Origin of the sequence: Chryseobacterium sp. 'Rf worker isolate 10' (assembly GCF_050753305.1) — a bacterium.
Classification (GTDB): domain Bacteria; phylum Bacteroidota; class Bacteroidia; order Flavobacteriales; family Weeksellaceae; genus Chryseobacterium.
Window position 1 is genome coordinate 865,072 of sequence record NZ_JBOZOF010000002.1, and the last position, 57,671, is coordinate 922,742.

The 57,671-nt window shown below is 35.9% G+C and carries 36 protein-coding genes (1 of these 36 running past the window's edge); 27 read left to right on the forward strand and 9 right to left on the reverse strand.

What is annotated here, in order from left to right; all coding sequences use genetic code 11:
* Positions 1–35: 35 nt before the first annotated feature.
* The 9 genes from LKL37_RS13930 to LKL37_RS13970 all read left to right on the forward strand — a co-directional run bounded on the left by LKL37_RS13930 (position 36) and on the right by LKL37_RS13970 (position 13,991).
* Positions 36–1,385 (forward strand): alpha-amylase family glycosyl hydrolase, encoded by a 1,350-nt coding sequence (locus tag LKL37_RS13930; RefSeq protein WP_431611139.1) that lies wholly within the window; start codon positions 36–38, stop codon positions 1,383–1,385.
* 151 nt (positions 1,386–1,536) lie between these two features.
* Positions 1,537–1,977: a hypothetical protein gene (locus tag LKL37_RS13935; RefSeq protein WP_431611140.1), complete on the forward strand. Its 441-nt coding sequence runs from the start codon at positions 1,537–1,539 to the stop codon at positions 1,975–1,977.
* A 134-nt stretch (positions 1,978–2,111) separates the two neighbouring features.
* Entirely contained in the window at positions 2,112–2,906 is a 795-nt protein-coding gene (locus LKL37_RS13940; protein ID WP_431611141.1) for a thymidylate synthase, read from the forward strand.
* An 80-nt stretch (positions 2,907–2,986) separates the two neighbouring features.
* A complete protein-coding gene (locus LKL37_RS13945) occupies positions 2,987–4,423 on the forward strand; it encodes a hypothetical protein (RefSeq protein WP_431611142.1) in 1,437 nt (478 codons plus the stop codon).
* A gap of 148 nt (positions 4,424–4,571) precedes the next feature.
* Complete coding sequence (locus LKL37_RS13950; protein ID WP_431611143.1) at positions 4,572–4,790, forward strand: hypothetical protein; 219 nt, start codon at positions 4,572–4,574, stop codon at positions 4,788–4,790.
* Between the two features lie 25 nt (positions 4,791–4,815).
* Entirely contained in the window at positions 4,816–7,326 is a 2,511-nt protein-coding gene (locus LKL37_RS13955; RefSeq protein WP_431611144.1) for a M1 family metallopeptidase, read from the forward strand.
* A 170-nt stretch (positions 7,327–7,496) separates the two neighbouring features.
* Positions 7,497–8,822 (forward strand): hydroxymethylglutaryl-CoA synthase family protein, encoded by a 1,326-nt coding sequence (locus tag LKL37_RS13960; RefSeq protein WP_431611145.1) that lies wholly within the window; start codon positions 7,497–7,499, stop codon positions 8,820–8,822.
* Positions 8,823–9,446: 624 nt separating this feature from the next.
* Positions 9,447–12,299: a SusC/RagA family TonB-linked outer membrane protein gene (locus LKL37_RS13965; RefSeq protein ID WP_431611146.1), complete on the forward strand. Its 2,853-nt coding sequence runs from the start codon at positions 9,447–9,449 to the stop codon at positions 12,297–12,299.
* Positions 12,300–12,311: 12 nt separating this feature from the next.
* Complete coding sequence (locus LKL37_RS13970; RefSeq protein WP_431611147.1) at positions 12,312–13,991, forward strand: RagB/SusD family nutrient uptake outer membrane protein; 1,680 nt, start codon at positions 12,312–12,314, stop codon at positions 13,989–13,991.
* Between the two features lie 61 nt (positions 13,992–14,052).
* Here LKL37_RS13970 and LKL37_RS13975 read toward each other — a convergent pair whose 3' ends face one another.
* Positions 14,053–14,976: an AraC family transcriptional regulator gene (locus LKL37_RS13975; protein WP_431611148.1), complete on the reverse strand. Its 924-nt coding sequence runs from the start codon at positions 14,974–14,976 to the stop codon at positions 14,053–14,055.
* A 182-nt stretch (positions 14,977–15,158) separates the two neighbouring features.
* Between LKL37_RS13975 and LKL37_RS13980 the strand changes: the two genes are divergently transcribed.
* The 3 genes from LKL37_RS13980 (at position 15,159) to LKL37_RS13990 (ending at position 18,403) form a co-directional block, all read left to right on the forward strand.
* Positions 15,159–16,688 (forward strand): aldehyde dehydrogenase family protein, encoded by a 1,530-nt coding sequence (locus LKL37_RS13980; protein WP_431611149.1) that lies wholly within the window; start codon positions 15,159–15,161, stop codon positions 16,686–16,688.
* Positions 16,689–16,896: 208 nt separating this feature from the next.
* Positions 16,897–17,931: an alcohol dehydrogenase AdhP gene (gene adhP / locus LKL37_RS13985; RefSeq protein WP_047434164.1), complete on the forward strand. Its 1,035-nt coding sequence runs from the start codon at positions 16,897–16,899 to the stop codon at positions 17,929–17,931.
* Positions 17,932–18,019: 88 nt separating this feature from the next.
* Positions 18,020–18,403 (forward strand): DUF779 domain-containing protein, encoded by a 384-nt coding sequence (locus tag LKL37_RS13990; protein WP_431611150.1) that lies wholly within the window; start codon positions 18,020–18,022, stop codon positions 18,401–18,403.
* Positions 18,404–18,411: 8 nt separating this feature from the next.
* Here the strand turns inward: LKL37_RS13990 and LKL37_RS13995 are convergent, their stop codons facing one another.
* Both LKL37_RS13995 and LKL37_RS14000 read right to left on the reverse strand, forming a co-directional pair.
* A complete protein-coding gene (locus LKL37_RS13995; RefSeq protein WP_431611151.1) occupies positions 18,412–18,924 on the reverse strand; it encodes a hypothetical protein in 513 nt (170 codons plus the stop codon).
* A 29-nt stretch (positions 18,925–18,953) separates the two neighbouring features.
* Positions 18,954–20,153, reverse strand: coding sequence for a dicarboxylate/amino acid:cation symporter (locus LKL37_RS14000; RefSeq protein ID WP_431611152.1), 1,200 nt, complete (start codon positions 20,151–20,153; stop codon positions 18,954–18,956).
* A gap of 93 nt (positions 20,154–20,246) precedes the next feature.
* Between LKL37_RS14000 and LKL37_RS14005 the strand changes: the two genes are divergently transcribed.
* From LKL37_RS14005 to LKL37_RS14015, 3 genes are read left to right on the forward strand one after another with little or no spacing between them, the layout of a single operon-like run.
* Positions 20,247–21,158: a DnaJ C-terminal domain-containing protein gene (locus LKL37_RS14005; RefSeq protein WP_431611153.1), complete on the forward strand. Its 912-nt coding sequence runs from the start codon at positions 20,247–20,249 to the stop codon at positions 21,156–21,158.
* A 3-nt stretch (positions 21,159–21,161) separates the two neighbouring features.
* The gene (locus tag LKL37_RS14010; protein ID WP_431611154.1) at positions 21,162–21,464 is read left to right on the forward strand and encodes a chaperone modulator CbpM; all 303 of its coding nucleotides are present in this window, start codon (positions 21,162–21,164) and stop codon (positions 21,462–21,464) included.
* A gap of 37 nt (positions 21,465–21,501) precedes the next feature.
* Complete coding sequence (locus LKL37_RS14015; protein WP_431611155.1) at positions 21,502–22,035, forward strand: hypothetical protein; 534 nt, start codon at positions 21,502–21,504, stop codon at positions 22,033–22,035.
* A 54-nt stretch (positions 22,036–22,089) separates the two neighbouring features.
* Here LKL37_RS14015 and LKL37_RS14020 read toward each other — a convergent pair whose 3' ends face one another.
* Positions 22,090–23,082 (reverse strand): PLP-dependent cysteine synthase family protein, encoded by a 993-nt coding sequence (locus tag LKL37_RS14020; protein ID WP_105701725.1) that lies wholly within the window; start codon positions 23,080–23,082, stop codon positions 22,090–22,092.
* Between the two features lie 132 nt (positions 23,083–23,214).
* Entirely contained in the window at positions 23,215–24,444 is a 1,230-nt protein-coding gene (locus tag LKL37_RS14025) for an ABC transporter permease (RefSeq protein ID WP_431611156.1), read from the reverse strand.
* A 4-nt stretch (positions 24,445–24,448) separates the two neighbouring features.
* Between LKL37_RS14025 and LKL37_RS14030 the strand changes: the two genes are divergently transcribed.
* Positions 24,449–25,645 (forward strand): exo-beta-N-acetylmuramidase NamZ family protein, encoded by a 1,197-nt coding sequence (locus LKL37_RS14030; RefSeq protein ID WP_431611157.1) that lies wholly within the window; start codon positions 24,449–24,451, stop codon positions 25,643–25,645.
* Here the strand turns inward: LKL37_RS14030 and LKL37_RS14035 are convergent, their stop codons facing one another.
* From LKL37_RS14035 to LKL37_RS14045, 3 genes are read right to left on the reverse strand one after another with little or no spacing between them, the layout of a single operon-like run.
* A complete protein-coding gene (locus LKL37_RS14035) occupies positions 25,646–25,852 on the reverse strand; it encodes a hypothetical protein (protein WP_062674325.1) in 207 nt (68 codons plus the stop codon).
* A gap of 4 nt (positions 25,853–25,856) precedes the next feature.
* Positions 25,857–26,489 carry a DUF3575 domain-containing protein gene (locus LKL37_RS14040; RefSeq protein ID WP_431611158.1) on the reverse strand — a complete coding sequence of 211 codons (633 nt, stop codon included), beginning with the start codon at positions 26,487–26,489 and terminating at the stop codon, positions 25,857–25,859.
* A 13-nt stretch (positions 26,490–26,502) separates the two neighbouring features.
* Positions 26,503–27,678, reverse strand: a complete 1,176-nt coding sequence (locus LKL37_RS14045) for a thioredoxin family protein (protein WP_431611159.1) — start codon at positions 27,676–27,678, stop codon at positions 26,503–26,505.
* Between the two features lie 303 nt (positions 27,679–27,981).
* On the opposite strand from LKL37_RS14045, the gene LKL37_RS14050 reads away from it, so the two are divergent.
* The 5 genes from LKL37_RS14050 (at position 27,982) to LKL37_RS14070 (ending at position 37,781) form a co-directional block, all read left to right on the forward strand.
* Complete coding sequence (locus LKL37_RS14050; RefSeq protein WP_431611160.1) at positions 27,982–29,565, forward strand: histidine kinase; 1,584 nt, start codon at positions 27,982–27,984, stop codon at positions 29,563–29,565.
* A 129-nt stretch (positions 29,566–29,694) separates the two neighbouring features.
* Positions 29,695–32,268 carry a zinc-dependent metalloprotease gene (locus tag LKL37_RS14055; RefSeq protein ID WP_431611161.1) on the forward strand — a complete coding sequence of 858 codons (2,574 nt, stop codon included), beginning with the start codon at positions 29,695–29,697 and terminating at the stop codon, positions 32,266–32,268.
* A 6-nt stretch (positions 32,269–32,274) separates the two neighbouring features.
* Positions 32,275–35,607 (forward strand): SusC/RagA family TonB-linked outer membrane protein, encoded by a 3,333-nt coding sequence (locus LKL37_RS14060; RefSeq protein WP_431611162.1) that lies wholly within the window; start codon positions 32,275–32,277, stop codon positions 35,605–35,607.
* Positions 35,608–35,620: 13 nt separating this feature from the next.
* Positions 35,621–36,940, forward strand: a complete 1,320-nt coding sequence (locus tag LKL37_RS14065; RefSeq protein WP_431611163.1) for a RagB/SusD family nutrient uptake outer membrane protein — start codon at positions 35,621–35,623, stop codon at positions 36,938–36,940.
* 79 nt (positions 36,941–37,019) lie between these two features.
* Positions 37,020–37,781 (forward strand): LytR/AlgR family response regulator transcription factor, encoded by a 762-nt coding sequence (locus LKL37_RS14070; protein WP_431611164.1) that lies wholly within the window; start codon positions 37,020–37,022, stop codon positions 37,779–37,781.
* Positions 37,782–37,979: 198 nt separating this feature from the next.
* On the opposite strand, the gene LKL37_RS14075 is transcribed toward LKL37_RS14070, so the two are convergent.
* Entirely contained in the window at positions 37,980–41,099 is a 3,120-nt protein-coding gene (locus tag LKL37_RS14075; RefSeq protein ID WP_431611165.1) for a M60 family metallopeptidase, read from the reverse strand.
* An 851-nt stretch (positions 41,100–41,950) separates the two neighbouring features.
* On the opposite strand from LKL37_RS14075, the gene LKL37_RS14080 reads away from it, so the two are divergent.
* The 6 genes from LKL37_RS14080 to LKL37_RS14105 all read left to right on the forward strand — a co-directional run.
* The gene (locus tag LKL37_RS14080; RefSeq protein WP_431611166.1) at positions 41,951–42,865 is read left to right on the forward strand and encodes a nucleotidyltransferase family protein; all 915 of its coding nucleotides are present in this window, start codon (positions 41,951–41,953) and stop codon (positions 42,863–42,865) included.
* Between the two features lie 127 nt (positions 42,866–42,992).
* Positions 42,993–44,927, forward strand: coding sequence for a glucosamine-6-phosphate deaminase (nagB, locus tag LKL37_RS14085; protein ID WP_431611215.1), 1,935 nt, complete (start codon positions 42,993–42,995; stop codon positions 44,925–44,927).
* A 1,219-nt stretch (positions 44,928–46,146) separates the two neighbouring features.
* Positions 46,147–49,044, forward strand: coding sequence for a SusC/RagA family TonB-linked outer membrane protein (locus LKL37_RS14090; RefSeq protein WP_431611167.1), 2,898 nt, complete (start codon positions 46,147–46,149; stop codon positions 49,042–49,044).
* A gap of 18 nt (positions 49,045–49,062) precedes the next feature.
* A complete protein-coding gene (locus LKL37_RS14095; protein ID WP_431611168.1) occupies positions 49,063–50,715 on the forward strand; it encodes a RagB/SusD family nutrient uptake outer membrane protein in 1,653 nt (550 codons plus the stop codon).
* Between the two features lie 177 nt (positions 50,716–50,892).
* Entirely contained in the window at positions 50,893–54,732 is a 3,840-nt protein-coding gene (locus tag LKL37_RS14100; RefSeq protein ID WP_431611169.1) for an RICIN domain-containing protein, read from the forward strand.
* A 385-nt stretch (positions 54,733–55,117) separates the two neighbouring features.
* A protein-coding gene (locus LKL37_RS14105) for a TIM-barrel domain-containing protein (protein ID WP_431611170.1) crosses the window boundary here: on the forward strand, positions 55,118–57,671 show its 5' portion. Its footprint extends 1,259 nt past the window's final position; only the first 2,554 of its 3,813 coding nucleotides appear in the window; the start codon lies at positions 55,118–55,120; its stop codon lies beyond the right edge, outside the window.

The following is a 57,671-nucleotide window of genomic DNA, read 5'->3' on the forward strand; positions in this document are numbered from 1 at the left end:
AAAAAACAATTCTTACTTTTGCTAAAAATAGATTGATGAAAAAATTAATTTTATTAGCTGTAATTGGTCTGGGAATTGTTTCCTGTACCACTCAAAAAAATACAAGGAAGATGACAGAACTGCCAAAAGATTGGAAACATAACACAAATATCTACGAAGTAAACATAAGACAATATACTCAGGAAGGAACTTTCAAAGCATTTGCAAAAGAAATGCCCCGCCTGAAATCTATGGGAGTAAAAACACTCTGGTTTATGCCTATTACCCCAATTGCACAGCAGAATAAAAAAGGAAGTATGGGCAGCCCTTATGCAGCTGCAGATTATACTTCCATTAACCCCGAATTCGGCACCCTGCAGGATTTTAAAGATATGGTGAATGAAGCCCACAGATTAGGATTTAAAGTAATCATAGACTGGGTGGCCAATCACACAGGCTGGGATCATGTGTGGACAAAAACACATCCCGAATTTTATCTGAAAGATCCGGATGGTAAATTTCATATTGCTTCCGGAATGGATGATATTATAGAATTGGATTATAAAAATCCGGAAATGCGTCTGGCCATGATAGATGCCATGAAATACTGGGTACAGGAAACCAATATTGATGGTTTCCGATGTGATCTTGCTTCATGGGTAGAAGTAGATTTCTGGCAGCAGGCACGTCCTGAAGTAGAAAAAGTGAAACCTCTTTTCTGGCTGGGAGAATTCGATGAATTGGAAAGTCCGGAGTATGGAAAAGTTTTCGATGCCAGCTATTCATGGAAATGGATGCACAAGTCTGCAGATTATTACAAAAAAAATGAACCTCTTCAGGAATTGAAGGATCTTCTGAGACAATATTCCAATATCGGAGATGCTTCAATGAGAGCATGGTTTACAGCAAACCATGATGAAAACTCATGGAACGGAACTGAATATGAAAAATATGGAGTCATTACAAAACCTATGGCAGTATTCTCCGCAACATGGAACGGTGTACCGTTATTATATTCAGGTCAGGAGCTCCCAAATATGAAAAGACTGGAGTTTTTCGAGAAAGACGTTATCAAATGGACGAATACTTATCAGACAGCCGGTTTCTATAAAACATTATTGGATTTAAAAGCTTCCAACCCGGTTTTAAGAGGCGGTGATCCTAATGTGACTACATATCTTCTCAATACCACAGCCAATGATAAGATTCTGGCCTTTGTAAGAAAAAACGGAAAAGATGAAGTATTGGTTGTTTTAAATATGTCAAAAGAACCTGTCAATTTTTCAATTGAAGACGAACATGTATCAGGAACATTCAGAAATGTTTTTGATAAAACCAAAAGAGATTTCAGCAATGGAAAAGACTTCAGTTTCAAGGTTTCTGATTATGCCGTATTTGAAAAATAAACAATATAGCCTCTGAATTACTGGCTTAAACTGTAAAATCTTAATGAAAAGTCTTTAAAGGTACTCAATTCCCCTCCTCCGGAGGGGTGTCAAAATCATAGATTTTGACGGGGTGGTTTTTACCATTCATCATAAAACAACGACCATTGCAATGAACAAACAGGAAATAATCAATATTATTAAAGCAAAAGCTGCCGACAAAATCCAGTATTTTGAAATCCTTATCGCAGAAACACGAGCTTCCAACAACGATACGAAAAGCTCAATGGGTGACAAATATGAAACGGGCAGAGAAATGCTTCAGCAGGAAATTAATAATCTTCAAAGGCAGCTTAATGAAGTATTGAATCAGCAGGCAGTTTTGCAGAAAATAACATCTGATCCTTCAGAAAAAGTTCAGAATGGCGCATTGGTAAAAACTGATAGAGGATTGTTTTATATCGCTGTCTCCATGGGAGAAATTGTTTTTGAGAAACAGAAAATCATGACGGTTTCGGCAGAGTCACCTTTGGTAAAAGTGATGTATGGCAAAAAAGCAGGAGAAACATTTACGGTGAATACCATTCATCAGACCATTGAAAATATATGGTAAAATTAATTCTGTTAGATTACAGATATACAGTTGTTTAATAGAAAATAGACATAACCCCTATAAAAAGCATTCATAAAAGTGAGTGCTTTTTTTGTTGGTTTTTACTAAATTTGGAACTTAAAATCTCATTCAAAATGCAAAACTACCTGGACCTTTTACAGCATATTTTAGACAACGGAACTGATAAAACCGACAGAACAGGCACTGGAACAAGAAGTGTATTCGGATATCAGCTGAGATATGATCTGTCTAAAGGATTTCCTTTGGTAACCACAAAAAAAGTGCATTTAAAATCCATTATTTATGAGTTGCTTTGGTTCCTGAAAGGAGAAACCAATATCAAATATCTTAAAGATAACGGAGTAAGCATCTGGGATGAATGGGCAGATGAAAATGGAGATCTGGGACCGGTATATGGAGCACAGTGGAGAAGCTGGAGTGGAGCAGACGGAAAAGTGGTTGATCAGATCACAGAAGTAATTGACCAGATTAAAAAGAACCCTGATTCCAGAAGACTGATTGTATCAGCATGGAATGTTGCAGAAATTCCGAACATGGCTTTGGCGCCTTGCCACGCTTTGTTTCAGTTTTATGTAGCAGATGGTAAACTTTCTTTGCAGCTGTATCAGAGAAGTGCAGACGTATTCCTTGGAGTACCGTTTAATATTGCAAGCTATGCTTTGCTGTTGATGATGGTAGCACAGGTTTGTGATCTGGAAGTAGGGGATTATGTTCACAGTTTTGGTGATGTTCATATTTACAATAATCACTTTGAGCAGGTGAACAGACAGCTTGGAAGAGAACCTAAGTCACTTCCTGCTATGAAGCTGAATCCAGACGTTAAAAACATCTTTGATTTTGATTTTGAAGACTTCACATTAGAAAACTATGATCCACATCCAGGGATTAAAGCTCCTGTAGCAATCTAGTATTTTTTCTAATATTTTTTTTATTCTGATATTTCTATTACTTTTGGAATTGTTAAAAAACCAATGTAATTGGAACACTTATGAAAGAAAAAAGAAATAATTATCAGATATTATTGAATATCTTGATTATTGTTCACAGCCTTTATATCTGCCTGTCTGTTTTTAAAGAAAAAGTACTACTCACAGATGATCTGGCAAGGGTATATGAATTAAAAACTGTTTCAGGGTCCTATTTCAGTTATATTTATTCCTTTCTGGATTCTGTAACCATGGCAGCAAGACCTGTCTCGGGACTGGTGACGGGAACTCTGTTCTATCTGGTAAAAAATAATGAATCTTTATATTTTTTAGGACTTCTCTTTTTTCCACTTTCATTAGCAGTGCTGTATTGGGTCGCTAAAAATATATTCTCCAAAGAACTGGCCAGCCTGATTATTCTGTTATACTCAATCTCTATAATAGGTACAAGTATTCAGTTTTCCTCCCTCATGCTGAATTCAAACCTGGCCACTATTTTCTTCTCTTTAAGCATTTATTTTGCGTACGTCCGGAAATGTATTGTAGTCAGTTCTATTTGCTTTATAGCTTCAGTGCTGAGTTATGAAATATTTTTACCTTTAATACTGATCAATCTTTTCATGATTAAAGAAAATAGAAAAAGAATTCTATTTGCAGTACTTACATTGGGCGCAATTGTGATCTTTAGAAAAGTTATCCAGCCTAATATATTTGAACACTCCTATCAAAGAGATAATGTCAATAAAGTATTTGAGATTAAAAGAGTGATGTTTGTGATCGTTCTTTCCTTAAAAATGTTTTTCTATGACTTCTTTGTTGGTATTTATAAAGGAGTATTGCATTTAAGAAAAATGAATGTTTTAGAATTAATCATTTCGGTAATCATACCTTTTGTAGTCTATAAAGTATTCTATAATTTCGACTTTAAAAATAAATCACATAATTTCAAAAAATTATGTATCTTTTCTTTGATTTCCATACTGCTGGGGCTGAGTATTTTTCTTCTCTCTTCCTATATTCCTACACTTTTCGGATTTGAAAACCGAAATCTGGGAGCTATAAGGCTTTTTTATACCCTGTTTATTATTTCAGGTGTAATCTGGTTGTCTGTACAACTGAAATTACAGCAGAAAACAATCCGTATTTTTCTATCAGCAATAGCGTTTTTATTTATTATTACCAATATCAGCGTAAAAGATTCATGGATCTATGCCACTAAGTTTAATAATGAATTATTTGGTAAATTGAACACTGCGCTCAAAGAAAATCATATTGAAAGCGGCGTAATCTGCCTTGAATATGGGATGTCTGAAGAGCTTAAATCCAATCCTGATTTTACTCTAAGAGAACCTATTTTCTACAAAGCTTGGGAAAGCCCTCAATTGTGCAGGATGAATGGCATTGACCCTCTCCGGATTCGGGTAGATAACATATATGATAATCCCGATTGTAAGGTGAAATTTCTTTACAAAAACGGGAAAATGATTCTTACAAAATAATCAGTACCACAAAAATCTTGATATAAAAGCCTAATCAAGCTTCCTTTTAGTAATTGTTTCTTACATTTGAAAGAACAACTCTGGTATTCAATCTTTGAAAGGAGATAGGTAGTATAATTGTAAACTAATTTCAAATGCTAAAAAAATTATGAAGTATTTAAAAATTAATATAGAAGAAAATGCAGACATTGAAGCCCTGAAAAATGCAGTACTTCAATTGAAAGGAGTTGCGTCAGCAGAAATCATTGATGACGAAAATCCGGAAAGTGAACTGAAAAAAGCCTTTGCCAAAACAAAGGAACAGCTTAAAACGGGTGACTATGAAACTTTAGTCAATGATATTTTCGACATCATCATCAAAAAATAATTCTAAAAAATAATAAAGTAGACCAATGAGAAAGGCCATTTTGTCAATTGCTATACTCGGGATTTTATTTTCCGCAAATGTATCAGCACAAACTGAAACTTCAGGAAGGGAAAAAGTATACAGAGCTACTCCCACTAAAGTAACAGAACTTAAACACACAAAGCTAAAAGTAAATTTCGATTATCAGAAAGAACAGATGAATGGGGAAGAATGGCTTACTGCCTCACCTTATTTTTATGCTGCAAACGAACTTACACTGGATGCAAAAGGAATGCTGATTCATGAAGTAGCTCTTGATAATAACGGTAAAAAAACTCCTTTAAAATACGATTACAAAAATGATGTTCTGAAAATAAGTCTGGATAAAACATACCAGAAAAATCAGGATTATACAGTCTATATCAAATATACCTCCCGCCCCAATGAAGTGAAGCAGCAGGGAAGTATGGCTATCAATGATGCAAAAGGGCTCTATTTTATCAATGCCCAGGGAACAGACCCGGGCAAACCAACACAAATCTGGACACAGGGAGAAACAGAATCTTCTTCCGCATGGTTTCCGACGATTGATAAACCCAATCAAAAGACAACACAGGAAATTTATATGACGGTTCCTGATAAATATGTAACCCTTTCCAATGGTATTCTAAAAGAATCCCAAAAAGAATCCAATGGACTTAGAACCGATCATTGGGTGATGGATAAGAGACACTCTACTTATCTTTTCTTTATGGGAGTAGGAGAATATGCTATTGTAAAAGACAAATGGAAAAATGTTCCGGTTGATTATTATATTGAAAAAGAATTTGAGCCTTACGCGAAGCAGATCTACGGAAATACTCCGGAAATGATTGACTTTTTCTCTAAAAAATTGAACTATGATTATCCATGGGCAAAATATGCTCAGATTTCCGGAAGAGATTATGTGAGCGGAGCGATGGAAAATACCACAGCTACCCTTCATGGAAGTGATATCCTTCAGAAACCGGGACAGCTTATTGATGAAAATACATGGGAAGATACGATTGCCCATGAACTTTTTCACCATTGGTTTGGAGATCTGGTGACTGCAGAAAGCTGGAGTAATCTTACCGTTAACGAATCTTTTGCCAATTATTCCGAATACCTTTGGAATGAATATAAATATGGAAAAGATCAGGCAGATTACCATCTGATGACAGACGTGAATCAGTATATTCACAATCCATCCGATTTTAATAAAAATCTGGTGAGATTCAATTATGAATCCCGAGAAGATGTTTTTGACCTGGTAACCTATCAGAAAGGAGGCGGAATTTTAAATATGCTGAGAAACTACCTCGGAGACGATGCTTTCTTTGCCGGAATGAACAATTATCTGAAAACCAACGAATATCAGAATGCAGAAGCACACCAACTAAGATTATCTTTTGAAAAAGTATCCGGTAAAGACTTAAACTGGTTCTTTAATCAATGGTATTTCGGAAGTGGAAACCCGAAAATAAATTCCTCATTTACATTTGAACCTGTGAAAAAACAGGTGACGGTAATCATTAATCAAACTCAGGAAAAACCATTTGAATTTCCTCTGGCTATAGATGTCTATGACAATGGTAAACCCAAAAGATACAATGTCTGGGTAAATGCGGATGCAAAAAATACATTTAGTTTTGATGTTTCTAAGACTCCGGATCTGGTTAATATCAATGCTGACGGGGTTTTATTGGCAGAAATCACAGATACCCAAACTCCGGAACAGAATCTGATTCAGTTTACAAATTCTAAAGAGTTTAAAAGCAGATATCTGGCCTTAAACGGCATCAAAGATCAGGAAGGAAAAAGCCCTGCTGCAATAAAATTATTGGCTGCTGCATTAAAAGATCCTTTTTTCAGAGTGAGAATAAAAGCTTTAGATTTAATAGATCTTACCAACCCTGAACAAATGAAGACTCTGGGCGCTGAAGTTGAGAAACTGGCATCCAATGACCCTAAAACATTAACTCAGGCTGCTGCTATTGCCGCTTTAGGAAAGACAAAAGATAAAAAATACCTTCCATTATTTGAAAAAGGAGTAAGTGCTGTTTCCAATGCAGTAAGAGGTAGTTCAATGGGTGCACTTCTTTCCATTGATCCGTCAAGAGCCAATAATCTGGCCGATAAAATTGATATGAAAGGAGCGTCCGATGCATTACAGGCACAGTTGCTTCCAATTATTGTGAAAAATAAAATCACATCCCAGATAGAAAATATTGCGCCTCTTGCCACTTTCTATCCGTTTATTAAATTCCAGAATCCGGAATTAGGAAAAGCAGCAGAAGATGGTTTCAACTGGATTATGACTTCTGATAACCTGAAAGCAACAGAAAGCATCACAAAAATAGCAGGATATGCCAAAAATCAGATGGGTGACAATCCACAGGCTAAAATGATGATGGTTCAGATACTGAAAGACGGCTTGAGCAAAAAAATGGAACTGCTGAAACAGAATCCACAAAATGCTGCAAGTATCAACAAGCAGATTGATGCCCTCAATAAAGCAATTGAAAACTATAAATAAGCAGACAAAGCCGGCAGATTTGCCGGCTTTCTTTTTACCTCTAAATGAAAAGAAATTGTCATAATATATTTTTAAAATACATTGGTTTTTAATGATATTACAAAAATCAGCATTTTTTACCACCGTTTTTTACGTTATCTTTCATAAATTCGTTTAAAATTTAGACAATTATGAGTTTTGGAATTGAAGCAGCGGGCTATTATGTGCCTGGTTTATATTTGGAGATTAAGGATTTAGCAGAAAAAAGAGGAATAGAACCGGCAAAATTGGAAAAAGGATTAGGTCTTCATAAAATGGGACTTGCTGATGTTCACGAAGACGCTGCCACTTTTGCGGCAGAAGCATTACTGAAGCTTATAAAAGATTACGATATCAATCCTAAGGAAATAGCAAGAGTATATCTGGGAACAGAAAGTGCTGTGGATGCAGCAAAACCTACCGCTTCCTATGCTGTACAGATGGTGGAAAAGGTGTTGGAAGAGGAATTTGGAGCAAGGTCTTTCAAAAACTGCGATGTACTGGATATGACTTTTGCCTGTGTAGGAGGAGTGGATGCGTTACATAACGCTCTGGACTTTGTAAGAGTGAATCCTGATAAAAAAGCAGTAGTGATTGCCAGTGATTATGCAAAATATGAATTAGCTTCTTCAGGAGAATATACACAGGGAGGTGGAGCTGTGGCTCTTTTGGTTTCATCAAAACCGGATCTTCTTGAAATTGAAAATAACTGGGGTGTTGCTTCAGAAAGTGTCTTTGATTTTTTTAAACCTAGAAGAACTTACCTTAAAGAAGATTTGGAAGGAGCTCCGGAAAATTATCCTGAAAAAATTGAAATTTTTACAGATGAACCTGTTTTTGATGGACAATATTCTAACCAGTGTTATCAGGATAGGATAAAAGAAGCTTATTATCATTATAAAGAAATAACCGGACAGGAAAAGCCTTATGAAAACTGGAAGTATATTATTTTCCATCTTCCATATGCCTTCCATGGAAAAAGAGTTTTTACAGAAATTTACAGTATTGAGAATGGTTTTTCCTATGAAACAGCAGATGAACAGAAAGCTGTTGCGAAATCAGAAAATTATCTGAAATTAATTAACGATAAAATAGAAAAGACACAGAGAGCTTCATCCGAGATAGGGAATATGTACACTGCTTCTATTTTTATGGCTTTTCTTTCTGCATTACAAACATCTTTTAACGAAAATGAAGACCTTTCCGGAAAAGAAATAGGTTTTGTGGGCTATGGAAGCGGATCTAAATCAAAGGTGTTTGCCGGAAAAATTTCTGAAAACTGGAAAAAAGTAGTTGAAAAATGGAATTTATTTGAAAGCTTAAACCAAAGAACTGCAGTAAACTTTGAAACCTATGAAAAGCTTCACAGAAAGCAGCTGAAAGAATCTGTAAACAACCCATATAAAGGCTTTGGGCTTGTTTCCGTGGAAGCTGAAAATCCGGTTTTGATTGGAGCCAGATATTACAGTTATCAATAGTAAAACTATTTTAAATGTAAAATATAAAGCATCCCATATTTACGGGGTGCTTTACTTTTTTATGAACGTTAAAAACGGTCTCAGATTCTATCATTTTACAGTTGAGTTATTTTTAAATTAAATGACAAAATAGTTAAAAAAATACAGTGAATAGGGGTAGAAATTTTGCCGGTATTAATCGAATTATAAATATAGTATATTAACTGTTTTTTAAATTTAATTTTAATGGACTATCTTAAAATAGGGGGTCGCCGGCTTTTAAAGTGTATTTTTTAAATAAAATTTAAGATAATTTATCGGTTTTTTCTTCATTTTCATCAAAATTAAAAATTTGATTTGTTTATTTATTTCATTTAAAATATAATTATTGGTTAATTTTTTTAATTAAATATGTTAAATAAGTGTAAGTGAATTTTAATTTTAAAATTTATTAAAATTCCGTTAATGTTTAATTTGGCTTATTTTTCGTTAATTTTTTAAATATAATTAAAATGATTCTACATCATTTTTTAAGTATGGATGTGAATCTCTCCTTTCTGGAAGCCTGTTTTCAGCGTTTAATGAATTGATGGTATAGATATTTATCGACATATTTGTCCCTTGAATATATTAAAATCTGTTAATATGAATGTGAAATTAAGCGTTTTGACAGTCGGTGTTCTGTTTTTTACAGGACAGACTGTATTAGCTCAGGAAAAGGACTCTAAGAACAGTAAGGACAAAGAGACAAAACTGGAGGAAGTTGTTGTTTTAGGTTATAGCAAGACTGCTACTAAAGCGAAAACCACTACATCTTCGGTTACTGTTGGTGCTGAAACCTTAGAAAACAGACCTAATATCTCGGTACTGAACTCGATTCAGGGTACTGCTCCCGGGATAGTAGTGAATTCAGCATCTGGATCTCCAGGTTCTGGAAAATTCAACATTTTGATCAGAGGTGCGAGTTCCCTTAACGGTTCTACAGATCCTTTGTATGTTGTGGATGGAGTAATTACTTCCGGTTCTCAGTTCAGAAACCTGAACTCTTATGACATTGATACGTTCAGTATCCTGAAAGATGCTCAGGCAACTGCTATCTATGGTAACAGAGCTGCGAATGGAGTTGTAGTAATTACGACTAAAGGAGGAAAATTCAACTCTGGACTGAAAGTATCTTATGATGCATTAACTTCGTTCAGTAAATTACCTACTTCTGATTATAACATGTCAGACGGTAGACAGCTTTTACAGCTTCAAAAGACTTTAGGAACTGCTAAAGGTAATACTTTATCTCAGGATCAGATCAATAACTGGGGTACTAATACAGACTGGAGTAAACAATTTACCCGTATCGGTATTTCTCAGCAGCACAACCTTTCAATTACAGGTGGTGGGGAAAACATCAATAACTTCTTATCTCTAGGATATCTTGATAGTGAAGGTACTGTAAGATCTACAGACTTCAAGAGATTTACGATGAGAAATAACCTTAATGGTAAGTCTAAAGACGGAAAATTAACTTTCGGGGCTATTATGGGGTTAGGATATTCCAGAAGAAACCAGCTGGATGATGAAACGAATACAGGTATTTCCAATAATACCCTTCAGAATCCTTTATTCGGAGGTGTTCTTTCATTACCATATGCAGCACCTTCTCCATATGCAAATGGACAAGAGTTGTATAACGCTATTAAAGGAGATGCAACTAACAACAGACACTGGATTCTTCAGGATAACATCAATGGAGGAATCAGAAACAGATTTACAGAATTAAGTATCTCTGCCAATGCGAACGTAAACTATAAAATTACAGATTATTTAAGCGTTGGAAACAGAACAGGTATTGAATATAAGCAATACGAAAGAAACTTCGCAAGATCACCACTAGGATACCTTGCAATCAGTGTAGCTAAAGGAGATGGATCTACATATGGAGGATTCGAAGACTTCTCAACAACAAGAGATCTTACTTTCAACAGTATTACGAATATTTCATTCAACAAATCTTTTGGAGATCACACAATTAGTGCTGGTGCTTATTTAGATTATATCAAAGCGCACGTAAGCTCAACAAGCCAAAGACAAAATGGTCTGAACCCATTACAATGGGAATTCGGTGCAGGAACTGGTTATATTCCATTTAACCCGGATACACCCAACATCTACAGACCTTCTAACAGTGCTACAAAAGTAACTGCTGGTACATTAGCTTACTTTGCAACAGCAGACTACGATTACAAAGATAAATATGGAGTAAGTGGAGTTGTAAGAAGAGATGGTTCTTACCGTTTCCTTCCTACCAACAGATGGGAGACTTTCTGGTCAGTAGCAGCAAGATGGAATATTGACAAAGAAGAATTCATGGCTAATTCCGGATTCAGATTACTTAAGTTGAGAGCTTCAATCGGTACTACAGGTAACCAGAACTTAGGAATTGCTAGTGATAACCAAAACCCATTAGCGCTTCTTCCAAACAACTTCCTTGATCTTTATAACGGTTTCTCAGGATACCAGAATTTATTAGGATATAACTTTGTTAACTTATCAAATCCTTACTTAGAGTGGGAGCAGGTAAAACAAAGCAACATCGGATTGGATTTCAATTATAAAGGATTGGTTGAAGGTAGTGTTGATTACTATCAGAAAAGAACATCAAGAATGTTCAATGACCTTCAAAAATCATCAGTTACGGGGTATTACTCAATCAGAGGTAATGATGGAGTTCTTGATAACAAAGGTATTGAAGGGATGATCAAGTACAACGTGATCAGAAACGAAAATACAAGATTCTCTGTATTCGTTAACGGTGCATACAACTCTAACAAGATTGTTTCTATGAACAGCGAAAATCTTGCAGGAGATGTTGTAAATGCTATCGGAGGACCTGCTGGTCAGTATCAGCTATATTCATACGTTGGTGTAAACCGTGATAACGGAAACTTACAGTTTTTAGATAAAAACGGAAACATCACTGAGGCTCCGACATCTGCAGACAGAGTATTGACAGGAAAATCAAGATATGCTAAGTTTACAGGAGGTTTCGGATTCAACTTACAACACAAAGGCTGGTTCCTTGATACGTTATTCTCTTTCCAACAAGGAGGATGGATCTATGATAACTTACAGTCATGGATTATGGATCCAAGTGCAGCTGGAACAAGAAACCTTTCAGCAGATTTATTGAACGCTTGGACTCCTGATAACAGAGATACTGATGTACCTGCATTAAAAGCGAGCAACCTTAGCTTAGGTTCTTCAGACAGATTCTTACACAGATCAGATTTTATCAGACTTAAGAATATCTCTATAGGATATAACTTCAGCAAAAGTCAGTTAGGTAAACTGCCGGTAAAAGGAATCAAAGTATTTGTTCAGGCAGAAAACCTTTATACATGGACAGATTGGAAAGGATTTGATCCGGAGCCGATTACTTCGTATTCACTAAATGTTTACCCTAACCCAAAAACCGTATCTGTAGGTTTAAATGTTGATTTTTAATAGAGAAGAATTATGAAAAGAATTATAAACACAATATTAGTTGTAGCAACCCTATCATCTGCAGCATTTACGCTGAACAGCTGTCAGGATGCACTAGATATAAAACAGGCAGGACAATTAGAAGGACAAGACCTGTATACAAGTGTAGCTAATCTTAATGATATTTTGAATGGATCTGTATACGCTCAGTTAGACCCAATTGACGAGATCTATTTCACAGCTGTTTTTACAGACGAAGTAAAACCAGGATCTGGTAGTGGAGGACAGGAATATACGCTGCACAGACATTTCCTTGATCCATCCAGCGCTGTTATTACAGGAGGAACAGTAGGTACTGTTGCGAGTGACGGAATCTGGTTGAATAACTATAGAGTAATCAACAGAGTCAACAGACTTCTTGAAGGAGCGAAAAATATTACCCCTGCTTCTGCAGAAGAGAAAAATACATACAATGCAATCCTTGCACAAGCAAGAGCTATCAGAGCATATTGTTATGTACAGTTAGAGGCTTATTTCTCTAGTGATATGAAAAACCCTAATGCTTTAGGAGTTATCCTTTTAAAAGATGTTCCTTCTACTGAAGCACAATTGCCAAGAGCAAAAAATCAGGATGTATATGATTTCATCAATGCTGATTTAGACTATGCAAGAGGAATCTTAGAAAACGCTACAACTCCAAGAAGATATAAGGTAGATAAGAATTTTGTAAACGCTGTTGCTGCTCGTTTTAACCTTTACAGAGGTGAAATGGCACTGGCTAAGCAAAATGCAGAATCAGTAATCAACGGATCTGGTCTTTCTCTTACAATTGCAACTCCAATCACGGGTAACAATGCGGCAGTACCAGTTACTGAAGCTGATGGTTCTGTATTCCAATCCGGAGCTTTTACTGAACCTACTACAGACAAGTGGAATATTGCATTCTATGGAGGAATTGATGAGAAAAGTGGAAATGGTATTGCAGGAGGTTCTTTCAACCCATACAGAAGAATGTGGGCAGATACTGAGAACGGAGAATCTATTTTCTCTCTAAACAGACTTCCTTTAGGAGCAGGTGCTGCTATTGGAGGAAAATGGAATACCAACCAGTCTAACCTTAGTGGAGCACCAATGTGGTTCTGGGGAAGAAACCTATATAACCTATTTAAAAATACTCCGGGAGATATTAGAAAATATGCTTACGTAGATCCTTCATCAAAACCAAATTCAAATTATGCAGCTGCAACAGGAGGAAATACCAGAACTGACGGATTGGTTATTGACAAATATCCTGGTAAAACAAGTACAGCGACAAGAAATGACGTAAAAGTTTTCAGATTGTCAGAAATGTACTTCATCATAGCAGAAGCTGAAGTAGCGGCAGGAAATCTTACAGCAGCTCACGATAGAATTCAGCAGGTGAGAGTAGCTAGAAACTTCCAGGGAGCAGCTACAACGCCTACTTATGCATCTGCACAATTCGCTTATGCAGATATCTTGAAAGAGCGTAGAGTGGAATTAGCACTTGAAGGGCACCGTTTCATCGACCTTAAGAGACTTGCTGTAGCAGCTAATGTATCTATGGACAGAAACCCTACGGATGATATTATCGATGTGAAAAATCTTCCGAATGGTGATTACAGATATACATTACCTATTCCAATCAGAGAAATCTCTGCTAACCCGAACGTTAAGCAGAATGACAAATATTAAGATTTAATTTTAATATATTTTTAAGAAGAGTCCCGGTAACGGGGCTCTTTTTTTTGTGAAATTATCGTAGGAATGTTCTGTCCTGATAACTTTTAGGAGTTACGCCCTCCAGCTGCTTAAATACTCTTGAAAAATAATTGGTGTCCGAAAAACCTGTCTGAAAAGCGGTTTCCTTAATGCTGATCTGGCTGGCAAGAAGTTCTTTCGCTTTGCTAATCCTTTCCTGTAGAATAAAATCATTCGGGGAAGTTCCCAGTTCATCTTTGAACATTTTAAAGAAATTCGACTTGCTTACATAAGCCAGTTTGGCGATGCTGTCAATAGATAATTTCTGATGCAGATTTCTTTTAATATAATCCACTACAAAGCCTATTCTCGATTTATTCTTAACGATATTCTTTTCTACCATGCTTCTTGCCTGGGTCTGCATTAATCTGATCAGAAGTTCTTTCAATGCAAAATCTGCCATAATATCTTTTTGAGAATTATCATCCATGGCAATTCTCATAATATTATTGGTCGCAGAAGCAAGCGCTTTATTATTGAACAGAAAATACTCATCCAGCTGAATGTTCCATTGTGAAGTTTCATCCACCTTAGGAAGATGATAGTTGAGGTAATTGAGAGAATCCTCAATAAAATCCGGATTAAGGCTTAAAGAAATACATTGCGTAGGGGTTTCATCCGCTTCAGGAAAATCAATCACCATCGTTTCTCCCGGAGCAACAAGGATGCTTTCTCCCGGATAATAATCAAAATAATTGGTCTTTTTATCCAGTTTCATATGTTTTTTACCTCTAAGCATGGCCGTAAATGCAATATTGTCAAAATGAAGTTTTACGTCAAAAGCAGCCTTATGGGTCTCATAAATACTAAATTCACAATTGTTTAGATTGAATTTCGTCTGGTTTTCAACAAGACTCAATAGTTGGTTTTCCTTATGTAATTCAGGAGTATTTAATAATATCTTACTATTGTTATTCATTTCTAAAATTTTTTGGATCGGAAGTAACTCAAATATAGAAAATTTGAGAGTACGTTGCTGTTAATAAAATACTAAAATTGAACCCTCTGCACTATTTTACACTTTTTTTATACGATTGTGCTATACTCTTTTTGGCTTCTCAGTGTAATTTGGCAATATCGAAAAATAAAAACAATACTAATATGAGCACTATTACAGAACCAAAATCAACAACGCTTTTACAGCGTCCAGAGTTTAAAAGCAGATATGATAACTATATTGATGGAAAATTCACTCCGCCTGTTAAAGGACAATATTTTGATGTAGTTTCTCCGGTAGACGGAAAAAAATTCACACAGGTTGCTCATTCTTCCAAGGAGGATTTGGAATTGGCTGTAAATGCCGCAGAAAAAGCATTTCAGACATGGAAGAATACTTCATCTACGGAAAGAAGCATTATCCTGAATAAAATTGCAGACAGAATAGAACAGAATTTAGAATATCTGGCAACAGTAGAAACAATTGATAACGGAAAAGCCGTGAGAGAAACGCTGGCAGCAGATTTACCTTTAGCCATTGATCACTTCAGATATTTCGCTTCCGTAATTCGTGCTGATGAAGGATCTCATAACGAACTGGACAAAGATACCGTATCTCTGATTGTTCACGAACCTCTTGGCGTAATTGCACAGATCATCCCTTGGAATTTTCCGATTTTAATGGCAGTTTGGAAACTGGCTCCGGCATTAGCAGCAGGAAACTGTGTCGTTTTGAAACCGGCAGAAAGTACCCCTGTTTCTATTATGGTTTTAATGGAGCTTATTGGTGACCTTTTACCAGCAGGAGTTATTAATATTGTCAATGGATTCGGGGCAGAACTCGGGAGAGCTCTGGTGACCAATCCGAAAGTGGCAAAAGCGGCATTTACCGGCTCTACCGCTACAGGACGTCTGGTAATGCAGTATGCTACAGAAAATATTATTCCGGTAACCCTTGAATTGGGAGGGAAATCCCCCAACGTTTTCTTCAATTCTGTAATGGATGCTGATGATGAATTTTTAGATAAAGCGATAGAAGGAGCAGTTCTTTTTGCTCTTAACCAGGGAGAGATCTGTACATGCCCTTCAAGACTTCTTGTTCAGGAAGGTATTGCAGATGCCTTCATCGAAAGAGTGATTGAAAGAGTAAAAGCTATCAAAGTAGGAAATCCGCTGGATAAAACCGTGATGATGGGAGCGCAGGCTTCACAGATTCAGAAGGACAAAATTCTCTCTTACATTCAGTTGGGAATAGAAGAAGGAGCAGAAGTGCTTGTAGGAGGAGCTGTAAACGACTTGGGAGACGATCTTGAAGGTGGATACTACATCCAGCCTACTATTTTCAAAGGAGACAACAGAATGAGAATTTTCCAGGAAGAAATTTTCGGTCCGGTGCTGGCATTTACCACGTTCAAAGATGAAGAAGAAGCTGTCAAAATTGCTAATGATACCATTTACGGACTTGGGGCAGGAGTGTGGACAAGAGATGCTCACCAGCTGTACAATATTCCACGCCAGATTGAAGCGGGGAGAGTATGGGTAAACCAATATCACTCTTATCCTGCCGGAGCACCTTTCGGAGGTTACAAACAATCGGGAATCGGAAGAGAAAACCATAAAATGATGCTCGACCATTACCGTCAAACCAAAAACATGCTGATTTCTTATAACAAGAATAAGTTAGGTTTCTTTTAATATTATTTAGGACGTGCCCGCTTGCCTTGGCGTTGTCCAGGGCAAACCGGTCGGGCTATCCAGGGCTGCACTTCGTTTCGGTGCTCCATTGCATTCCGCACCGGCTCGTTCCTCGCCGCCCTTCCTATCCCTCACGCAGAGAAATTCTCTGTTTAAAAGTGGAGATAAAAACTAATAACCCCAAATAACTCAATCCAAAAAATAAGATATGATTCCAAAAACAATGAAAGCGGCAGTAGTTCAGGGCTACGGTCAACCCCTGAAAATAGAAGAAGTACCTGTAAGAGAACCCGGAAGATATGAAGTGCTTGTCAAAGTAATTGCCTGCGGAGTTTGCCATACAGACCTGCATGCTGTAGATGGCGACTGGCCTGCAAAACCCAAGATGCCTCTTATCCCCGGACATGAAGGAGTAGGAATTGTAGTAGCCTGTGGACCGGAAGCTTTTGTAAAAGAAGGAGATGCCGTAGGAGTTCCGTGGTTGTACAGTGCATGCGGATGCTGCGATTATTGTATCACAGGATGGGAAACCCTTTGTGAAGCACAGAAAAATGGAGGCTACAGCGTAGATGGAGGATTTGCAGAATATGTCATTGCAGATTCAAGATATGTAGGACATTTGAAATCTGATGTCAACTTCCTTGAAATTGCTCCCATATTATGTGCCGGAGTAACGGTTTATAAAGGATTGAAAGAAACAGAAACAAAACCCGGAGAATGGGTTGCCATCTCAGGAATCGGAGGGCTGGGACACGTAGCTGTTCAGTATGCAAAAGCAATGGGAATGCACGTAGCAGCCATTGATGTTGCAGATGATAAGCTTGAGCTGGCGAAAAAATTAGGAGCAGACCTTGTAGTGAATGCAAAAAACACAGATCCTGGAGAATATTTACATAAAGAAGTTGGCGGAATGCACGGAGCATTGATTACAGCAGTTTCACCTATTGCTTTCAAACAAGGAATCGATGTGTTAAGAAGAAAGGGAACAATTGCTCTCAATGGCCTTCCTCCCGGATCTTTTGAACTTCCCATTTTTGAAACAGTTCTGAAAAGAATTACTGTCAGAGGTTCTATTGTAGGAACAAGAAAAGATTTGCAGGAAGCATTGGATTTTGCCAATGAAGGATTGGTAAAAGCTACAGTCACTTCCGCAAAATTAGAAGATATCAATGATGTTTTTGATAAAATGAAAAAAGGTCAAATTGACGGCAGAATCGTTTTAGATATTGCCGGTTCAAATTAATTGATGATGTGTTGTGGGATCCCGGTTAGATTTATTTTACCGGGATTTTTTATCAATATAAGGTTTGTATTAAGCTAAAATAAAGACAATGGAAACAAAAATATCAAGACTTTCCGCAACGGAACAGGCGCTTGAAATAATCCGTAAACTGGAAGACCAATACGGTCCTCTCATGTTTTATCAGGCAGGAGGATGCTGTGAAGGTACTCAGCCGCAATGCTTCGAAAAAGGAGGATTCTTTCCCAGAATGAATGATGCAATGATCGGTACTATTAATGGACATGAGTTCTGGATAGACCGTGATCTTTTCGAATACTGGAAATATTCACATTTTACACTCGATATTACAGACGGTTTCGGGCCCGGTGGCTTTTCCTTGGAAACCCCTTTAGGAAAAACTTTTAAAGTTCATTACAGGCTTTTTACTCCCGATGAGTACGAAAATCTGGAACCGGTAAAACGTAGTGAATAGGATTAATATTAAGGTTTTTGAGCAATATAAATCAGCTCTCTTTCAAATTCATATTTACCCCTTAAAATTCCCCTTTTTAAAATGAAATACTGAGCAACAGCAATTACTAAAGCGACTGCTGCAAACATAAAATTCTGTTGATCACCTCTTATATTCACCAATATTGCCACTAAGCAAAAGCAAAGAATGAAAAACCAATTTAAAATCTGAAGTCCTGATGGGAAAAAATCTATCACCACAGAGGATTTACCGTTTTTATCAGAAATAGTTCCATGAAATACAGGATTACTTCTGTTCATATCAAAGAGTCTTTCTCTTCTTTTGATTGTAAAACTGTTCGCATCAATCATCCCTCGATATTCAAACCGTGTGGGAATTGCAGAGTCTCTTTCCAATGAGATAAAGGTTGTATTGGTCTTATAAGTTACTTTCCATAGCCTTTGTATGAGTTCAGCGCTGTTGATATCGAGATCAAGATTCAGGCTGCTATACAAGCCAATGGTTTTGAAAAATGAGTTCATGGGTTAAAAGAAAAATGGTTAAACTATGGTCAGACCTTCACAAACCGGTTGACAAACATGGCCGCGACGATATCTCCTACAGCATTCAGAACTGTCGCCAAAGGATCTACCAAAGTCCCGATGATCATCACAGCAGGAATAGCTTCCTGAGGGAGTTTATAAACAGAAATCATCAGCATTTCACCAATATATCCACCGTTAGGAATCCCACCGGCTACAATACTCACAAAAACCGTAATTCCTAATGCTAAAAGCAGATTGGCAGGATCAAAGAAGTCTCTCCCAATGATTAGGAATGCTACATAAATCTTAATAATAGAAGACATGGAAGATCCATTTTTATGCAATGTAGTCCCAATAGGAATAACCAGGTTAGCAATAGAATTTGGAATACCGATTTTTGAAGCTGCCTGTAAATTGGCCGGCATCGTTGCAAAACTGCTGCAGGTACTTATTGCAGTTAAAGTAGGGTAGATCGCATTCGTCCAGAAGCTTTTAACTCCTTTCTGCCCATTGGCCATAAAAGCATAAATAGAAAAGAATACAAGAAAATAAATAATTCCTGCAATATAATAAAGTCCCAGAGGCTTTGCATAAAATCCGAAAAGCTGTGGTCCCAAAGTCGCCACCTGATAAGCAAAATAGGCACCTAAACCAATGGGTGCAAGTTTCATCACCAATAGAAGAAGTTCTTTCATTACTTCATATCCTGAAGCAATAAAAACTCTGAAAGGCTGTCCTTGCTCACCTGTTTTTCTGGCCGCAAATCCTGTCAGAAATGCAAACACCAAAAGGGCCAGCATATTTCTTCTGGAAAAAAGTTCAGTAAATTCACCTACTGTAAAGAAGCTTACAATTCTGTTGCCCCAGCTGTCCTCATTCGCAGCTTCCGTAATCATCTCAGAACTTCCGGAAACTCCTGAAACCGGGAAAAGGTATACTGCACAAATCGTAAAAATTGCTGCCGTGAGAATAAAGAATAAAAAGGTAAGTGCCATCACAAGAATGATTTTACCAAATTTAGATTGCTGCTCCAGAGAAGCAATAGAATTGGATACGGCAAAAAATACCAAAGGAACTACGCTCACAAAAAGAAGATTCAGAAAAATATCTCCCAAAGGTTTAATGTATTCCACAATACCCGGGGCAACAATTCCAATGATGCTTCCAATAGTGATTCCTAAAAGTAAAAATATAATTCCGGAGTAGTTTTTCAGTACCTCTTTCATGCAGTGCTTTTTATCAAAGATAGGTTTATTTTTAACATTCTGTTATACAATTTTCAGACCTAAAATTCATAAATTTGGGTAAACCTCATTTCTATGGCTTATATAGATTACTATAAGATTTTAGGCGTAGATAAAAGCGCAACACAGGATGATATCAAAAAAGCCTACCGAAAACAGGCAAGAAAACATCATCCCGATCTCAATCCCGGAGACAAAGAAGCAGAAAAAAAATTCAAAGAACTGAATGAAGCAAATGAAGTGCTCAGTAATCCGGAAAACAGATCAAAATATGACAAGTACGGAGAAAACTGGAAGCATGGCGAAGAATACGAAAAAGCCCAGCAGCAGCAAAGACAGTATCAGCAGCAGAGTTATAACGGAGGATATTCCGGTGCAGACTTTGGTGAAGGGGAAGATTTTTCAGATTTCTTCCAGAATATGTTTGGCGGAGCAGGTGGTGGATTCGGTAAAAGTTCGAGAGGAAGAGCTTCCGGCAAATTCAAAGGTCAGGATATAAAAGCTGAGCTGAATCTGAATTTAAGAGATGCTGCAAAAACTCATCCGCAAACTTTTGATATCAATGGAAAAAAAGTAAGAATCACGATTCCTGCAGGTGTATATGACGGGCAGCAGATCAAGCTGAAAGGGCATGGAAATCCGGGAGTAAACGGAGGTCCGAGCGGAGATTTATATATTACCTTCAACATCCCGGCTGATCCGGATTTTGAAAGAATTGGTGATGACCTGAAAACCAAAGTAGTCATTGATCTGTATACTGCTGTTTTAGGAGGAGAAGTGAAAGTAAATACGCTGGAAGGAAGTGTAAACCTTAAAGTAAAACCGGAAACCCAAGCAGGAATGACGGTAAGACTGAAAGGAAAAGGTTTTCCTGTCTATAAAAAAGAAGGAGAACACGGAGATCTTTTTGTAACCTATGAAGTGAAACTGCCAACGAATCTTACTGAAAAGCAGAAAGAACTTTTTGAACAACTAAAAAATTCCTAAGCTATGAGTGAAAGAATATCACGGGAAGAACTCGTAAAAATCTATAATATAGAAATCACTTTTTTTGATGAACTTGTAGACTATGGGCTGCTTAATATTCAGATTGAAAACAATATTCATTACCTGATGTATGATGATCTGCCCGATCTGGAAAAATTTGCCAACTGGCATTATGATCTTGAAATTAATCTGCCCGGCCTTGAAGTGATTCATAGTATGCTAAACAAATTGGATGCTCTGAACCGCAGAAACAGAGAACTGATGAACAAACTTTCTGCTATAAGTGATCAATATGAAGATATTTAGCTTAGTTTTGTAGCTTTTTAAAGCAAATTTTATAATTATGAACGAAGAAAAGGTGATTACACTAAAACCGGAGAGAAAGATTTTTGAAGATATTTATTTTAGCGGTAATCAGGGAAGCCTGCTTTTTTCACCTACTACAAAAAGTAAAACTATTACTACCATTGCTGCTGCTGTGATTGTTTTCGTCGTTTTTCTTTTAAAAGATCTTTTGAGTAAAGAAAATACAGGTATTTTGTACTTTTTGAGTTTTATATTTTTGCTTTGCGCTGTTTTTTTATCGGTAAGCGTTAATAAAGTGTCAAGATGGAAGAAACAGGTTAATCATTACCTAAATGTACTTGAAAAATGCAAAGTATACGAAATCAGATTTGATCAGAATTTTTTCACAGTCAATATTGATGGTGAAAAAGAAACCAGCGAATGGAAAGATTTTGAATACTTTGACAGTAATAATGAATTTATTTCTCTTGAAGGAAAATACAGTTATATGTTTCCCAGAAAAGCAATGAGTGAGAAAGAATATAGTTTTCTTAAGAATACATTGAAAGAGAGAGTGAAAATCGATCAATAATAATAAAAACGGAGCAAAATTATTTTGCTCCGTTTTTATTATTTACAAGTTAGCTTATTTGCTTTCTTCCAGCCAGCCCATTTCCTTCATCCACTCGTCATTGTAGATTTTTCCTACATATCTTGAACCGTGGTCGTGAAGTAAAACAACAATTACATCATCTTTAGTGAACTGATCTTTCATTTGGATCAAAGAAGCAATTGCACTTCCGGCGGAATATCCGCAGAAAATTCCTTCTTCTTTAGCCAGTTTTCTTGCATAGATTGCACCATCTTTATCCGTTACTTTTTCAAAGTGGTCAATTACAGACATATCATAGTTTTCAGGAATGATATCTTCCCCGATTCCTTCTGTAATATAAGTATAAGCATGATCATAATGAAGTTCACCTGTTTCGTGGAATTCTTTCAGAATAGAACCGTAAGTATCCACCCCGATTACTTTGATGTCCTGATTTTTTTCTTTGAAGAATGTTCCACATCCTGTGATAGTACCTCCTGTTCCGGCTCCTACTACAAAGTGGGTCAGTTTTCCTTCGGTCTGCTCCCAGATCTCAGGAGCTGTAGACTCATAATGAGCGGCTCTGTTGGATAAATTGTCGTATTGGTTTACATACCATCCGTTTTCCGTTTCTTTAGCAAGTCTTTTTGAAACCGAATAATAAGAACGTGGATCGGTAGGTTTTACATCGGTAGGACAAACAATTACTTCAGCCCCTACAGCACGAAGAATATCACATTTTTCTTTAGACTGTTTTGAATTGGTCACAAAGATACATTTGTACCCTTTGATGATCGCTGCTAATGCAAGTCCCATTCCTGTATTTCCGGAAGTTCCTTCGATAATAGTTCCCCCAGGTTTTAATCTGCCGTCTTTTTCGGCATCTTCTATCATTTTAAGAGCCATTCTGTCCTTTACGGAGTTTCCAGGATTGAAGGTCTCTACTTTTGCTAATACTAATGCCGGAAAATCTTCACCTAATACTTTGTTAAGCTTTACCAGCGGTGTGTTACCTATCGTTTCAAGGATATTTTTTGCGTATTTCATAAATGTTTTATAAGCGGCGCAAAGATAAGGCTTTTAAAATTATCTGTGCTGTGGATAACATGTGGATAAGTTGTGGATAAAACTGAAATCACCTGATGTACAGTCAATAACTTCCAATTATCAATTATCAAGCTAGTTGTACTTAATCGCTTTTACCGGAGAAATTTTACTGATCAGGTAACTTGGAATAATCAAAGCCAGTCCTGAAATAATAAGAATTCCCACTGAGATAGAGATAATTGCAATTGGATTAAGATCTACGGGAACTGTACTTACATAATAATTTTCCGGATTAAGTTTTATCACCCCAAAGAATTTCTGAATCAAAATAAGTCCCAATCCGATAGCATTTCCATACAAAAGTCCAGGAATCATAATAATCAGGGTATAGTTGATGAAAGTAGCTCTTATCTGTGAATTGCTTGCTCCCAATGTTTTTAGAAGACCAATAGAATTCGTTCTTTCAATAATAAGGATCAGAAGAACCATAATGATATTGATCACTACAACAATCAGCATAATGATGATGATCAGTGCAATATTGGTATCAAAAATACTAATCCAATCCGTAATCTGAGGAAATTTTTCAGTAGCTTTTTCAGCATAATTTTTATAGCCGATCAGTTTTTCAATTTCAGGAAAATCTTTGTCGATGTCATTTACATTTTTCAGGAAAATATCAATTCCACCAATTTCATCAGGCTTCATATCCTGAATTTTTCTTGCATGGTTAATTCCCCCAATGACAAACTGTTCGTCAATTAATTTAATATCCGTTCTGTAGATACCAATGACTCTGAATTTACGGTAAAGCGGTTTTTGATCTGCCTTTAAAAATACGGTAACAATGCTGTCATTTACTTTAAGGTGAAGATCATTGGCTACTTTCTGCGAAATAGCAACATCATTATTGAACCCTTTTTCTGTTACTTTCGGAGTGGTACCGGCGATAAGAAATTTTTTAAACCTTAAGCTGTCAAAGTCTTTTCCAATTCCTTTAAATATGATCCCTGCGAAATTGTGCTCATTACGCATAATTCCGGTTACTGTCACATATTTTTGGGTACTTTCCACATCGGGGAGTTCTTTTATTTTGGCAACATTTAGTCCCTGATTATCAAGTACCGAGGTGTTGTATGAAGAATTCGATCGTGTGGATCTTACCGTAATATGTCCGCTGAAATCCGCCAGTCTCTCTTTGATCGCTTTTTTGGACCCAAAACCGGTGGCTACAGTAATTAAGGAAACAATAATTCCCAATGCTACGGAAAGCCTGCCAATGAAGATGATAACCCTTGAAAGGTTATTTTTGTTATCTTTGGAAAATGCTATTTTTCTAGAGAAATATAAAGGAAATTTCAAGCTTATGAATTTAGATTTCAAAATTAAAAATTTACTTCTGATTTGCCTAATTTTTTTAGGAGTATTCAACCAATATTATTCTCAGACTCAAGTTCAATTGGATTTTAAAACCGGGGCAGACCAGCCTGAAGTTTATTTACCGCTTTTAAAAGATAAAACAATTGGTGTGGTAACCAATCAGACGGGTTTGATGAACGACAGAACTCACCTGGTTGATTTTCTGGTAAAAAATGGAGTTAAAATCAAGTCGATTTTTGCTCCTGAACATGGTTTCCGAGGAGATGCCGATGCAGGTGCAAAAGTAAAAAACGGAGTAGATATAAAAACGGGAATTCCTATTGTTTCTCTTTATGGCAATAATAAAAAGCCAAAACCGGAGCAGCTTTCCGGAATTGATATTGTGGTTTTTGATATCCAGGATGTTGGAGTAAGATTCTACACCTATATTTCTACGTTGTCTTACCTGATGGAGGCTGGTGCTGAAAATAACGTAGAGATAATGGTACTGGATCGCCCCAATCCCCATGACGGATATACTGATGGTCCTGTCTTGAGAAAAAAATGGACAAGTTTTGTAGGAATGCATGAAGTTCCTGTTGTATATGGGCTTACGATAGGAGAGTACGGAAAGATGGTGAATGGTGAAAAGTGGCTGAAAAATGGAGTTCAGGCTAAATACAGTCTTATTCCGATGAAGAATTATCATAAAAAGCAGCGCTATCCGATGCTTGATAAGCCTTCCCCTAATTTACCTAATGATAAAGCAATCAATTTATATCCAAGTCTGTGCTTTTTTGAAGGAACTCAGGTTTCTGTAGGAAGAGGAACAGACCTGCCTTTCCAGATTTATGGTTCCCCCTGGACGGAAAATCTTCCCTATCAGTTTACTCCAAAGCCAAGTTATGGTGCCAAAGATCCTTTTTTGAATGGGAAATTATGTTATGGTGAAAATCTTTCTAATTATCCTAATGATTTAAGAGAATTGAATCTTGAATGGGTCATCAAAGCTTATCAGAATTATAAAAATTCTCAGCAGGATTTCTTCCTGAAAAATCTTTGGTTCGATACCTTATCCGGGACTGATGAATTCAGAAAACAGATCATTGACGGAAAATCCATTCCGGAAATTAAAGCTTCCTGGAAAAAAGATCTGGAAAATTTCGAAAAGATCAGAACCCGATATGTGGTATATGAAGATTAATTAATCAAAATTTTGGGGCGGATTTTTATCATTTCTGCCCTTATTTAATATAAAGAGCCCGACGGTCAACCCAACAACTCCTGCAAAAGCAGTCATTAAAGCCCTCTGTAATTTATCTGGCAGATCGTTCCCGATATAGTTCATCAAAAAAAGAATCACAAAAGTGATCACCGAAATAATGATATGATTTCTTCCGAATGGCTTCATTGTATTATTTTAATTTGTAAGAAATCATTACCCCTCCTCTATACGGAATAATCTCACCACTTTTATTAAACTTTTCAGCAGAATCATAACGTCTTCCTGTAGTACGGTCATATCCCTTATAAAAACCTTGTGAGGTTCCAACTGTTCCATAAATGTCAAGATTCCATCGTTCAGACAACTGAAACTGATATCCTGCTGTAATCCCTAGCATAATAGAAAATCCTCTTTGATACAGATTCGAATTATTAAGGGTTTCTCCATTCCAGTTTACAAAATTTATATCTTTCCAATAATTCCATTTTGCAGCATTATAAGCTGCAAAAGAAACGTTGGCACCTAAGTACCAGTGTTTGAAAGCTTCATTGAAATAATATCTTCCTTCTGCAGATACGGAATAGAATTGCAATTCATGTCCTGCAAAAGATTTCCATGGTGAAATGAATACATCTCCCTGAAGTGTATATTTAGGGCTTATCTGTTTTTCTATTCCAAGATTTAGAATTCCTATTGGAGCAAATAAAGCATTTCCTTTTATGTATAAACTTTTATCCTGTCCTCCTTCTTCCTTTTCCTGAGCGTTCAATGTACTTGCTGACAGGAAAGCTAAAATGCCTGCTGCTAATAATTTATAATTCATCCGGTATGTATTGTTATTTTATCTGCTTTAATAGTTCTTCTGCTAGTTGAGAATCCTTATTGCCCTGAGCTGCCATATTTTTAGACATTTCAGCATAGTTTTTTGCCATCTCTTTATTTCCTGTAAGATAATAGAGTTTGGCAAGTATATAAGTGTTTTCGGAAGTTTCACTTCTCATGACAGACTTTTCTGCCCATTCAGTTGCTTTTTTTAATGAAGCTGGTGCTTTCACATGATCTGCAAATACCCATGCTGCTCTTAAAAGCTCATTAGGGTCAAATGTGTCAGCATTTTTATAATAATCTAAAGCTGCCTTTTCGTACTCCGGAAAATTACTGTTTTGCTCGTAGTAGCTTAGTTTCGTCTGATTCAGTTTTTTTTGAGCAGCTTCTTTTCCTACCAATGGTTCAGCTGTTTTCATGAAATAGTCATCGTTGATTCTTTTATTTTTATCATCAATAGACTGTTCTACTATTTTACCTAATTTCAGCTGTGCATCAAATTCGTTGTATGTTTCTTCAGGAAGAAATTTGATGATCTCTGCTTTTCTGGATGCAAAGACATTATAATTGGTGTCTTCAGATGATTTTACAAAATAGAGAAGAAATCCTATCTCATCTTTGGTCAATTCTTCAGTTTTCTTTTTATTTTGAAAATATCTTTCAGAAGCTTTTTTGGCAAAATCATAATCTGTGTTGGCGTTCAGTTTCATGATGTTGATCAGAAATTCCGGATCTTTTTCACCACTGGCAAAACGATCTTTCAGAGAACCTTTTTTGTTTCCGGATGAATTGATATCCTGTGCCATTGCAACAAACATACTTTCTTCCATATATCCTGTATTTCTGGATACAAGCTCACCTTCACCATTCAGGAAAAGATAAGTAGGATAGGAGCGTACTCCAAATTTCGAAGCAATATCTCTACCTTCTCCTTTTTCCATATCAAATCTTGCATTAATGAAGTTGGTATTATAATAATCACTCACCGACTTCTGGGTAAAAACATTTTTCTCCATCATTTTGCAAGGCCCACACCAGGAAGCATATGCATCAATAAAAACCAGTTTCTTTTCCTTCTTGGCTTTTGCAATAATATCCTTGAATGGCAGCTCCTGAAACTTGATGGATTCCTGAGCTGAGATAGCAATGGTACAAAAAATAGATATCCCGGAGATGATCTTCTTCATTTTCAAATAAGATTTGTAGGCGAAGATAATTAATTTTCGAAATATAGAGTGCTGAATCTATTGTATGAATGACGATATTAACTAACTTTAAGACTTAAACAGGTTTATGATTTTTGCTTTTTTTGGTAAAAAGTGAGGAAATTGATAAGGTTTGAATATCCGTTTCAATTCACAAATATGCCATATCTGGTGATTTTTCAAAAAAATAAAATCTAAATATAATTCACTTTACGGTCCTGAAATCTTTGTTATATCTTTGCAAACGAATAATTTATATGTAGAGGAACCCGCAATTTAGAGAATTTGATTATTAATTTTAAACACGCTTTATCCAAAAAGTCCATTTATATTACCGCCTTGTCTGCCTGCCTGATTGCTGTGGCAGCATTTGCTGTTTTGAGTCTTCTGATCACTGAAGACAGCCGAAAAAACACCGATGATTTTGCAAAGAAAACATTCTTCCGAAAATATGAGTCGATAGAACATGAATTCAGAAATATTGAAGATTATCAATATCTGCTTCGTGCGCTGATTCAGAAAGATGGCTTGAAGAATTATAAAGACTATTCTTTAGTTTTAAATGATTTAAACAAAAAAAGAAATCTTCTCCCGTACAGCTGGTATTACTATGAAAACAGGAGTTCAGGAAAATCTGAGAGCAATAACCCTTTGTCCGATATTTTCAAGAATACAGATAATAAAGAAAAATCCATTGTTATAAAAAATAATGGTCCGGGGCATTTCAAAGATCTTTTAGTTACTAAAAAAGACAGTATGTACTGGATTAGTTATGATTCTCTGGTATTACCTGATAAAAACAAGCTGTATTATGGGTCTACCGTGAGTCTGGATGATCTTCATCAATATTTTATTAATGTTGATAAAAGTTCCAATACTTACGCTTATGTCTTTACTAAGGAGGGAATCTGCATTACCCATCCTGAGAAAAAATACATCGGAAAGAATATTTTTGATTTTACAGATATTAAACCTAATGATACGCTGACCTGTAAAACCGAAGCAGGATATACTAAAGGAACAGCTGTTTCAGAATATCTTGGAGTGGAAGTAACACGGTTCATAAAACCATTGAAAACTGATAATTTTGATGGTTATACAGTTGTAAATCACGTAAATTTTATCATCGATGAAAATATCAGCAAGATAAAAACCTATACCGTTTACATTTTTCTGGCGGCCTTGTTTCTTATTGTAACAGTCTTTATATTATTTCAAAGAGCAACCAATCTGGCTTATCAGGAAAAAGAAAAAATACAGACTGAGAAGAATTTATTGCTGATAGAAAATGAAAAGATGCATAAAGCTGAAGTGATCAATCAGCTTCAGCAGCTTAAAAATAATATCAATCCACATTTTCTTTTCAATTCATTGAATTCCCTTTATATGCTGATCGGGATCAATAAAGAAAACGCGCAGAAGTTTACCATGAATCTTTCCAAGATCTACAGGTATCTGATAGTGCCTCCGAAAGAAAATATTGTTAAGGTTTCTCAGGAAATCAAATTTATACAGCATTATATGGAACTTCTGAAAAGTAGGTTTGATGAAGAGATAAAGTTTGAAATGATTATTAATCATCCTGAAAGTCTGGAAAAAAGGATTCCGTATTTATCCCTTCAGATTGTCACGGAGAATGCTGTAAAACACAATATTGCCACAATAGATCAACCTCTGGAAATTATCATTATTGTTGATATGGAAGGTATCACAGTAAAGAATACCTGGCAGCCTAAAACGGAACCGGTACAGGGAGAAAAATTCGGAATTGATTATTTGAACCAGGTTTATGAGTATTTTAAGAATAATCTTCTTCATATTTCTGTAGATGGTGAATATTTCATATGTTTTTTGCCATTAATGAAGTGAAAATAAAAATCCATTCACTCCCAAAATATCACCACTCACTCCCTAATATTTATATATGATTCACGATACCTATAGCTTTGCTTACTGAAACTAAGATATTTACTATTTGGAATGAATCGGACTATTTTAATGAAGAATTACAGACTTGCTCTGTATCTCGGTCTTGCTATGGCTTCACCAATGGCAGTAGCACAGAAAAAAGATAAAGATACGGTAAAGGTCAACAAAGAAAAAACAGATAAGACAGAGACATCCTCGTCGAAAAAAACAAAAAAAATTGAAGACCTGATCAAAAAAGGAACCTATAAAAAGGGACTTTTTAATACCATTCAGGTGAAAACGGATATTTATTTTGAAATTCCAGACAGTTTGATGGGACGTCAGTTTTTGGTGGTCAACAAGCTGTCTCAGGTACCCATGCAGGTCAATGAGGCAGGTTTGAACAAAGGAATGAATTATGAAAATAAAGTCATTTCCTTTCACCGTGATCCTGTAGCTAAAAAGGTATGGGTGAAAACGGTGGTTCCTAAAGTGTCTTCACCAAAAAATGATGCTATTACAAAATCTGTAAAAGACAACTTTTCAGAATCTGTAATTGAAGTCTTTGATATTGAAGCACAAAACAGTGACTCTACAGCGGTGGCCATTAAAGTGAACAAAGTTTTTGATGGAAATCAGAAAAGTTTTAATGATGTGTTAGCCAATGTAGGATTAGGAGGATCTGTGAAGTCAAGCCTTTCTTATATAGAAGGAGTGAAGACATTCCCTAAAAACCTTGTAGTGAAGTCTCAATTGTCTACTTCTGTAAATGAAGGCGGGGTAGATCTTCCGGTAACATTAGGAGTCACTACCAATCTGGTTCTGCTTTCTAAAATACCGATGAAACCAAGAGTAGCCGATTCAAGAGTAGGATTTTTCTCCGAAAAACACTGGTCGTTTAATGACAATCAGCAAAAAATGGATGAAAAGTTTTTCATTACCAAATGGAATCTGGAACCCAAAGACGAAGACAAAGAAAAATACTTAAGAGGTGAGCTGGTAGAGCCTAAAAAACCGATTGTTTATTATATCGATCCGGCAACACCAAAACAATGGCGTGAGAAAATCATTGCCGGAGTACATGACTGGCAGGCGGCGTTTGAGCAAGCAGGATTTAAAAATGCAGTGATTGCGAAAATGCCGGACGAAAAAGATGAAGATTTTGATATTGATGATGTAAGATATTCTGTGATTACTTACGCCGCGTCGCCAAAGTCAAATGCAATGGGACCCTCTGTGGTAGACCCGAGAAGTGGTGAAATTATCGAAGCAGATATCATCTGGTGGCATAATGTAATGACTTCTCTTCATGACTGGATGAGAATTCAGACAGGACCTATCGACCCAAAAGCTAGAGGAAATAAATTCAGTGATGAACATATGGGTGAAGCTATCCGCTTTGTTTCATCTCATGAAGTAGGTCACACCTTCGGATTGAAGCACAATATGGGAGCATCCTTTGCATTCCCTGTAGAGTCGCTTCGTTCAAAAGAGTTTACAGATAAAATGGGTGGTACGGCACCTTCCATTATGGATTATGCACGTTACAATTACGTAGCTCAGCCGGAAGATGGCGTTACAGCAATCACTCCGAAAATTGGTCTTTACGATAAATATGCCATAGACTGGGGTTACCGTTGGTATCCGGATGAATTTGTAGAGAAAAAAGCGCTGAAAAACTTAATTGAAAAACATGAGGATGACCCAATGTATTTCTATGGTGAGCAGCAAAGCTACCTGGAAACCATTGACCCGCGTTCGCAGTCGGAAGATTTAGGTGATGATGCGATGAAAGCCAGCGAGTACGGAATGAAAAACCTGAAAGTTGTCATCAATAATCTCTTAAAATGGACGTATGAAGATGGTAAAGAATATACTGATGCCGGAAAACTGTATCTGGGGGTTATCGGACAGTGGGATCTGTATACAGGTCATGTGATGGCTAATGTAGGAGGAATTTACCTGAACAATACTGTTTTTGGTAACAAGAAAAAGGCTTACGAAGCAGTTCCTGCGGAAATTCAGAGAAGAGCAGTTGATTATCTTGTTAAAAACGCTATCAACCTTCCGGAGTGGTTATTCTTTAATCCGATTACGGAAAAAACGTATCCGGTTAAAGATTCACCAATGGGGCCATTCGAGCAAACGCCATATACTCTTGCAAGAGGAATGCAGTATGGAAATATTTACTCCCTGCTGATGGATGACAGACTGCTGAGGTTACTTGAAAACGAATTGAAGCACCAGGTTTCAGGATCAAAAGAGGTGATCTATACTGTTGAAAACTTATTTGATCAGGTGAGAACAGCCATTTTCAGCAAAAAAGGAAACCTTACAATGTTTGAAAAGATGACTCAGAAAAATTATGTGGATGCTTTGATTGTTTCTGTGAACAAATTATTTGAAAAAACAGCAGTGAAAGGATTGAAAGCGGAGGATAATTTGAACATCCCAACCATCTGCAATTTCCATGAAGATGATCACGGTTTGAGAAATATCAATTATTCATCCATGAAGAGAGTATCAGAAGTGACTACTTACAAAAGGGCAGAACTTCAGAAGGTTCTGGACTTACTGAACAGAACAAGATACAGGGGAGATGATGCTTCCAGAGCACATTACACAGATTTAATTATTCGTATTCAAGAGGCTTTAAACAAATAAACGGCAATGAAAAAAACTCTAATACTTTTACCTCTTTTAGCTGCTAACATCGCAATGGCTCAGCAAAAGAAAACCATCACTGGGAAAATAGAAGATGGAAATACTTCTCATATCATTACCGGTGCATCTATAAAAATTGAGACACAATCGGTCTCTACAAAAACAGAATTAGAAGGAATTATCGAAAGTGTATCAGTAGGTACGGTTACCGATAAGGACGGAAAATTCATATTGGAAATTCCTGCCGATACAAAAACGGTATTGGTAAGCTATCCAGGTTATGAATCCAGAGTGATTCAGCTTAATGAAGGGCAGACTAACTATACTATCAGACTAACTTCTGAAGTTTCAGATAAAAATAAAATCCAGGAAGTAATCATCACCGGTTACCAGAAAATTGAAAAGCGTAAGCAGACTTCAGCGGTTTCTACAGTAAAAATGGACAACATCAGCCAGGCTGGTGTTGCCAGCGTGGACCAAATGCTGGCAGGGCAGATTGCTGGTGTGGCAGTAACTCCCGAAACCGGTGCTCCTGGTAGTCCTGCGAAGATCAGAATCAGAGGTACAGCCTCTCTTTCCGGTCCTCAGGATCCATTATGGGTAATAGACGGTCTTCCATTAGAAGGAAATGATGTTCCTAACTTTACCGATAAAGACAATATTGACCAGCTTCAGAACTTCTCTATCGCAGGGCTTAACCCTAACGATATTGAAGATATTACCATCCTTAAAGATGCTGCTGCAACAGCCATTTATGGAGCAAGAGCAGCAAACGGGGTAATTTCTATTACCACAAAAAAAGGAAAGAAAGGAAGTCTGAAACTGAACTTTTCAGCAGATACTTTCGTGACATCCCGTCCTGATTTTGGTAAACTGAACCTTTTAAATGCTTCTGAAAAAGTAGACCTGGAACTGATGCTTGCAAAGCGTGCAGATCTTACTTACCGCGCAGATAAAGGAGAAGTGATGAGAATTCTGACTCAGAACAGTCAGCTTGATGCTTTCAGAAATGGAGGTTTTGATGCATTGAATTCATTGACTCGCCAGCAGATCAACGGTTTAAGAAACAACGATACAAACTGGGGTAAACTGTTGTACAGAAATGCCGTCAACAAGCAATACGGGTTAAGTGTTTCCGGAGGAAGTGATCGTGCAGATTACTATTTCTCACTGGGATACTATGATGAAGAAGGAACAACTATCGGTACAGGTTTTAAACGTTATAACCTGACTTTAAAAAACAATTATAAATTAAGCGATAAGTTAAATGCAGGAATCTCTATTTTCGGAACGCAAAGTGAACGTACATCTTTTGTAACGGATGCTGATGCTTCTATCAACCCTGTTAATTATTCAAGAAACGCCAATCCTTATCTGAAACCTTTCAATGCAGACGGAAGTTATAACTATGATAAAGATATGGATGGTTATGAGGATCGTTATATTCCTTTCAATTTTCTTGAGGAAAGAGAAAATACAAACTATTCACTGAAAAATAACTCTTTGAAAGCGATTTTAGATTTAGAATATAAAGCTTCAAAAAGTTTAAGATTTACTTCTCAGTTAGGTATTCAGTATGATACCAATAAAACAGAGAAATTTGCTGCAGAGAATACCTACTTCACCAGAAAAATAAGAGAAAATACCCGTTATTACAAAGACGGAAAATACAATTACTTTCTACCGGCTGGTGCTGTAAAACAAAACTGGGATAATGATTTCTTCCAGTACAACTGGAAATTGCAGGCGGCGTACAGCACGAAGATCAATTCAAAGCACGAAATTGATTTGATGGCAGGAACGGAAATTCGTAAAACAGAAGATAATACGACCATTACAAGAGCTTTTGGATATGATCCAAAAACAAGAAGAGCTACGGCCATTGTTTTCCCGAATTCAGGATTTGCAGCTGATAAAAGATATGAAACATACCGTGAAGCAGCTCCTATAGAAAATGCTTATGCTTCTATGTTTGCGACAGCGTCTTACACCTACGATCAGAAATATACTTTCTTCGGAAGTGTAAGATATGATGGAACCAACCTTTTCGGGGTGAATAAAAAATATAAATACCTTCCAATATGGGCAGTTTCAGGATCCTGGCTGGTGACGAAGGAAGACTTTATGAAAAATATTTCTGCAGTATCTAACCTTAGGCTAAGAGCTTCTTACGGTCTTCAGGGAAATATCGACAGAAATACTTCGCCATTCTTTATCGGTGAATACAGTGATGCAACTATTCTTCCGGGAGTAAAAGAAGGAGTCATCAATGTTATCAGCCCTCCGAACGATAAATTGAGGTGGGAAAAAACGACCAACACCAACGTAGGACTTGATTTAGGATTGTTCAATAACCGTGTGAGCCTTACCGCTGACGTCTACAGTAGAAAAGGAACAGATATGATCAGTATGAGAGAAACTCCTCTTGAAACAGGTTTTGAATACACGATGATGAACTGGGGTAGTTTGACCAATAAAGGTTTTGAATTGGCAATATCTACCAGAAACATCAATCATGATAATTTCAAATGGACTACCACGATCAACTTTGCACACAACAAGAGTAGAGTATTGAGTGAGCAGCCCCGCGACAATGCTTTCCTTCCTTCAAGAGAAGGTCTGCCTGTAAATGCAGTTTTTGCTTTGAAAACCGCAGGAATGGATGAACAAGGAAACCCATTGTTCTGGAAAGGGGATCAAAAGATTTCCGCAGCAGAATTCTTTAAATTATATGATGTGTATGCAGATTTTCTTCCGGGACAGCTTGTGAATACAAAACTTTCAAACGCTGAGCTGAGAAGTCTATTTACGTACGTTGGAGATAGAGATCCGAAATTTACCGGAGGTATTATTAACACATTTAAGGTAAGTGATTTTGACCTTACTATCTCTGCAACATTCAATCTGAAGCAGACGGTAATGAGAACACCTTCTTACCGAGGTATGGATCTGGATAGAGGAAGAAACTATACAAGAGATATCTATGAAGCAGGAGGTTCGCTTCCAGGAATTACAAGTCCTGAAATGGATGCTAATCCGGACGGATGGATGGCGAATAAATGGTTTGCCAGCAATCGCTCAAGCGCATACAATCTGCTTGATGTATGGGCAAAAGAGATCAGCTATATCAGAATCAGCAGCATCCGTTTAGGCTATACGCTTCCTAAAGAATTTACAAATCCTATGGGAATCAGCAGCTTGAGACTGAGTGTTGAAGGACGTAACCTTTTTGTATTCAGTAACGGATATAAAGGATATTTCGATCCGGAAACGTATGGTAATATTTATGCACAGCCTATCACCAAATCGGTGACCGTAGGATTTAATGTTTCTTTTTAAAACTTGAGAAAAAATGAGAAAAATTACAACAATCATAGCGCTTACAGCAATCAGTCTTATCAATATCGGATGTGACAGATTTTTAGATATTCAACCTGAAGGAAAAATCATTCCTGTTACAGCTGAAGATTACCGAAAAGTACTTACATCAGCGTATTCAAAATATCCGGTTCACAAATCTATGGTAGCCCTTCGTACCGATGAAACAAGTATTGATGATAATGGAGTAGATTTTATTTCTAATCGTGAAATGGCAATGTGGAAAGATTCGAACTATGACTCTAACTCTGTGGAGCTTCCTTGGTTAAGCTTTTATAACGTAAACTTCTATCTGAATCAGATCATCAATGAAGGAAGCAAAACAATGCAGGATTCTCCGGAGAAGAATCAGATTCTAGCAGAAGCTTATGCTCTTCGTGCTTACCTGTATTTTGATTTGGTGAATTTATATGGAAAGCCATACAACAGTGCTACAGCTTTTACAGACAGAGGAGTTCCGATCAACCTGGAAATTGATCTTGAAGAGGTATTGAAGCCATCATCAGTGCAGGAAGTATACAATCAGGTTCATTCAGATCTTAAAAAAGCAGAGGATTTGATGGTGGAGCAGAAACAGGCATTGGGAGTTAATTATAGATTCTCCAAAACAGCATTGTTGGCATTTGAAGCAAGAACAGCTCTATACGAAGGAGACTGGAACAAAGCTTTAAACTTTGCAGATCAGGTATTGGCAGTAAAAAGTGATTTGAGCAATTTGAATACCGCAAATACAGTACCTAATCATTATGCTTCCCCGGAATCTATTATGGCCTTGGATAATACATGGGATAACTCTATAAAAAACTTATGTTTTGCATCTCCGGAACTTATTTCTTCATATAATTCTGCTACAGATAAAAGGTTTGGCATGTATTTTGAAAAAAATGGTAGTAAGTATAAAGTCACCAAAGGAGGAAGTTTAGAATTTAAAGTGTCTTTCAGAACAGCAGAACAGTATTTTATAAAATCTGAAGCATTGTTAAAGTTGAATAAACTGGCTGAAGCTAAAGAAACCCTTTTGAAAGTCCTAAAAAACAGATATACTCCGGACGGATATACTTCAGTACAAAATGCCGTGTCTTCAATGGATTCTACAGCATTTATGACTTTTATTCTGGATGAAAGATTCAGAGAATTTGCTTTGGAAGGACAAAGATGGTTCGACTTAAGAAGAGCAAATCAGAAAAAAATAAGCCATATAATCAGTGGCAAAGAGTATATTCTTCAGCAGAATGATCCGCGATATACCATTGAATATCCAATGAGTGCGAAGAAGAATAACCCTAATTTATAAAACTTCATATCAAATTCAATACAGAGGAAACCGCTTGAACTTAATTGTTTTAGCGGTTTTTTTGTACTTTTGCAGCGTTATGAAAATTGCCATTATAGAAGATGAGCTGCTGGCTGTGAATTATCTGAAAAATCTTTTAGATACACAGAGTATTGTCCCTGTTACAGAGACGGTTGTTCTTCGGTCCAAAAAACAGGCAATTGATTTTTTTGAAAAAGATTCTGCAGATCTTATTTTTATGGATATCCATCTTGGCGATGGAATGAGCCTTGAAATCTTTGAGCATGTAGAACTTTTTACCCCAATCATTTTTATTACTGCATTTGACGAATATGCTATGAGAGTTTTCAGGCATTTCACCATTGATTATCTTCTGAAACCTTTTGAAGAAGAGGATTTACATAAAGCTTTACAAAAGTTTATCTCCATAAGAAATAATTTTGATCCTGAGCCGGTTCTTAAATCCATTTCCTCATTAAGACAGCCGGATGATGAGATGATGAAACGTTTTATGGTAAGAGAAGGGAATAAGCTTAAATCAATAGACGAGCATAATACCGCTTATTTTTTTGCCTCAGGGAAATACCTTTTCCTGACTACAAAAGATCATCAGACCTATATTTATGATGATACCATTAAAGATATTATTCAGAAGCTGAATCCTGAGATCTTCTTTAAAATAAACCGCAAGTTTATCGTTAATAAAGAAGCCGTTTCTGAGATTATCAAACATTCCAGTCAAAAAGTAGAGCTAAGACTTTCCCCGGAACCGGAAGTGAATGCTGAAGTTTTTATCAGTAAAATGCAGATTGCTGAATGCCTGAACTGGCTGAACAGCTGATTGCGCCTTAAAAATATCTAGTTAAATTTTTCTGATTATATTAAATGCAAAGATTATTTTTACTCATTGTATTGAAAAATTACGTGAAATTAAAACATACAAAAAAAATCAGAATAGGAATTTTCCTATTCTGATTTAAATATATTTGAATGATTGAACTAGTCAGTCTTTTAAAGAATAATCGTACTTATATAACTATCATTCTTTAATAATCTTAGATTGATATGCATTGGTTCCGTCATTTATTGAAATAATATAAATTCCAGTTTTCAAATCCTGGATTTTATCATTAATTTCTTTATTTACCTCACTTAAAGAACCTTTTGCAGAAATAAATGATTTCCCTGTCATATCATATAATTCTGCTTTCAGATTTTCTCTTGAATTTTTAATATCAATCACTAATTTTTGTCCATTTTTTAAAGGATTAGGATAAACACTGAATTCATTATTATTTATTTTAGTATCCTTAGCAGCTAGCGTATATGCCGGATAAACCAGTATTTTTTGTCCATTGTATCCTACGGCATACACGTTCAGAGCGTTGGCAGGATAATCCACATACGTATTTGCCAATGTAGTATCTCCTGTTCCTACAATAGAAACACTGATTAGCTGATTACTTGCATTATAGGTTTCAAAGGCAACAGCATTATTCCATTTAGAATTATCTACCAATAAAAACTGTCCTTGTGTATTGGTCGTAATCTGTGCTCCCACACCCGTAACTCCCGAAACAGGCTGCATATTCTTGAATGCATTGACACTATTCGCTGAAAGATAATTGATAACCGGAGATACAGGTTTAGCATATCCTTTTGCCAGAACATAGCTTTTCACATCATCAATCATGCTTTGCGTAATGGTCATTTGAGCATTGCTATAATCCGATATTGTCCCATTGATTGGCTTTAAAAAACCTGTGTTTGTGAAGAAATCTGTAAGGTCTTCCTGCACAGCGTCACAGGTGTTTTTTACAAAATTCATTACCAATTGTCCTTGTGTAAGCTGAGTTTCGTTTGTATTTCTTACTTTCTCAGCTACTGCAGCAAACCAGTGTGCATAATCTACTCCCGGAACTGTAGGGGTAACTGTAGGCGTATCTTCATCAGACATATCTGAATCAAATGCAAGGGTTGAAGCACCTTTCGATGCACCCGCCAATTGATAATACAATTCTAATTGCCAGAACGGAACAAGGCTTCTGAAATTTGCGTCAGCAGGATTCACATAATCAGTTCTGAACTGATCCATAATACTCTTCCCGTTAATTTGTGTCTGAATAATAATTTCTCCAAATCTGTTTCCTGCTACTTGAGGAAAGGCTGTTTTATCGGCAACTTCACCTTCCAGTCTTGTAAACCTGTTGCTGCCTGTAGGTGAGTACATATTATAGTAGGCCCATGATGAGTATAAATTGTTAGTGATTTCTGTTGTTCCAACCCAATTTAATCCTGGTCTTACCTGATTGATATGACCTAATTCATGTGCCACACCCCAAATATCAAGTCCCGGTGCTGAGGTTGAATTGGACAATCCCCAGGTAAGATCTAAATGAACTCCCATACCTCCTGCAAACCATCCTCCTGTAGATTCCATATAAACAAGCTGTCTGTTTTTAAAATTTTTATTGAATTTAAAGAAGCCCATCATTTCCCTTTCAGACTTGGCAATTGCATCGTACTTATCTATCAAAGGCTGAGCAGTTGTGAAATGGAAATTACTTACCGCAGACTTATTGGTAACCAGTTTTGTATAATACCCCTCTATATCAATTTTTGGATAGACATCATTAGTCAGCATTTCTGCCCATTCTGTAGATGTCGTCCCTTTTTTATAAATACCATTTACAATACCTGCTGTGATATTTACAGTTACAGGCGCAGCGTTTACATCATCAGTGTAATATGCAATATATCCCAAACCTGTATTAGAAATAGCGAGGATATTTATTCCGTTTTTTAGTTCATATGTTTTTTCAGGAGACGATCCTTCAGTAGCAAAATCTCTTATTTTTAAGTAAACTTTGTTTTCAGATGTAATATCTTTCGCAAAAACAATAGCAGTAGTATTAGGCTGAAATGCTATTCCTGTGGGGTTTTCATATCCATTATAATTTCCTATTTTGTATTGGACGTTTATTGATTCAATTGTTTTATATGCTGTAAAAGTCTGGACTCTGTATTTTTTATTGTAGGTGTTATTGAATAAACACTGAGCTAATCCTTTCATAAAAGGTGAGGAAATAGCATCAATATCCTGCTGGGTTACAGTTGGTTTTAAAGTGCTGAAAATTGGGTCATTAAAAATATTTGAATACGCTGAAGGGTTAAAACTATTAGGGCTGGTCTTAAAAAATTCCATTTCGGCACAGCTGGCAAAATCATTTTTACCATCGAGAACTTCAATTTTTATATTTAAAGGAGTAATTGCGGAAGGAAAGTTTACCGTTTTTATGGCGGATGTCTGTCCGAAATTCTGAGTAGAAATAGTAACGTAAGCAGGATTAGAAACTGTATTATAACTTATTTTTACATTTCCAAAAAGTCCGTTTGGCCCGCCATCCTGTCTTGGGGTATACCTTAAATAATTCATAGCTGTCTGCCCATCAAACTTATAAATCAGAGAAATAGGAAAAGTGGCTGCTGTTGCATTCCAGTCGCAATGATAAAGTGTGCTTACATCGCCATCAAATGAATTTTCTATATTTTCTCCCGGTTGGAAACTTGAAGCTGAAGATCCTGTCACCTGGGGCAGCACAGGGATATCTGCATAAGCTGAAAACTCATTGGTTGCCAATGTACATTCTGTTTGTACAGGATCCATCTGCTCTGTGGAATAAAATTCCATCTCAGCACAACTTGAAAAATTATTCTGAGCACTTAGAACATCAATCCTAATAACATCAGGATGAACAATTGCTGTTGGCAAATCTATTGTTTTTGCCGTATTATCCGCTGCCCAGGAAATAACTCCGGTTGCTGTCGTAAAAACAGTAGGAGCGGATTGCGTAGAATAAGAAATCTTCACACTTGTCCAGATTCCGTTAGGACCTGTTGTTCTGGGCTTGTATATTAACCTTTTTATACTTTTTACCCGATTAGAAAATTTGAAATTTAACTGGTCCGGAAGTGCTGTACTCAAATTATACTGAGAATGATAAAGAGTATTTACATTATTATCAATAGACTGCCCGGCTTCCTGTCCGGATTGTGCAGGCTGTAACGAGTTTACATACGCTACAGGCATCTTATACTGCTGTGCAAAAACTGTCTGTAAAAAGAACAGAAGTAAAATAATAAAATAATTGTTTTTCATTTGGTGTAAATTTTTGGTTAAAAAATAATTAAATGATAAGGTATTAATATCTTATAGAAGTATGACTGCCATCTAAATCTTCACTAGATAAATCCAGCTTTGATTTGTTTTTGAATAATAGTTATATCCAGCAACCTTCCCAAACATTACTTGTGCACTATTTATGATAATGATAAAAAACTTTTTACAGGTAAATACTCCCATCGCACTCCTGTTTTAAGTTTCTGGTATATTTATATTTAAAACCGTTTTCTCAAAATTAAGAATTAAAGTAATTCCATAAACTTATCCCTACCTGTTTTTGAGTATTCACTACCAGTTGACTTGTATTGTTCCGAAATAGCTTTATTAAGCTAGTAGAAATGACAAAAAAATCAAAACAAAACTTAAATAGGGGGCTTATAAAAGGCGGGTAAAATCTCAGATAATCAGTTTTTTATAGTTGTGGATAATGGCATATTAGTAAAATTGAAGCCGGTAAAAATGTGATCTTTGGTATTCTCATTTTTTTAAGAAGTAACTGGAAATTCCCTGCACGGCACTTTTGTTCATATCAGTAGTGATCGGTTGTCTAACAGTGGAACTTAGCAAAACAGGTCAACTGGTGGTGCGCACATAAAAACAGGTAGGTACTAGTTTGTACAGCTATTTTAATTCTTAATTTTGGAAAGAAGGCTTTCAGTATAGGATATGTAAGTACTTGAGGGAGTTATAATAGAAAGTGGAATAATACCCAATTTTCTGACCCTAAAATGAGGATTTTCACCAAGAGGTCTTTTGACGGAGATCGTTAACTATATATTCCTGGAATTTTATAAAACTAAAAAATTTTTAAATAACATCATTAAAAAATGAATACAAATCACCAACCTACACTAATAGTTTTAGCCGCCGGAATGGGCAGTAGATATGGAAGTCTCAAACAGATAGACACATTTACACCACAGGGAGATACTATTATAGATTTTTCTTTATATGATGCATTGCAAGCAGGTTTTAAGAAATTTGTTTTCATCATTCGTAAGAATTTTGAAAAAGAATTTAAAGAGATCTTTGAAAAAAAGCTAAAAAATAAAGCCGAAATAGAATATGTATTTCAGGAAATAGATACCGTTCCGGCAAAATACCTTAATCCAGAGCGTACCAAACCATGGGGTACCGGGCAGGCATTATTACTTACTAAAGATGTGGTACACGAAAATTTTGCCATTATTAATGCTGATGATTTTTATGGGAGAGATGCCTTTATGACGATGTATGATTTTCTGAAAAAAACAGACATCAACACTTATAATTTTAGTATGATAGGGTATTTATTGAAAAATACGGTTTCAGATCATGGGTATGTTTCCCGAGGGGTGTGTGATGTAGATTGTAATGGAACCCTATTAAACGTGACTGAAAGAATCCATATAGAGAAAAATAAAAACGAATTAAGGTACAAAGAAGATGATGAGACCTTTACAACAATTGAAGGGGATGTAAAAGTATCAATGAACTTTTGGGGATTCACACCAAAGTGCTTTGAACTTATTGATGATTCTTTTACAAGATTTTTGGAAAAAAATAAAGGAAGTTTAAAAGCAGAATACTATTTACCAACTTTGGTTGCAGATAGTATAGCGTCTGGAAAAGCTAATGTAAAATTACTGAAATCTGATGACAAGTGGTTTGGAGTTACCTATCCTGAAGATAAAAAAAAGGTGCAAAAAGCTATTTCAGAATTAAAAATGAAGAAACTTTACCCAGAAAATTTATGGGAATAATCTAACTTTATAACTGGTAAATTAAAAATGTAAGAATAGGATTCTTATAACTGAAAAAATAGTTAATTGAGAATTTAGAAATACAAATTCTATATATAAATTTAATTTTAGTACATCACAAAACCCAATTAATATGTTAAAGAGCACAATAGATTCTTCTACAGGATTTGAAAAAAGATTTGAAAAGATAGAAACAGTTATTTTCACGGATTCGCTTTCAGCTTCAAAATCTGTAGCAAAAGAGATCTCAGATCTTATACGTGTAAAGCAGTCTCAAAAACAACCTTGTATTTTAGGGCTGGCAACAGGTTCCTCACCCAAAAGCTTATATGCCGAATTGGTACGTATGCACAGAGAAGAAGGCTTGAGTTTCAAAAATGTAGTCACTTTCAACCTTGATGAATATTATCCTATGGAACCCGATTCCATACATAGTTATGTCCGTTTTATGAAAGAGTTATTGTTTGATAAAGTAGATATTCTTCCTGAAAATTATCACATTCCAGACGGAACATTATCTAAAGAAGAAATAGCAGACTATTGTACTGAATACGAACTTAAAATAGAAGCCTTAGGCGGAATAGATCTGCAGGTTCTGGGTATTGGTGGTAATGGTCATATCGGGTTTAATGAATCGGGCTCCTTGCAAAATTCCAAAACCCGTCTTGTAGCGTTAGATCATATCACAAGAGTCGCTGCAAGCAATGAGTTTTTAGGACTGTCAAATACCCCCAGAACAGCTATTACATTGGGAGTAAAGAAAATAATGGAAGCGAAAAGAGTCATACTGTTAGCATGGGGTGAATCTAAATCAAATATTATAAAAGAGTCTGTAGAAGGTCCTGTTACCAACCTGGTGCCAGCTTCCTATTTGCAAGAACACAAAAACGCTACTTTTGTATTGGATCAGGGAGCAGCTCATAAACTAACCCGAATTAATACTCCATGGCTGGTAGAAAAAATAGAATGGACTGATACCTTAATCCGAAAAGCCGTTTTGGGATTAGCCCAAAAAATAAAAAAACCTATATTAAAGCTTACTGATTCTGATTATATAGAAAACGGAATGAGCGATTTGCTGGCAGACAAAGGGCCGGCTTACGATATCAACATCCAAATTTTCAATAAATTACAACATACCATAACCGGCTGGCCAGGAGGAAAGCCGGGAGCTGACGATACTAATAGACCAGAAAGAAAGGCCCCGGCTAAGAAAAGAGTGCTTATATTCAGTCCACATCCGGATGATGATATTATTAGTATGGGTGGAACTTTCATAAGACTACATCAACAGGGGCATGAAGTTCATGTAGCTTATCAAACCTCTGGAAATATAGCAGTAGCGGATTCTGAAGCATTGCGATTTGCCAATTTTGTGTGTGATTACAACGAAATGTTTGGCATAGAAAATGGTCCGGCGAAAAAGATTTTTGATAAAGCAGTCAAATTTTTACAAAATAAAAAAAATAGCGATATAGACATTCCAGAAGTAAGATATATCAAGGGCTTAATAAGGAAAGGAGAAGCAAGATCTACCTGCTATTACGTGGGAATACCAGACAGTCAGATTCATTTTTTGGAAATGCCCTTCTATGAGACAGGCAGAATAGAGAAAAAACCATTGAGCAAAGAAGACATAGAAATTGTAACCGATATAATAGACAAAGTAAAGCCACATCAAATATTTGCGGCTGGTGATTTAGCAGATCCTCACGGAACGCATAAAGTGTGTTTAGATGCTATTTTTGAATCCGTTAAAAATTTAAAACCGAAGGAATACATGAAGGATTGTTGGTTATGGCTATATAGAGGAGCATGGAAAGAGTGGTCTATAGAAGAAATAGAAATGGCAGTTCCACTAAGCCCGGACCAAATTTTGGAGAAGCGCTATGGGATTTTCAAACATCAATCTCAAAAAGATGGAGTAGTATTCCAAGGGACAGACATGAGAGAATTCTGGCAAAGAGCAGAAGAAAGAAACAGGGAAACAGCAGAAACTTATCATAAAATGGGACTTGCTACTTATGCTGCCATGGAAGCTTTTGTAAGGTGGGAATTCTAAAAAGTTGAATAATGTCTTAATCAAAAAAGATATTTTGTCATAAAAAAATAACGTTGATGTTTATTAAATCACACAAAAAATAAGATTTTAACTTTGCTGAGGTAGATAATTAGGGGAAATTTGAAACCAAAACGAATACCTTTGATATTATTCAGCAAATTCTATAGAAGAAATTTCACTTCCTAAAGGTTGGTGAAAGGGTTATTATGTCTGTATTTCAAAGATATATTGAGGATATTTTAGGTTGCTGAAAAAGTTTTGGGTAGTTGTGCCAGAAACTCTTTATATTTTGTTCTATGCCTTGGTATAACGTAATTCTTCACCGGTACAAATACAGAATCTATAAATCAAATTTAATATATATTACTTCTTTACTGATATAGCTCTTTAATCAGTATTGAGGGTAGTCTTGGGCGGATTTTTTCCGCCCATTATTATTTTAACCTTTAAAACTCACCTTATTATTTGATTGGTGATCCATGAATAACAAGGTGAAAACATTCTTATAGTACAAAAAAATCAATAGGTTAAATTTTTTTCTCTTGGAAAATAGAGAAGCAAGAGGCGGGTCTGCCAACTATAATCAATCTCTCGGAGCTTCCTGATAAAGCATGGTCAAATAATTTTCAAACTGGTGGTAAAGGTACAAAAACTGGTAGCTACCAGTATGGAGGTATGATGTAAAACTATACATTTGAGTCACACAGGGTTAATATTATAGTAATAGTGAGTTCACACTCAGAAAAGGAAAATAAGAAGAGAGTATATGGCGTATTTGGACATGATCAGGAGGTTTCATTTACAGATTTTTCCAATTGTGGCAGAACAGAGGTTTATACTAAAAAATAAGGAAGATCATTATTTTTTTGTTCTTGCCTGGAAAAAATGGAAAACGGATATGGTTTTATAATTCAACATCATTTGAAAAACTAAAACTAAATCTCAGACAAAATGTTTTGACTAAAAGGACATTGTTAAAAAATAAACTGCTCAATACAATGAAGGATATGAGGTAGTGAAGGGGGTATAAAAATAAGAGCGATTGCATTTAAAAATGAAAGCAATACTGAAATAGTCATTGAGTTCTACAGAATCTGAAGAGCAAAAGAATAAGACAAGACCTTTAGATTTTTCTTATTAGATCTTATTCATAAAGAAAGATTGGTAAGAATCGAACTACCCTTAGATAGAATAATATTGTTATAAAAGTCAATAAAATATGAAGAAAACTACAATTTGTATTTTGAGTGCCATTCTAATGTCATCTATCACATTAGTGGATGCACAGGAAACTAAAAACAAACCTTCTGACTCCATCACTAAAAAAGTAAAAGATGTGGAAGAAATTGTTTTAGTAGGATTTGGAAAACAGAAAAAAGGAACCGTTTCCGGATCTATAGCTTCTGTTGATAAAAAGATACTACAGGATCGCCCAACAACAAGCTTAACAGCGAGTATACAAGGTGCTTTGCCGGGAGTTACCATTAAGTCTTCTTTAGGAGATGTAGGTTCTGCACCTTCCCCAATAAATGTAAGGGGAAGAAGTGTTGCCGGTAATTCACCATTCTATATTATAGATGGTATGCCTTCTAGTGCTGCAGATTTTTCCAGGCTAAGCCCGGCTGATGTTGAAAATATAAGCATATTAAAAGATGCTTCAGCAGCTATCTATGGTTCAAGAGCTGGTTATGGTGTAATTCTTGTCGAGACCAAAAAAGGCGGTGGAGGTAAGATGAGTATAGGCTATAATATGTATAATGCCTATCAGTCACCCACTTATTTGCCTAAGTATGTAGATGCTGTTGAATATATGAAACTGAAAAATGAAGCATATTACAACGCTAATAATAATGTCGGTCATTTTTCTCAATACAAGCAGGATCAAATAGATCTTACAGCTGCAGGTACAGACCCGGATAGATACCCTAACACAGACTGGTATAAAGCAACTTATAGAAAAATGGCCAATGTGCTTAATAATGAGATTAATGTATCAGGTGGAGATAAAACCCGTTATTTTGCAAGTTTAGGGTATTTGAAACAGGAATCTCTATCGCCTACAAAAGGCATGGATAGATATTCTTTTAGGACAAATACATCCTCCAAATTAAGTGATAAACTTACCGTAAATTCTAATATATCATTTATCAAACAAATGGTCAATGATCAGGGAGGTGATATTAATACTGCGGAATTGGCAAGAATAACCCCTACTATGGTATTAAGGCAATCCAATGGATGGTGGGGATCTGTTAATGCTGGTAAAGTAGATAATACATTTGCGAATACCAATCCTGTAAGAAATAACATAGAAGGGGGAGATTCCAAGTTAAATGATCAAAAATTTATGGGGGCATTATCCGCAAGCTACATTCCTGTAAAAGGATTGAATATAGATGCTCAAATCAGCTATTCAAACTGGAACTATCGTAAAGGTACTTTTGTAAATACATTAAATCCTGTATATAATTTTTTAACTAACGCTCCTATTGGTTCAACGGCGAGAGCGATTAATAACTATAGTGAAGAATGGAAGTCTGATGAATGGCTTAATACCCAGGTTTTGATAAGTTATGAAAAAAAGATATCCTCACATTATTTTAAAGTGTTGGGAGGTACTTCCTATGAAGACTATACAACCAGACTTATATATGGTAAAAAATCTAATATACCAAAAGACGGATTACATTCTTTAAGTGCTCTTTCTACCCTTGATGGAACCTTAGATGAATTAAAGTCTAATACTCAGCAATATGCTTTCCAATCTGTTTTCGCTCGTATTAATTATAATTATCAGGAAAAATATTTTTTAGAAGGTATTATAAGGGCAGATGCATCTTCACGTTTTGCTAAAGAAAACAGATGGGGATATTTTCCTGCAGTTATGGCTTCCTGGAGGTTAGATAAGGAGGATTTCATTAAAAGCCTGAGTTTTATCAATACACTAAAATTAAGAGGTTCTTATGGCAGCACCGGATCTATCAATACCATTGGTTATTATGACAATCAGACCTATATGAATAATGCTTCTTCAGTTCTGGGGAATGTTATAGTAGGGGCAATGGTACCAGGTAAGCTTGGATTCTCGGGTATAGGTTGGGAAACAATTGTTACCAAAAATATAGGACTAGACGGATCTTTATTCAATAATACTTTTACTTTCTCGGTAGATTTATATAACCGTCTTACAAAAGGTGCTTTAATGAAAAATCAATTACCATATGAAACAGGTGTACTCATAGACAGTGATCCAGACAAAAACGAAACACCGCCAATTAATGCAGGTGATGTAGAAAATAAAGGGATAGAAATTAGTTTGGGATATAATAAAAGTTTTGAAAATGGAGACTTTTATATCAATGCTAATTTTGCTAAAAACCACAATAATATTCTTTCACTTGTAAATAACCAACCTTTATATGAAAATAACTGGATAACACAAGTAGGGGGCTCAATTGGAGATTTCTATGGATACAAAACTGCCGGTCTCTTAACCCAAGAGGATATTAATAATCATTATCCTAAATTATATAGCACCTCTCAGGCTGGTGATATAAAATATGTGGATGTTAATGGAGACGGAGTTGTTAATGAGAACGATAGAACAGTAATAGGAAACGATGTTCCTAGTTTTACTTATGGTCTAAGCATAGGTGGCAGATATAAAAGTTTTGATCTTAGTGTAGTAGGGCAAGGGGTAGCTAATGTTCAGGTATATCTGGATAAAGAATCTTCTCAGGCATTTTTTAATGGTGCCGGTGCAAAACAATATGTTTCAGATAATAGATGGACTCCGGAAAATCCAAATCCAAATGCCTTGTATCCTAGGATATTGCCAGCTGGGGGAGGAACTCAAAATATAGGTGTTACTTCAGATTTTTGGCTTTTTGATGCAAGTTATTTTAGAATTAAGTCTATTACTTTGGGATATTCTATTCCTCAGGAAACAATTAGCCGCATAGGACTGAAAAAATTCAGAATATATGTAAACTTAGAGAATTATTTTACACTGAGAGGAGATAAACGAATGAAAGATTTTGATCCTGAAATGGCTAGCGCCCGTTCAACATATCCATACTTAAAAACCATATCGTTTGGTATCAATGCAACTTTTTAATTTATTAAACATCTGAAAATGAAAAAAATAAAAATTATATTATTATCAGCTTCCCTGGCTATAGTGACTAGTTCTTGTAATTTAGATAGGTTTCCAGAAGACAAAGTATCAGAAGAAACATTTTGGAAAACTGAAAAAGACGCTACCTTGGCATTAAATGGTGTTTACAAATATTTTTCTGATGCCGCTCTTAGCAATTTGTATAACGATAGTTTTACCGATAATTCATTTGCTCAATATCCCTGGGAAACAACTGCAGTAGATGCTTCTGCAGGAAATATACTTCCTACAATAGATTTCGGATATGATTTTACTACAATTAGAAGAGCAAATACTTTTTTGGAAAAAATTGATGAAATTCCCATGGACAAAAATTTGGCCGGCAGATATAAAGCAGAGGCCAGGTTTATAAGAGCTTTTAATTATTTTGATTTATCTCAACGCTTTGGAGCTCTTCCACTCGTGCAAAAATCAGGTGAATTGGATGGTTCCACCCTTACACCTATTTCTGAAACTCAAATTGATGATTTTGTAACAAGTGAACTAAATGCTATAGAAAATGATTTACCAGCTGCCTATCCCTCTAGTCAAGACAAAGGTAGAATAACAAAAGGCGTTGTATTAGCATTTAAGGCAAGAGTATATTTATACACAGGAAAATATAAGGAAGCTTATGAAGCTGCTCAATCAGTAATTAATTCAGGAACTTACGAGCTTTTCAGTACGACTTCAGTAGACACAAGTACAGATTATGACAGCTTTGTTACCTTTACTTCTGCAACAGATAAAGATAATTTTTATAAAGGCTTAAGTAATTATCAAGCGTTGTTCTGGGCTAAAAATAATGGCAACAAAGAATCAATTTTAGAAGCTCAATATGTACCGGATTCTAAAGGAATATTTAGTAATAACATGGCCCTTTACCTATTGCCGAATGAAGAGAGTGGATGGAGTTCTATAACCCCAACAATTGATTTGGTAAATGCCTATTGGAATAAAGATGGAACGGCATTTACGCCCCCTTCTAATGCTACAAGAGCTTCAAATTATAATCATGGTAATCCAAATAACGCCTATCTGGATGAATTTAAAAACAGAGATACCCGTTTATATGCAAGTATAATGCATCCAAATGGACCATGGTCTTACTTAAAAGGTTTTGGGACAAGTACACTGTTCAAATGGAGTGAAGGTGGAAACAATACATCTAAGATAGGCTATAATTATAAAAAAATGGCAGATTATGGCTCATTAGATGAGAACTTAAATATGAGCAACAATTTTATGCTTATCCGCTATGCAGAAGTATTACTCATATATGCCGAAGCAAAAAATGAATTCTTTGGCCCGGATTCTACTATTTATGATGCATTAAATCAAATTAGAAGTAGAGCAGGCATGGTAGGAGTTAGCAACGCACAAACAAAAGAAACCCTAAGAGAAATTATAAGAAATGAAAGAAGAATAGAACTTGCAAATGAAGGACACAGATTCTATGATATCAGAAGATGGAAGATTGCACCAAATGTAATGAAAACAGTTTATGATATTACCAATACACAGGTTGCAACAAGAGTTTGGGATGATAGATTTTACAGATTTCCTTATCCTCAAAAGGCTGTGGATCTAAATCCGAACCTAAAAGAAGCTCAAGCAGCAAAGGGATACTAAATATATATGAAAAAAGATGATTAGCAATTGGCGTTGATGCTAAATATTTTCATTGTTTTAAAGCTATAGTTTTGGATTCCCAATAAGGCTGATGAAATCAATAATACCATTAGATAATCTTAAATGAGAAATTGTAAAATATGGTATTCGGTTTTCTATTAATTAAACAAACACTTTATGAAAAACAAATTATTTTTGTTGATATTATTGATATCGGTGATCTACAAAGGTCAGGACTTTTCTTCAAAGAAAACCGTAATGGAAGAAGATGAAGATATTGAATATGAAGTTAAGCATAAGTCTATGTCTTGGTTTTCAGAAATGAAAGATTATGCAGACTATTTTAAAATCAAATCGAATTTTGATAAGTATTTTGGAAACCACAGATGGGAAAAAAGTAAACCACGAAGTCTTGGTGAAGACTGGCTTAGAACGAAGCTGTTTTATTTGAATGAGAAAGGAAAAGTAGTTCCGGAACCTTTTTTAATAAACGATTCAAAAACCAAGAATGGGTTATTAATAAATACGCAGACCCAAGTGGGAACCTGGTCTATGATTGGTCCTGTAAATAGTGCTAATACATCTTATTCAGTCCAGGGAAACCATGGAGGGTATGTGTATCTAAATAAAATTGATCCTACGAATCCTCAGAAGATATTTGTATCTTTTGTCACCGGTGGGCTATGGCGTACAATTGATGGAGGTTCAACTTGGAATTTGGTTGATAATGGCTTCCCTGATTCTAAATATAATGATATAGATGTGTGTATCGCCAATCCGCAAATTGTTTATGCATTAAGTGATAATCAGCTTATTAAATCTACCGATGGAGGCCTTAATTGGCTTACAACCACTATGACTGCTAACAACTATCCGGGCAAAGCATATGATATTGCAGTTTCACCTGCAAATCCGGATATTGTAGTTGTTCGTTGGGGTACATCGCTTTATCGCACAATCGATGGAGGAAGCTCTTGGAATGAAGTTTATACTGGGCTTCCTAATTATGCAATATGGGACTCATCAATACACAGTGAGTGTTTGGAATGGGATACAAATAATAGTAATTCTGTTTATTTTGCCAGTACTTCCAATAATAATGTTTTCAAAGTTTATAAATCTGTGGATCAGGGAGCAAGTTTTTCCCAATTGAATTCTACAACGTTGAATGCGTCTTCAAATGGTCAAATCATCGGATGGACAAAGGTGTTTTTACCTAGTAATAATGCGACCTCATTCTACATAGCTGTAGGTACAGGCTCGAGCGCTTATGGTCATAATGCAGTTCATTTATACAAATTAAATAAATTAGCAGGAAATGTAGAGCTTACCAGAACAAATATGATTTCTGGTATTGGAGATCCGGTTAATCATGATCCGGTACTACACCACGGAGATATTCAGATGGATCGTAATGATGAAAATAAAATGGCTTATGGAGGGTATGCAAATATAAAAATACATATTTCTACAAACAATGGTGTTTCATTTTCAATACCGTCAGGAACAACTCATTCTGATATCAGGAGTATTGATTTTGTCAACGGAAAGCTAATTGTAGGAAGTGATGGAGAAATGGTATATTCTAATGATTTGGGAAATACTTTGACAACAAAAACGAATAGTATCAGCAATCATGAATTATGGGGGTTTGGCAGTGCTTTTAAAAGTAATTTAGTTGCATCAGGAAATAACCATGGCCCTGTTATGATAAAAGAAGACGGTAATGGTTTTACTTGGTACAATGGGACAGGTGCAGATCAGGGAAATACAGATGTAAATCCTTTGGATGACCGTTATATATACAGTCAGGGATATAGTAACTATCGTTATTTTAGAACCGGGGTACATACTTTAACAAATGAATCTAATTTTTTAGATTTGGGAGGACTCTATGATTATTTCAATTCTATAGAATTTCATCCTAATAAATATTACACAATTATTACACATCATGCAGGTCAATATCCGAATGGAAATCCTAATCTTGCAACATGGAAAAACTCTCTTATCAAAACTGAAGATAACGGAAACAGCATTTCTATTGTTAAGACTTTTAGTAAACAAGTCTTCAGAGAAAAAATTTCTGCTAAGAATCCAAATGCAATGTGCGTTGTAGAAGGTATTACCAATAATAAGCTTTGGAAAACCACAGATGAAGGAGCAACCTGGACTGATATAACACCCAATACAACCATTACGCTAGGTCCGAAAAATATATCAGATATTGCTGTTGGAGATAATAATGCTAATGAAATTTGGGTTACATATAGTGGAGTTCAGTCAGACTGCAAAGTTTTAAAATCTGATGATGGTGGAGCTACCTGGACTAATCTTAGTTCTTCTGTGCTCACTACTTCTCCTATCACGAAAATTATTTTCCAAAGAGGATCAAACGGTGGAGTGTATGTAGGCAATAAAGCAGGAGTGTTTTACAAGAATAACAGTATGAGTAATTGGGTGATGCTGGGTGATGGTCTTCCTATGTGTGATGTTCGCTTTATGTTTATTAATTATAATGAGAATAAGTTAAAAATAGGAACTTCTAGGGGTGCTTTTGAACATACCTTGTATGAGATAAGCCCACCTAGTGCTCTAATATCAGCTGATAAAAACAAAATATATTGTCCGGTAACAGAAAAAGTACAGTTTAAAGATTATTCAGTGGTTCGTAATGCCAGCGCAACATGGCAATGGAGCTTCCCTGGCGCAACCCCTTCAACTTCATCATTGGAAAATCCAACAGTATCTTATAAAGACGCTCCGAATGGATTGTATTCTGTAACATTAACTGTAACAGATCAGTATGGTACGAGTACACAAACATTAAATAATTTTATTGAAGTAAATAATCAATGTGTTCAAAATTTCGATCCGGCTAAAGATTATAAAATCATAAACCGTGCAAGTGGGAAATCCCTTGATGTATATTCCGGATCTTTGGCTGATGGAGCGAAAGTGATTCAATGGGACTATACCGGGGGCAACAATCAGAAATGGAAATTGTCTCAAACAGGAGGGAGTTATAAAATAATCAATAAGAATAGTAACAAACTGATTGATAATCCTTCTAGTTCCACTGCTGACGGTACAATAATGACCCAATATGTTGATAATGGGGGGGCAAACCAGCAATGGCAGATAGTAAATTTAGGCACTGGATATTATAAAATCATCAATGTTTCAAGTGGCAAAGCATTAGATAACTCCGGATCCAGTACAACAAATGGTACAGATATAGTACAGTGGACTTATGGAGGAGGAAATAACCAGCAATGGCAAATTATAGAAGTATTTGATCCGGCTAAAGATTATAAAATTATAAACCGTGCAAGCGGGAAATCTCTTGATGTATATTCTGCATCTTTGGCTGATGGAGCGAAACTGATTCAAATGGACTATACCGCGGGAAATAACCAGAAATGGAAATTGGCTCAAACAGGAGGAAATTATAAAATAATCAATAAGAATAGCAGCAAACTGGTTGATAACCCTTCTAGTTCCACTACTGACGGTACAATAATGACCCAATATATTGATAATGGAGGGGTAAACCAGCAATGGCAGTTAGTGGATTTAGGTACGGGATATTATAAAATCATCAATGCTTCAAGTGGCAAAGCATTAGATAACTCCGGATCCAGTACAACAAATGGTACAAATATAGTACAGTGGACTTATGGAGGGGGGAATAACCAGCAATGGAAAATTGTTGATGCGGCTTCTTCAACTGGAAAGATGGCTGGTTCTGTGATGCCACTAGACCAAAGCAATACTATTCAAAAGCTGATTGTATATCCAAATCCTTTAAAAAGCAATACGCCAGTAAAAATAGACGTGCCGGCAGGATGGAAAAATTCTACATTATTTGTATTCGATAGTCTAGGAAAATTAATGGTAAATGCTACATTAAAGGAAGGCGTAAACGAGATGTTACTTAATGTATCCACCGGGGTTTATTATTTAAAAATTGTCAATCAAAATGATACTTTTAGTACAAAACTTATTGTGAAATAAATATTGTTTTGATTCGTTAGAAAAGCCCATCATATAATTTATGATGGAGCTTTTTAGCTAACCTTGGTTTAGGATAAGAGAATTAAGGATAATGGGGCGAAACTGGAAATTTTTCTAGTTGTGCTGAAATGAAATTTTATTCCTCTGGCACTGGATTAATTAAAAATTAATCAGTGATTATTTGAGCAGACAGATTTTATGATGTCTGTTATTAAAATAAATATGGGTCGCTTTTTAAACAAAATCGTTGAATAAGTTATCCATATTTTTTAAAAAGGCAGCTATTTTTTTGAAAGTCTTAATATAACAAAAGATTATAGTTAGTTTTATCTTAAATATTGATCGAGCAGTATACAATGTAAATTAATAAATAAAATCAAGATAAATGAATGCAGTTTTAAATTCAAAAATTCAAAAGATTTTACTCCTGAGCTCTTTTCTTTTTTTCTTCATTGGAAAAACTCAGGCTCAAAAAATTGAAAATGTTTCTAAGAAAGGAGAAACTTCAGTAGAAGTTTTGTTTTCTGACAACAAAAAAATACTAATAGATTTTTATGGAGAAAATATTTTTCGATTATTTTTGGATCCCAAAGGCGGAGAAGTAAGAAATCCCGAAGCGACACCTCCTGCTCAAATTTTGGTAGATCAGCCTAGAAAAAAAGTAAAAGAAATTGCTGTCAACAATTTACCACAGACTATTTCTATCTCTACCAGTAAAATGAAAATAGAAATTGAAAAAACAACTTCTTTATTTAAAGTATTCAACTTGAACCTTAATAAAGAAGTCTTTTCTTTTATGGCTCCCATTGAATTTAATTCTAAAGAAGCAGCGCTGACTTTATCCCAAGGAAAAGATGAATATTTCTATGGAGGAGGTGTACAAAACGGTCGATTTTCTCATAAAGGAAATACTATTTTAATTGTTAATCAAAATAACTGGACTGATGGTGGCGTAGCCTCTCCAAATCCTTATTATTGGTCTACAAATGGATACGGTTTTATGTGGCATACTTTCAAAAAAGGATATTATGATTTCGGTAAACAAAATAAAAATGAAGTGAAGCTGGCTCATGAGACTAATTACCTGGACGTTTTCTTTATGATAAATGATAATCCTAAATCTTTGTTGAACGATTTTTACCAGCTCACAGGAAATCCTGTGCTTTTACCCAAGTTTGGTTTTTATGAAGGACATCTTAATGCCTACAACAGAGATTATTGGAAAGAAGATGATAAAGGAATCCTATTTGAAGATGGAAAAAGATATAAAGAGAGCCAAAAAGACAATGGTGGAGTTAAAGAATCTTTAAATGGTGAAAAAAATAATTATCAGTTTTCTGCAAGAGCAGTGATAGACCGTTATAAAAATGCAGATATGCCTTTAGGATGGATTTTGCCAAATGATGGTTATGGTGCAGGATACGGACAAACAGAAACTTTAGAAGGTAATATCGCAAATTTAAAATCATTTGGAGATTATGCCAGAAAAAATGGAGTGGAAATAGGATTATGGACACAATCTGATCTGCATCCAAAAGAAGGAATAGGTGCCCTTCTGCAAAGAGATATCATAAAAGAAGTAGGTGACGCAGGCGTAAGAGTGTTAAAAACGGATGTTGCCTGGGTAGGCCCTGGCTATTCATTCGGGCTTAATGGCATTTCAGATGTAGCTCAAATAATACCACGCTATAGTAATGGGAGCCGTCCTTTTATCATATCGCTAGACGGCTGGGCTGGTTCACAACGATATGCAGGTATTTGGACAGGAGACCAAACTGGTGGAGAGTGGGAATACATCAGATTCCACATTCCTACCTATATAGGTTCTGGTTTGTCTGGCCAGCCTAACATTACTTCGGATATGGATGGTATTTTTGGCGGGAAAAATCCAATCATCAATACAAGGGATTTCCAATGGAAAACCTTTACTCCTATGCAGCTCAACATGGATGGATGGGGAACCAATGAAAAGTATCCCCATGCTTTGGGTGAATCAGCTGCTTCTATTAACAGGAACTATTTAAAATTGAAATCCAGCCTGCTTCCTTATACCTATAGTATAGCGAAGGAAGCCGTAGAAGGATTGCCAATGATCAGAGCAATGTTTTTAGATGAAGCTAATGAATATACATTAGGAAAATCTACTCAGTATCAGTACCGATATGGCCCCTATTTCTTAGTAGCTCCTGTATATCAAGCTACAAAAATGGATAAAGAAGGAAATGATATTAGAAATAATATTTACCTCCCTAAAGGAAATTGGATTGATTATTTCACAGGGCAGACTTATGAAGGAGAGATTGTCTTAAATCATTTCGATGCCCCAATTTGGAAACTTCCTCTATTTGTGAAGCCAGGCGCTATTATTCCGATGGTAAATGCCAATAACAATGTTCATCAAATCAATAAAAAATTAAGAATTTATGAAGTGTATCCTTCAGACAAATCTAGTTTTACAGAATATGATGACGATGGTGTAACCGAAAATTACAGAAAAAAAGAATCTGTAAGCACTCTTATAGAAAGTAATGTTGTAAAAAATACTGCAGCAATAAGCATTTCTCCTACTCAAGGTAATTTTAATGGTTTTGAAAAAGAAAAAATGACAGAATTTAGAATTAATGTCACTCAAAAACCATCTGGTGTAAAACTTTCAATTGGAGGTAAAAATATAAAACTGAATACAGTAAATACTTTAGATGAATTCAATAATGCCACAAACGTATACTTTTACAACAGCAAACCAGAATTCAATAATTTCTCTACAAAAGATTCTGAATTTTCAAAAGTTTCGATTTCCCGAAATCCACAAGTTTGGGTAAAATCAGAAATTACCGATATCAGCAAAAACAAAGTAGAGCTTGTTATTAAAGATTACCAATTTACTAATTCTAACCAATTAAAAAATAATTCCGGAGCATTTGCAGAAACGTTAAAAC

What these genes read in the sequence shown, in the direction of transcription:
- LKL37_RS13960 (WP_431611145.1), top strand. Translation starts at nt 7,497, where the DNA reads ATGAGTTTTGGAATTGAAGCAGCGGGCTATTATGTGCCTGGTTTATAT.
- LKL37_RS13945 (WP_431611142.1), top strand. Translation starts at nt 2,987, where the DNA reads ATGAAAGAAAAAAGAAATAATTATCAGATATTATTGAATATCTTGATT.
- LKL37_RS13930 (WP_431611139.1), top strand. Translation starts at nt 36, where the DNA reads ATGAAAAAATTAATTTTATTAGCTGTAATTGGTCTGGGAATTGTTTCC.
- LKL37_RS14005 (WP_431611153.1), top strand. Translation starts at nt 20,247, where the DNA reads ATGGCTTATATAGATTACTATAAGATTTTAGGCGTAGATAAAAGCGCA.
- LKL37_RS14000 (WP_431611152.1), bottom strand. Translation starts at nt 20,153, where the DNA reads ATGAAAGAGGTACTGAAAAACTACTCCGGAATTATATTTTTACTTTTA.
- LKL37_RS13955 (WP_431611144.1), top strand. Translation starts at nt 4,816, where the DNA reads ATGAGAAAGGCCATTTTGTCAATTGCTATACTCGGGATTTTATTTTCC.
- LKL37_RS13970 (WP_431611147.1), top strand. Translation starts at nt 12,312, where the DNA reads ATGAAAAGAATTATAAACACAATATTAGTTGTAGCAACCCTATCATCT.
- LKL37_RS13965 (WP_431611146.1), top strand. Translation starts at nt 9,447, where the DNA reads ATGAATGTGAAATTAAGCGTTTTGACAGTCGGTGTTCTGTTTTTTACA.
- adhP (WP_047434164.1), top strand. Translation starts at nt 16,897, where the DNA reads ATGATTCCAAAAACAATGAAAGCGGCAGTAGTTCAGGGCTACGGTCAA.
- LKL37_RS14100 (WP_431611169.1), top strand. Translation starts at nt 50,893, where the DNA reads ATGAAAAACAAATTATTTTTGTTGATATTATTGATATCGGTGATCTAC.
- LKL37_RS13975 (WP_431611148.1), bottom strand. Translation starts at nt 14,976, where the DNA reads ATGAATAACAATAGTAAGATATTATTAAATACTCCTGAATTACATAAG.
- LKL37_RS13980 (WP_431611149.1), top strand. Translation starts at nt 15,159, where the DNA reads ATGAGCACTATTACAGAACCAAAATCAACAACGCTTTTACAGCGTCCA.
- LKL37_RS14020 (WP_105701725.1), bottom strand. Translation starts at nt 23,082, where the DNA reads ATGAAATACGCAAAAAATATCCTTGAAACGATAGGTAACACACCGCTG.
- LKL37_RS14040 (WP_431611158.1), bottom strand. Translation starts at nt 26,489, where the DNA reads ATGAATTATAAATTATTAGCAGCAGGCATTTTAGCTTTCCTGTCAGCA.
- LKL37_RS13935 (WP_431611140.1), top strand. Translation starts at nt 1,537, where the DNA reads ATGAACAAACAGGAAATAATCAATATTATTAAAGCAAAAGCTGCCGAC.
- LKL37_RS14035 (WP_062674325.1), bottom strand. Translation starts at nt 25,852, where the DNA reads ATGAAGCCATTCGGAAGAAATCATATCATTATTTCGGTGATCACTTTT.
- LKL37_RS14095 (WP_431611168.1), top strand. Translation starts at nt 49,063, where the DNA reads ATGAAAAAAATAAAAATTATATTATTATCAGCTTCCCTGGCTATAGTG.
- LKL37_RS14080 (WP_431611166.1), top strand. Translation starts at nt 41,951, where the DNA reads ATGAATACAAATCACCAACCTACACTAATAGTTTTAGCCGCCGGAATG.
- LKL37_RS14075 (WP_431611165.1), bottom strand. Translation starts at nt 41,099, where the DNA reads ATGAAAAACAATTATTTTATTATTTTACTTCTGTTCTTTTTACAGACA.
- LKL37_RS14090 (WP_431611167.1), top strand. Translation starts at nt 46,147, where the DNA reads ATGAAGAAAACTACAATTTGTATTTTGAGTGCCATTCTAATGTCATCT.
- LKL37_RS14065 (WP_431611163.1), top strand. Translation starts at nt 35,621, where the DNA reads ATGAGAAAAATTACAACAATCATAGCGCTTACAGCAATCAGTCTTATC.
- LKL37_RS13950 (WP_431611143.1), top strand. Translation starts at nt 4,572, where the DNA reads ATGAAGTATTTAAAAATTAATATAGAAGAAAATGCAGACATTGAAGCC.
- LKL37_RS13940 (WP_431611141.1), top strand. Translation starts at nt 2,112, where the DNA reads ATGCAAAACTACCTGGACCTTTTACAGCATATTTTAGACAACGGAACT.
- LKL37_RS14045 (WP_431611159.1), bottom strand. Translation starts at nt 27,678, where the DNA reads ATGAAGAAGATCATCTCCGGGATATCTATTTTTTGTACCATTGCTATC.
- LKL37_RS13995 (WP_431611151.1), bottom strand. Translation starts at nt 18,924, where the DNA reads ATGAACTCATTTTTCAAAACCATTGGCTTGTATAGCAGCCTGAATCTT.
- LKL37_RS14010 (WP_431611154.1), top strand. Translation starts at nt 21,162, where the DNA reads ATGAGTGAAAGAATATCACGGGAAGAACTCGTAAAAATCTATAATATA.
- LKL37_RS14060 (WP_431611162.1), top strand. Translation starts at nt 32,275, where the DNA reads ATGAAAAAAACTCTAATACTTTTACCTCTTTTAGCTGCTAACATCGCA.
- LKL37_RS14015 (WP_431611155.1), top strand. Translation starts at nt 21,502, where the DNA reads ATGAACGAAGAAAAGGTGATTACACTAAAACCGGAGAGAAAGATTTTT.
- LKL37_RS14055 (WP_431611161.1), top strand. Translation starts at nt 29,695, where the DNA reads ATGAAGAATTACAGACTTGCTCTGTATCTCGGTCTTGCTATGGCTTCA.
- LKL37_RS14030 (WP_431611157.1), top strand. Translation starts at nt 24,449, where the DNA reads ATGAATTTAGATTTCAAAATTAAAAATTTACTTCTGATTTGCCTAATT.
- LKL37_RS14070 (WP_431611164.1), top strand. Translation starts at nt 37,020, where the DNA reads ATGAAAATTGCCATTATAGAAGATGAGCTGCTGGCTGTGAATTATCTG.
- LKL37_RS13990 (WP_431611150.1), top strand. Translation starts at nt 18,020, where the DNA reads ATGGAAACAAAAATATCAAGACTTTCCGCAACGGAACAGGCGCTTGAA.